Genomic DNA, 54,107 nt, shown 5'->3' with positions numbered 1-54,107 from the left:
GTTCACCGGGGCCCGCGACGTCATCTGCGGGCCTCGTTCGGCAGGGTCCCGGCCGGTAGGATCGTCGTGTCATGACTGCGCCATTCACCACCGCCTCCGGCTCCGATGTCCGTGTCCGTTTCTGCCCGAGCCCGACCGGCACGCCGCACGTCGGACTCATCCGTACCGCCCTCTTCAACTGGGCGTACGCACGGCACACCGGCGGCAAGCTCGTGTTCCGCATCGAGGACACCGACGCTGCGCGCGACAGCGAGGAGTCGTACGAGCAGATCCTCGAGGCGCTGCGCTGGCTCCGTCTCGACTGGGACGAGGGCGTCGAGGTCGGTGGGCCGCACGGTCCCTACCGGCAGTCCGAGCGATCGGACGTCTACGACGACGTCATCGCGAAGCTCAAGGCCTCCGGGCACGTCTACGAGTCGTTCGTGACGCCCGAGGAGATGGAGGCCCGGAACACCGCGGCCGGCCGTGACCCCAAGCAGGGCTACGACAACCACGAGCGTGACCTCAGCGATGCCGAGCGGCAGGCCTTCCGCGACCAGGGCCGTGAGCCGGCGCTCCGGCTGCGCGTGCCCGACCGCGACCTGAGCTTCCAGGACCTCGTGCGCGGTGAGATCACGTTCAAGCAGGGCACCTTCCCGGACTTCGTCGTCGTCCGCCCGAACGGCAAGCCGCTCTACACCTTCACCAACCCGGTGGACGATGCGCTCATGGGGGTGACGCACGTGCTGCGCGGCGAGGACCTGCTGTCGTCGACGCCGCGGCAGATCGCCCTGTACGAGGCGCTGTACGAGGTCGGGATCGCCGAGTTCATCCCGGTGTTCGGTCACCTGCCGTACGTCATGGGGGAGGGGAACAAGAAGCTCTCGAAGCGCGACCCCGAGTCGAACCTGTTCCATCACCGTGCCGCGGGGATGATCCCCGAGGGCCTCGTCAACTACCTGGCGCTGCTCGGCTGGTCGATCGGTGCGGACCGCGACGTCTTCTCGATCGACGAGATGGTCCAGGCGTTCGAGGTCTCCGACGTGAACCCGAACCCGGCGCGGTTCGACCACAAGAAGGCCGAGGCGATCAACGGCGACCACATCCGCCTGCTGGCCGCCGACGACTTCCGCGACCGCCTCCTGCCGTACCTGTCCGGCATCGTGTCCGAGCCGCCGACCTCCGACGAGCTCGAGGTCCTCCGGCAGGCGGCGCCCCTCGTGCAGGAACGCATGCAGCTGCTCGGCGAGGCTCCGGGCCTGCTCGCGTTCCTGTTCACGGCGGATGACGAGCTCGTCGTCGAGGACGACGCTCTGGGGACCCTCAAGGCCGACGCCGGTGACGTCCTGCGCGCGAGCATCGCCGCGCTCGAGCCGCTCGACGACTGGACGACGGCGTCGATCGAGGGTGCCCTCCGCGCCGCGCTCATCGACGGGCTCGGGCTCAAGCCCCGGCTCGCGTTCGGTCCGCTGCGCGTCGCGGTCTCCGGCCGACGGATCAGCCCGCCACTGTTCGAGTCGATGGAGATCCTGGGCAAGGAGTCCACCATCACGCGCCTCCGCCGCCTCGCGGACCGCTGACGTGGCCGAGCGGCGGGTCGGCACGGCCGGCATGACCGATCTGCCGGCCGGCGCGGCCGGTCCTGCCGAGCGGCAGGTGGATGCGGCCGGGCGGCTGCTGGTCGACGTCGTCGTCGTGGGCGCCGGTCCGGCCGGCCTCAGCGCCGCGCTCAACCTCGTCCGCGCGAAGCGGACCGTGCTGCTCGTCGACGCCAACCGGCCTCGGAACGCCGCCACGCTGCGGTCGCACGGCTTCCTGACGCGGGACGGCATCTCGCCGCTCGAGCTCCGCAAGCTCGGGCGCACCGAGGTCGAGTCCTACCCCGAGGCGACCGTCGTGCAGACGGTCGTCGACCGGGTCGTCCCGGACGGCGATCGCTGGCTCGTGCACGGCGCCTTCCGCGGTACCGAGGTCGAGGCGTCCGCCCGGGCCGTCGTGATCGCGACCGGTCTCCGCGAGGAGTTCCCCGCGCTGCCGATGCTCCGTGCCTTCTACGGGACGGCGGTGCACAGCTGTGTCGAGTGCGACGGGTACGAGAAGGCCGCCGAGCCGTTGGCGTTCATCTGCGAGACGGACGACGTCGTCGACCGCGCGCTGCTCATCGCGGCGTGGGCGGACGACCTGGTCGTCTACACGAACGGCGTCGCGACGCTCGACGACGCCGGCCGTGCGCGCCTGGCCGCCGCGGGCGTGCGCGTCGACGAGCGGGCCGTGGCGGACCTCGAGGGGGACCGGTCCGGGATGACGGGCGTTCGCCTCGCTGACGGCCACGTGGAGCCGCACACGGGTGGGTTCGTCCGGCCCCGGTGGCACGCCGACCTGGACTGGGTCGACGCCGACCTCGACCGCGACGCCGAAGGGCTCGTCATCGTCGACCGCAGCGGTCGGACCAGCGTGCCGGGCGTCTACGCCGTGGGTGACGTGACGCCACCCGGACCGGAGCAGCTCATCGTCGCGGCCGGCCACGGGGCGGTCACGGCCGCCGCGGTGCACCGAGATCTCGTGGGTGGTCTCACGGACCTCCGAGATGCTGTACAGTAGTTGATCGTGCCCCGGGCAACCGGGACCGAAGGCCTCCGGGCCTTTGGGGTATGGTGTAATTGGCAACACAGCGGTTTCTGGTACCGTCGTTCTTGGTTCGAGTCCAGGTACCCCAGCACTCGTGCAACAAGCCCTCGGGATGATCCCGGGGGCTTGTTCCGTTCCTGGTGCATGCGATCCGTGCGACACGCCGGCGGCCGCCCGGACACGCCGGACCCGACGCCCGGACACGCCGGACCCGACGCCCGGACACGCCGGCCCCGACGCCCGGACACGCCCGAACGCGTCGGAGCGCCGGATCAGTTCACGAACGGGCTCGGCTCTGGCGGTAGGCGACGACCCAGTCCACGAGCACGTGGCCGGCGGCGTCCTCGGGGACATCGGCGTCGTGGATGATCGTCTCGGCCTGCAGCGTCACGCGCATCGGCGTCGTGGGCACGGCGCCCGTGACCGTCTCGAGCAGCTCGTCGTCCCAGTAGAAGCGCACCGCGTCGGCGGTCCACTCGACGGTCGCGACGTGCCAGTCGGTCTGTCCGCCGGGGACCACGGTCGGGTCCTCCGGCAGGAACGTCATCGCCTGCGTCTCGGCGTCGTAGCTGCCGGGGATCGCGGACACCGGTCGGACGTCGCCGGTGAGGTCGCCCTCGGGCCAGTCGATCTCGCCCTCGTTCCAGTCGCCCGACAGCGGCCACAGGATCATGACGAACTTGTACCCGGGCACCTCGTCCGCGCGGTAGCGGATCGAGACGCGCTGGTGCGTGTACGCCCGATAGCCGGCCGGCAGCACGGTCGCCACGAGGGGCTGCGATCCGCTGCTGCGGAGGTGGAAGTCGAGCACCGAGTCGTGCACGGACACCACCTGGTCGGGTGCGTAGAGCCCCTTGCCCGACGTGTCGCGCATCCCGCTGTACTCCGCCATCTTCGGGTAGACGGCGAGCAGGTCGCCGAGCGCGGCGTCGAGGTCGAAGTCCTGCGCCAGGTAGGGGATCCACCGGGTGCCCTCTGATTCGACCGCGCCGGTCGGCATCGTCTCGGCACGCGCTGACCCCTGGCCGGCGCGTGTGGGGAGCACGACGGCGGTGGTCCCGGCGACGGCGGCGACCCCGAGGACGCCGGCGATCGTCACGCCGCGTCGCAGGAAGGTCCGCCGGCTGGGGTCGCGGTGCCGTGCCCCGGGCTCATGCTGCATCGCGGACCTCGTAGATCCGGACACCGTCCCGGTCGTACCGGAGCGTCCCCTCGTCGGCGACGGACCGCTCGATCGCGTCGATCTGCGCGCCGGTGAGCGTCCCGCGGGTGATGGCGTCGGCACGCTGCGCCGCCGAGAACACCAGCCAGGCGTGCCCGCCCTGGTCGCGGTCCTGCAGGACGCCGTCGAGGTCGTCCGCCGTCATGCCCTTCGGGAACCAGGCGGCCTCGCTCTGCAGCGAGTCGACCTGCCCCCAGTGTCGGAGGTAGTTCTCGTAGTTCCCGCCGATGATCGACGGGAAGCTGCCGACCGTGGTCAGCGTGTCGTCCGCCTGGAACCGGCCGTCGAGCCAGTTCGCCGCGGCCACGTCGGCGGGTGCGGTCTGGTTGGCCTGCTCGGTCTGGAACGTGGCGCCGAGGAACAGCGCCGTGGTCACGGTGAGCACGAGCGCTGCGGCGGCGACCCGGAGCCGCCGGCCGTGGAAGGCGTGCACGGCAGCGATCGCGAGGAACGGTGCGGAGAACAGCACGACGCGGAACTTCGCCTCGCCGCCGTAGCTCTGTCCGAGGACGAGCACCACCGGGCAGGCCGCGAGCCACAGCAGGACGAGGGCACGTCGGGCGTGCCCGCCGCGGACCAGCCGGACGAGGCCGACCAGGGCGCACACCGCGACGAGCGCCGTGATGCCGAGGACGGCGCGGGACTGCAGGGTCGTCGCGATCGAGGGGATCGCGATCGACGTCGACGCGGCGGTGACGTTGCTCACCGGGTCGAAGCCGGTGGTCAGCCCGAACTTCTCCTGGATGTAGTCGAGGTTCGGGACGAGGTACAGCAGGGGCAGGAGCGTCAGCGGGACCGCCAGCCACCAGGGGCGGAGGTACCCGAGGACGAGGAGCGGGACGAACGCGGCGACGACGACGAACGGTGTGAGCTGGTGCGATGCGGTGATCACGAACTGCAGGACGACGACGAGGGCCACCGCCGCCACGGTCGCCGCACGCGTCGGCGGCGCGACCGCCACGGCGACGGGTGCGCGGCGCGCGCGGAGCAGCCTGCCGGTGACGGTCGCGCTCCAGCGCCCGACGGCGTTCGGCGTGCCGCGGAGGACGGTGAGCGCGACGAGGACCGCCGCGAGGAACAGGAGGAACGCGAACGCCTGCGGCGAGTAGTAGTCCTGACCGACCCAGTTCGCGGCGCTGAAGAGGACCGCGGCGACGAAGGCCCAGCGTCCCCGCGCGCCCAGCGCCCGGGCGATCCCGAGGACGAGCGCGCCGTCGGCCAGGGCGAACGCGAGTTCGGTCCAGCGCACCGGGTCGGCGGCGTCGAGGGTGCCGGTGGCAGCGCCGAGGAACGCGCTCACGCTGAAGAACCCGGGCCAGCGGTTGTAGATGTCGATGGACGGGTCGACGGCGCCGTGCTGCAGGATGTACGCCGTCACCGCGATGTGCTTGAACACCCACGGGGGACGGGGCTCGGCGGCGATGAGGTTGGACGTGCCGTACATGACGAGCAGCAGGACGCCGGAGGACACGGTGCGGACTACCACGTGGTGGCGCCGGTCCAGCATGGTCACGAGCGCCACGAGGAACACCAGGGCGGCACCGGCCCACCAGACGGCCGGCAGGGCTGTCAGGAGGCCCCACTCGCCGAGCGCGGTCGAGTCCGTCTGCGCGACACCCATCGCCCAGAGCGCGGCGCCGGTGACGAGGACGCCGGACGCGGCGACGGTGCGGACGAGGACCGCGGTCGGCAGCGCCGCCCGCACGCGGTCCGGCCGGCGGACGGTGCGCGCGACCTGGACGCCCTGGCCGAGCGACACCCAGCCGGCGACGAGCAGGAGCAGTCCGGCCGCGGGCAGCGGGACCCACTGCCCGGTCCAGACCATCACGAGCCCGAGGACCGCGTCGATCGCCGCACTCGTCGCGACGACGAGACCGGCGCGGCCGATCGGCTCGCGGAGTCCGAGCAGCCGGACGACGGGCAGGCCCGGCACGACCAGGAGTGCGACGAGGACGACGGCGGTGCGGAGCGGACCGGTCGCGTCGGCGGCGATGAGGGCGGCGGCGGCGAACCCGAGTCCCGCCGCGACGAGGGACGGCACCGGTGAGGTCGGGAGCACACGGGATCCGTGGCGGATCGACATCCGGGTGGGGGTCGTGGTGGCGGTCACTGATCGACCACCGCGATCGACTGACGCATCGAGCGTCCCTTCGGGTCTGGGCCGGCGACGTGCTCCGGCCTGCGGGTGTTGACGACGCTAACCGCGGCCGGCGGCCACCCGGGAGAGCAGTGGACGGGAAGTGCGGAGGCCCTGCGGCATTGCGGGATCACGCACGCGTCGCGGTCGCGGCGCGAGGAGAAACCGCACGGTTCCGCCCGGCCGTTGACCCCCGTCGTCCCCGCGGCGACGGTGGTGGTGGCCGGCTGTGACCGTGCACGTCCCCGACACCAGACAGGCTCTCCCATGACCGACACCATCCAGCGCTCGCTCCCGCCCCGCGTCGAGCTCGCCCGCCCGATGTCGAGCGCCGCCGACCCCACGTGGACCGGTGCCGTGTGGGTCGGTGCCGTCGACCTCGCCGAGGTCCCCGGGGACGACGCCGGCACGGTGCTGCTCGACGACGCCGCCGGCCACCGATCGGCCCGGCTCCTCGTCCGCGACGGCGTGGCCCCGCTCGGCTTCGTCGACCTGCCCGTCTCCGATGGCACACTCGACGTCGCCGCCCTCCGCGCCGCGGTCGCCGCGCTGCCGGCCGTGCCGCAGCCGCCGATCCCGGTCCGCCTGCCGAGCACCTCCGTCGTCCTCTGCACCCGTGACCGAGCCGACCAGCTCGGCGCGGCCCTCGACTCGCTGCTCGCGCTCGACCACCCCGACTTCGAGGTCGTCATCGTCGACAACGCCCCGTCGGACGAGTCGACCCGCCTGCTGGTCGACGCCCTCGACGACGAGCGCGTCCGGTACGTGCGGGAACCCGTCCCCGGGCTGTCGAGCGCACGGAACGCCGGTGTCCGCGCGGCGCGGTACGAGATCGTCGCGTTCACCGATGACGACGTCGTGGTCGACCGGTCGTGGCTCCGCGCCGTCGCCTCCGGCTTCTCCCGGGGCGACGACGTCCTGTGCGTCAGCGGACTCGTCGCCAGCGGCGAGCTCCGGACCCCCACCCAGCGGTACTTCGACGAACGCGTGACGTGGTCGCGCAACCTCGAGCCCCGCGTGCACCGGCTGTCGGCGCCGCCCGCGGACCGGCCGCTCTTCCCGTTCGCGGTGGGTGACTACGGCACGGGTGCGAACTTCGCGATGCGCCGGTCGGCCATCACCGAGCTCGGCGGCTTCGACGAGGCGCTCGGCGTCGGCACGGTCACGGGCGGTGGCGAGGACATCGACATGTTCGCCCGCGTGGTGCTCTCGGGCGCCGCGCTCGTCGTCGAGCCCGCGGCGCTGGTGTGGCACCGGCACCGGGCGGACCTCCCCGCGCTCCGGAAGCAGGCGGAGGGCTACGGCACCGGTCTCGGCGCCTGGCTGACGAAGATCGCCCTGCACCCGCACACGCTCGGCATGGCACTGCAGCGGGCGCCGCGGGCCGTACGCCACCTGCTCACCGGGACCGCGGCCGAACCGACCACGGCCCAGGTCGAGGCCCCGGCGCCTGCCGCCACCGAGGCCGTGACCGCGCCGCTCGACGACGCTGCCTTCCTCCGCGAAGTCGGGCGGATGCGGTGGGTCGAGCTCCTCGCCGTCGGCCGCGGTGTCCTCCGGTACGCCCGCTCGCGCCGCACCGTCCGCGCACGGGAGCGCACAGCAGATCGATAGGCCCGTCACGGGAGATCCACGGCGGATCGCGAGGATGCGCCAAACCGCAGGATCCCCGCACGGCCGTCGCCGGACCCTCGATCGCGGGGGCACGGTCGGCTTACCGTCCTCGGGAGCGACCGACGCGGCGAGCACCAGCGCCACACCTGCGCACCACCAGTGCCGCAGCAGCGCACCACCAGCGCCGCACTCGCGCACCAGCGCACCACCGGCCCGCACGACCAAGGGGAGAAGCAATGCGTCCGACACACCCGACAGCACGCCACCGCACGGTCGAACCGGCCGTCCCGGCGTCCGACGACCACTCGCTCCTCGACCGGTGGACCCGTGTCGTCGCCGCGTTCCCCGACGCCCCGGCGCTCGCCGGTGCCGGGACCGCCCGCACCTTCGCCGAGACGGACCGCACCGTCCGAGCGCTCGCTGCGCGGCTCGGCGACGTGCTCCGCCCCGACGACCGGACCGGAGCCGGCGTCGGACCCGAGCGCACCGGGGCCTCGGTCCCGGTCGGCATCATGGCCGGGCACACGACCGAGACGGTCGTCGGGATGCTCGCGCTGGTCGCGGCCGGGCGGACGATCGTCGTGCTCGACGACCACCTCCCGGAGGCGCGTCTGCAGCACGTCGTCACGCTCGCGGGCATCGGGGAGGTGCTCGCCGACGCCACCCGAACGGACCTCGCCGCGGCGGTCCTCGGCCCGGACGGCACCGTGCACGACCTCGACGCCCTCATCGCGACGAGCACCGAGCAGCGCGCGACCGGCACCGACCGTGCGGCGTCGTCCCGCCCCGGTGGCACCGACCCCGCCGCGATCGTGTTCACCTCGGGCTCGACCGGCCTGCCGAAGGGCGTCGCGATGACGCACCGGCAGTTCCTGCGGAACGTCGAGCAGAGCGCCTGGAGTGCCGCCTACCGCCCCGGCGACCACGTGGGCGTGGTGCTGCCGCTGTCCTTCGCCGCCGGCATCCTCACCACGCTCGACAGCCTGCTGAGCGGGGCCGCCGCCGTGCTCCTGGACGCACGGGACCTCGGGACCGAGCGGCTCCTCGAGGGCATGGCCGCCGAGCACGTCACCGCGGTCGTCTGTACGCCGCACCTGCTCCGCTCGGTCGTCTCGACCGTCCGCGACCGCGGCGCGGACCTGCACCCGGCACTCGCCGGGCTCCGGCTGATCATGACGGTCGGCGAGCCCATCACCGGCACCGACGTCCACGCCGCCCGACCGGTCCTCGGCGCCCACACGGTCATCTGGAACGGCTTCGGCTCGAGCGAGATGGGTGCCGTGTCGTACTTCTCGGTCGGCCCGGACGACGAGGTCCCGACCGGCGTGGTGCCGGCCGGCTACACGTCGCCCGGCAAGACCGCGCGTGTCCTGCGTGAGGACGGCTCGGCGGCCGCGGCGGGGGAGACCGGCCAGCTGGTCGTCGTCGCCGACGGCATGACCGCCGGCTACTGGGGCGCGCCCGAGAAGACGGCCGAGCACCTCTCCGTCGACGTGGACGGCACCCCGCTGTGGCGGCAGGGCGACCTGGCCCGCCTCGACGAGGACGGTTGCCTCGTCCTGCTCGGTCGCGACGACGACGCGGTGAAGGTGCGCGGCTACCTCGTCGAGCCGAGCGAGGTCGAGGCCGCGCTCCGCGCCGTCGACGACGTCCACGACGTCGTGGTCACCGCGCTCGTCGACCCGCCCGCCGTCACCCGGCTCGTCGCCTACGTCGTGGGCCGTCCCGGTCGACGCACCCCGGCGCCGGCCGCGCTCCGCCGTGCCCTGCGGGCGAAGCTGCCCGAGTACATGGTGCCCGCGGCGATCGTCCCCATGCCCGAGCTGCCCCGCAACGAGCGCGGCAAGGTCGACCGGGCGAAGCTGCCCGGTGCGCCGTCGCTCGAGGTCGAGATGGTCGAGGGGGAGTACGACCAGTGGGAGCTCGTCGTCGGACAGATCTGGGCCGAGGTGCTCGGACTCCGCGGTGTGCACCTCGACGAGGACTTCACCGCGCTCGGCGGCGACTCGCTCTCGGCCGAGGAGATGCTCGCGATCGTGCAGACCCGGCTCGGCGTGGACCTCCGCGCGTCCGAGCTCCTCGAGCAGCCCACGCTGCGCGCCTTCGCCAGACGGGTGCGCACCGGCTCGAAGTCCCTGCCGAGCCACCCCGACGTCGTCAAGGTCTCCGAGGCACGCGAGCCCGGACGCCCGCCGGTCTTCTGCCTGAGCGGCGCCGGTGCCCTCGGGCTGACGTTCCTGCCGCTGTCACGGTACCTGCCGGAGCACGACGTCTACGCGTTCCAGCAGCACGGACTCGAACGCCGGGCGATCCCGGACTGGAGCATCCAGCGCACCGCCAGGCGCACCGTCGAGCTCATGCGCATCGTGCAGCCCCGCGGCCCGTACCTGCTCGTCGGGCACTCGCTCGGCGGGCTCGTCGCCCTCGAGGTCGCGAGGCTCCTCACCGAGGGCGGCGAACGCGTCGAGCACGTCGCGATCCTCGACACCTACCTGCCCCGCAGCAGCAGCGAGCAGGCCCAGCTGCACTTCGGCCGGATGGCGGAGAGCCCGGTCCGGAACCCGGCACTCCGTGCCCTCAAGCGCGGCCTCGACCGGGCGGCGAAGCGGATCCTGCCCGCCGGGGTGCCGGTGGGCGAGGAGTTCGCCAAGCGCGTCCGCGCGTACGGTGCCGGCGTCCTCCGCTACGGCGGTCAGAAGGACTTCGACGCGCTCTTCGATCAGGCCACGATCGTGACCAGACGGCACACCCCGACGCCCTACGACGGCGCGGCCACCTTCGTGCTGGCCGACGGCAACCCGGACGTCGACGGCTGGAGCGACGTGCTCCGCGGGGACACCACCACGGTGCGCATCGAGAGCGAGCACAGCTCGCTCCTCCGCGAGCCGCACGTCGCCGAGCTGGCGACGGCACTGCGCGACGCCTTCACGACGCACGCGTCGCGTCCCTGACGTGACCAGCACGGGCCCTGGAGGCGCGGGGCGGGCCCGCCCCGCGCCTCCAGGGCCGTCGTGCGTCCCGACACACCCACCGACCGTGCCTTGCGGGTTTCCGTATCCGCACTCGGGGGTCCGCAACCCCTGCCGACCCGCATTGACCAGCCCCTCAGGCCGGACGATGGTTGGTCCAAGCCCAGGGAACGGTGTACCCCCGTTCCGACGCCCACCCAGCGCCGGGTCCTCCCTCGACCACTTCCGCATGCAGCCTGAACCCGACAGGAGCACCATGTCCGCCAGCACCGCCCGACCCCGAGACCCCCGCGTCTCGGTCGTCATCCCCGCGAGGAACGAGGCCCGAAACCTCGAGATCATCCTCCCGCAGCTCCCGCCCGTGTACGAGGTCATCCTCGTCGACGGCAACTCGGTGGACGACACCATCGCCACCGCCCAGCGCCTCATGCCGACGATCAAGGTCGTGCAGCAGACGCGCAAGGGCAAGGGCAACGCGCTCGCCTGCGGCTTCGAGGCCGTGACGGGCGACGTCGTCGTCATGTTCGACGCGGACTGCTCCGCCGACGCCGCCGAGATCCCCCGCTTCGTGCAGGCCCTCGTGGACGGCGCCGACGTCGCCAAGGGGTCCCGTTACGCGCCCGGTGGCGGCAGCGACGACATCACGATCATCCGCGGCCTCGGCAACAAGGGGCTCAACATGATCTCCAACGTGCTGCTCCGCGCGCGCTACACGGACCTCTGCTACGGCTACAACGCCTTCTGGGCCGACACCCTGCCGACCATCGGGCTCCTGTCGTCGACGCTCCCGCAGCCGACCGACGGCTCGATGCGCTGGGGCGACGGCTTCGAGATCGAGACGATCCTGACCTGCCGCTGGTCCGCCGCGGAGTTCGCGATCACCGAGGTGCCGAGCCACGAGAAGCTCCGCGTGCACGGCACCAGCAACCTGAACGCGGTCAGCGACGGCATCCGCGTCCTGAAGTCGATCATGCACGAGCGTCGCCGCGCCCGCGAGGCGAAGGCCCGCATGCGCCTCATGCCGACCCCGGTCTCGGGCCTCGTGGTCCCGGCCGCCGTGCCGGCGATGGACGAGGAAGCGGCGTGAGCGTCGCGACGGTCGCCGTCGTCATCTGCGCCTACACGCAGCAGCGCTGGGGTGACCTGCAGGACGCGGTCGAGTCGGCGAAGCGACAGCCGGACGCGACCGAGGTGATCGTCGTGATCGACCACGAGCCGGAGCTGTTCCGCCGTGCCGCCGCCCGGTGGCCGGAACTCCGCGTCGTCGAGAACACCGAGGACCGTGGTCTCTCGGGAGCACGCAACACGGGTGTCGCCCTGGCCGACGCCGACGTCGTCGCCTTCCTGGACGACGACGCCACCGCCGACCCGGACTGGCTCATGCACCTCGTCGAGGCGCTCGAGCTGCCGGACGTCGTCGGCGTGGGTGGGCGTGCGACGCCGTCGTGGCCGACCGCCACCGGTGCCGGTCCGTACCCGGACGAGCTGCTCTGGATCGTCGGCTGCAGCTACGCCGGCCTCCCCACCGAGTCCGCGGACGTCCGCAACGTCATCGGGTCGAGCATGGCCTTCCACCGCGACGTCGTGCTCGCCGCGGGCGGCTTCCGCTCCGGCATCGGCCGTGTCGGCAACCACCCGCTGGGGTGCGAGGAGACCGAGCTCTGCATCCGCATCGCCCGGATCCGTCCCGGCGCCCGGATCCGCTTCGAGCCGCGCTCGAACGTGTCGCACCGGGTCTCCCCGGACCGGGTCACGATGCGGTACCTGCGTCGCCGGAGCTACTACGAGGGCATCTCCAAGGCCGTCCTCAGCCGCCGTGTCGGTGCGCGTGACTCGCTCTCCAGCGAGTCGACGTACCTCACCCGGGTGCTGCCGGGAGCCGTGCTCCGGGAGCTCGGCGCCCTCGGCCGCGGCGGCGGGCTGCGTGCCCTGGCGATCGTGACCTCGGCGGTCTCGACCGTCTTCGGCTACGCCGTCGGCCGGGTCTTCGGCACCGTCGTCGTCCGCGCCCCCGCGCCCGTCGCCGCGCCCGCGCAGCAGCCCGTCCACACCCCCTGACCGGTCACCACCGGACCGACCACCCGCCACCCGTACAGAAGACCGAGATGCCGCGAGACGCCACGACCCCGAGTGTCACCATCCGACGCCGTTGGAAGGTGGCCCTCGCGGTCGCGGCCGCGGTCGTGATGGGCGGCGTCGTGTCCGCGCCGAGTCTCGTCGCCTCGTCGAGCGCCGGTGCGGCGACCACCGCGGACTGCAGCGCCGGTCGCGTCCTGACCGTCGTCGCGCACGCCGACGACGACCTGCTGTTCGAGGGGACGGAGCTCCGGAAGGACATCGACGCGGGCAAGTGCGTCCGCTCGGTCATCGTGACGGCCGGCGACGCCGGCAAGTCGGCGACCTACTGGAAGGGCCGTCAGACGGGCCTCGAGGCCGCGTACGCGAACCTCGCGGGCGTGGCGAACGCGTGGACGTCGGGATCGGTGAGTGCCGGCGGCAAGACCGTCGTGACGCGGACCCTCACCGCGGCCCCGCGGCTCAGCCTGGTGTACCTGCAGCTGCCGGACGGCAACATCGACGGCTCCGGCTTCGCCGCGACCCGGTACCAGAGCCTGCAGAAGCTGTACCAGCGGTCGATCACGAGCATGAGCACCGTGTCGGGCGCGAACTACCCGACCAGCTACACGCTCGCGCAGCTCCAGGCGACCGTCCTCGCCCTGATGAACGGGTACGCGCCGCAGGAGGTGCACACGCTGGACCACGTCGGCACCTACGGCGACGGGGACCACAGCGACCACCACACGGTCGCGTACCTCACCAAGACCGCGCAGCAGCAGCTGACCACCGCCAGCACGCTCATGGGGTACATGGGGTACCCGATCGCGGACAAGCCCTCGAACCTCACCGCCGCGCAGACGCAGGCGAAGGGGAACGCGTTCTTCGCCTACTCCGCCCACGACGCCGAGACGTGCGCGTCGGTCGCGGCCTGCTCCTCGCGGCCGGAGGGATCGTGGCTCAGCCGCGAGTACACCGTCGGCACCCAGACCCCCACCGACCCGGGGACCGGGTCGGGCGGCTCGGTCGGCGCGGACGTGACCGCCGGTGCCGCCGTCACGGCGAGCAGCGAGAACCCGGCGGACGGACAGACCGCCGTGAAGGCCGTGGACGGCGTCGCGAGCGGCTACCCCGACGCGCCGACCGCCGAGTGGGCGACGCGCGGCGGCGGGACCGGTTCGTGGCTCCAGCTCGCATGGTCGAGCCCGGTCACGCTCGGGGCCGTCGACCTGTCGGACCGTCCCAACGCCGACGACCAGGTCACCGCGGGGACGCTGACGTTCTCCGACGGCAGCAGCGTGGCGGTGCCGACGCTCGACAACGGCGGCGCGTTCACCCGCGTCACGTTCTCGTCGCGCCAGGTCAGCTGGGTGAAGTTCACCGTGACCGCTGTCAGCCAGACGACGCGCAACGTCGGGCTCGCCGAGATCCGGGCGTTCGCACCGGGGACAGGGACGCCCACGCCGACGCCCACTCCGACGCCGACGCCGACGCCGACGCCCACTCCGACGCCCACGCCGACGCCGACGGGTCCGACCGACGTCACCGGTTCGGCGACCGCGACCGCCGCCTGGGACGACGCCTCGACCGGACAGACCGCCGCGAAGGCCATCGACGGGATCGTCAGCGGGTACCCGGACAACACCTCGGCCGAGTGGGTCGCGCCCTGGGGCACGACCGGCGTCTGGCTGCAGCTGGACTGGACCTCGTCGAAGGCGCTGAGCCGCGTCGTCCTGTACGACCGCCCGAACGGCGACGACCAGGTCACCAGCGGCACGCTGACGTTCTCCGACGGGAGTCAGGTGCCCGTGGGGACGCTCCCGAACGACGCGTCGCCGCTCACGGTGGACTTCGCCGCGCGGAACGTCATCTGGGTCCGCTTCACGGTCACCGGGGTGTCGGCGAGCACCCGCAACGTCGGTCTCGCCGAGGTCCGGGCCTTCGCCGGCTGACCACCCGTGCGGACCGGGGACGGCGGTTTCCTGCCGGCTCTGTGACCGTTCCGGTTCGTGATCATCGACGATCGTGAACCGGAACGGTCAGTCGTGCCACGGGAACACCACTGCCGACGCGACAGGACCTTCCGTCCGTGCGGTGCGGTGCGGTGTCTAGGGCGTCGTGCCGGATGGCTCGCTCGACCAGTCACGTGCCAGTGCGGACATGATGACCTCGTCGTGGAAGCGGCCGTCGTGGAAGGTCGCTTCGCGACGCACGCCTTCGACGTGGTAGCCGACCTTGGCGTACACGGCGCGTGCTCGGTCGTTGAACGCGTGCACCTGGATCTCGATCCGGTTCAGTCCCATCTCACGGAAGCCGTAGTCGGTGAGGAGGCGGACAGCGTCCGTGCCGTAGCCGTGTCCAGCGTGCTCGCTGCCGATCATGACCGCGAGGGTCGCGGCGCGGACCGGGAGCGTCGCGCCGAAGAGCGTCACGTGCCCCACGAGCGTGTCCGAGGTGCGGTCGACGACGCTGAAGCCGACGTCGCCGCTGCGTTCGCCCTTGCTCCAGTTGCGGAACATCTCGGTGATCGAGTCCGCTGGGCGGGGACGGACGATGATCTGCTGGAGCACCGCCCACGCGGGATCGCGCCACCAGCGCACCAGGTCGGGGAGATCGGCATCGTCCAGGGCACGGAATCGCACGAGGTCCCCGTCGAGCAGGGTCGCCCCGTACGCCTGCGCAGCACCCACCCCGGCCCATTCCGACGTCATGGGCGAACTCTCTCACATCGTCTGGCTCAGTGGACCTGCTCGGGTCGGCCCGAGTGGCGGGCGTGGGCGAGGAGCTCGCGGAGGAGACCCGCCATGTGCGGGCCCCGACCGTAGTGGTCGCGCACCCAGGCGCGGCAGCGATCGCCGACCGAGGGGTCGCGCTCGGCGCGGTCGAGGGTCTCGAGGATCTTCGTGGCGAGCGCCTCGGGGTCGGTCGGGTCGACGGTCGACGAGGCCCACGCACCGGCGAGGATCTCACCCGTGCCACCGCTCTCGGCGGCGACGACGGGCCGTCCGGCGGACATCGCCTCGACGACCACCCGGCCGAAGCCCTCCGGTTCGATGGAGGGGACGACGACCATGTCCGCCGCGTGCAGCAGGGGGACGACGTCGTCCCGTTCCGGCAGGAGCACGACGGAGCCCGCGGGGAGGGACGCGACGGCGCGTCGGACCTCCTCGGCGTCGTCCGGGCCGGCCGCGCCGGCGAGCACGAGCACGGGCGGGCGACGAGCGTGCAGGGCGGCGGGTGCGTGGACGGGACCGGGCGTCGAGGAGCGCCCCTCGGCGGGCGTCGGTGCGACGACCGCACGCTGGTGCGCGGCGTCGTGTTCGAGCACGAGACGCCAGGCGTCGAGGAGCGCGAGGACACCCTTGGACCGGGTGAGTCGTCCGTAGTAGAGCACGGTGCGGGTGTCGTCGTCGAGGCCGAGGGACCGGCGGGCACGCAGGGCGGCCGACGGCGTCGCCGCGGGGAACAACGCGGTGTCCACGCCGTTCGGGACGACGGTGATCCGGGCGGCCGGGACGCCGGCTGCGGCCCAGGCGCGAGCCATCGCGTGCGACACCGCGAGGTAGTGGGTGCGGCCGCCGGCGATCGGGCCCAGTCGTCGGTAGTTCGGTGCGTGGTGCAGGTGCACGACGAGGGGGACGCCGGACACCACCGATGCCACACGGCCCCACGGCAGGTGCTCCGGCCGGTTCAGCCAGATGACGTCGGGGCGGGAGCGGCGGAGGCGGACGCCGTCGAGGACGAACCTCCAGACGTCGCGGGCCGCGGTGCGGACGCCGAAGGACCGGTCGCGCGTCGGGTGCGTCGTGACGCCGAGGTTGTCGTACAGCTCGCTGCCGGGCTCGGTGCCGTCCGTCGCGGATGGGAGGTGGCCTCGGTGCCAGACCTCGACGTCCTGTCCGGCGCGGACGAGTTCGCGGGTGTCCTCGAGGACGCAGCGCTCGACCCCGCCGGTGATGGCGAGCCCGTTCGTGACGGCGGCGATCCGCAGCCGGCGCCCGGAGCGGGGCGGCGAGTCCGTCACGGCGTCCCTCCGCGGGCGATCTTCAGACGGCTGACGAACCATGGCAGGCAGCCGACGACACCGACGACGCGGACGATGTTCCACGCGAGGTCCTGCGGCACCAGGACGGACACCCCGGCGACGACCACGACGGCGGCGAGCACGAGGACCGTGCGCGCCTGCGGGCCGCGCCACTCACGGCGGTCGGGCAGCGAGAACTGCTGCAGGGCGGCGAGCACCATGTACGCGACCACCGTGGACACCCCGGCGCCGGCGATGCCGAGCAGCGGGACCAGGAGCAGGTTCGCGCCGATGTTCACGGCACCGGCCACGGCCGCGATCACGCCGACCGCGACGCCGCGCCGCTCCACGAGGAGCAGGCGTCCGGTCGCACCGCTCGCGATCACCGGGAAGGCGGTCAGCGCGACGATGAAGACCACGACGGTGAGTTCGTGCACACGGTACGACGCCGGCGCGAGGATCGGCAGCGCCACGGGCGACACGAGGGTCACCGCGAGCAGCACCGGGGCGAGCAGCAGGTAGAGCTGGTCGCGGGCGTGCAGCGCGAGGTGACGGCGGGCGACGGCGTCCCGGAGCGCGGCGAAGTGCGGTGCCCAGGCCTGGTTGGTGAACGTCAGCAGGAGGATCACGGCGGACCCGACGACGTAGGCGATCTGGTAGCGCGCGACCTCGTCGGGGCCGAGCAGCCGCTGCACGACGATGCGGTCGCCGGCGTTCAGCACGAAGTAGGACAGGTTGCCGAGGGCGATCGGGATGCCGAGCTTGAAGGCGCGGGCGGTGGTCCGGCGGTCGAGCAGGCCGGAGAACCGCGGCCGCGTCGCCGCGAAGCCGATCACCATGGCCGCGGCCTGGGCGAACACGCCGCCCCACGCGTACGTGGTGGCGTCGGCGTGCACGAACACGAGCAGGCCGAGCCCGATGATCGAGCCGCCGACGGACGAGAGCAGGCTCGTGACCGCGAAGACGCGGATCCGGTCCTGGGCGACCAGGATCGCCAGGGACAGCTGCACGACCGCGGCGGGGAAGATCCAGAGGACGGCGACGAGCAGGATCGGGTGTTCGTCGACGAACCCGGCCACGTCGCCCCAGACCGGGATCGTGGCGATCGCGGTCGCGGTGACGACCGCCGCGAGGACGATGCCGACCGCGATGAGCCCACGGGCCTTGCGGTCGTCACCGTCCTCGGCACGCTGCAGCACGGACGCCTGGTCGAGTCCCGCGACCGCGAGCACGACGAGCGCCTGGTACAGCGCGATCGCGGAGGCGAGCACGCCGAACTCGGAGAGCGGCATGAGGTGCGCCAGGATCGGCGAGATCAGGGAGCTCACGACGAGCTGCATCGACCACACGACGACGTACAGGAGCCCGCGGCCGAAGAGCACCGAGGCGCCCTTCTGCACGGCGGTGCTGCCCGTGTCCGGCACGGCGTGCGCGGCGGCCTCGACCGCGGCAGCCGCCTCGCCCGCCTCGACTGCGGCGGCCTGGGCGCTCGCCGTGGGAGCGGCACCGGGAGCGGAGGCGGCGGTGGGGGGAGCGGTGGCGGCGTCGAGCGGGGAGTCCGCGGCGTGGCGGGCCTCGCGACGGGTCTGCGGAACGGTCACGAGACACCCACCTCCGGGGTCCGGACGTGCTGGCGCAGCTCGAACGCCTGGTCGACGAGGTCGAGGAGCTCCGAGCTCGCAGCGGTCGAGAACTTCCGGGCGAAGAGGTGCGGCATCGCGGTCGGGTCCGAGGTCCAGCGCTCGAGCAGCCGACCCGCGTGCGCGAGCGTGAGCCACGGCGGGCTCTTCATCTTCGAGCCGTCCCACCCGATCCACCACAGGGTGTGCGGGACGTGCTCCTGGGCGAAGCCGTCGACGAGTGCCGGCGAGTTCAGGACCGTGGGCACGAAGGACTCGTCGGCGATCCAGGTGCGGCGCCAGAACCGGACGAGGTCGGGGCGGCTGTCGACGACCTCGACCACGGCGGCCGCGTGGGCGGCGCTGAGGACCTTCAGCTGCGACCCACCGGTGAGCACGACGTCGCGGGGGATCCGGCGGGGGATCGGCACGCGGATCATGTGCTTCCGCCACGCCCAGTGCGGGTACCGCATGCGGGCGACCCCGCCGCTGGCGCCCCACGCCGCGTGCGGGAGCGGGTGCGGGATGAGGAAGGACTCGTCCGGGTGGGCGTCGAGCAGCGCGGTGATCTCGGCTGGGTTCGCGAGCGGGTAGTCGCTGCCGGTGAGCACCGCCACGTGCGCGGCGCCGGTCTCAGCGAGCGCGGCGCGGTAGCCGGAGACCTCGGCGGCGACGTTCTCCCACTTCGCCCAGCCGGTGCGGAGCCGAGGGAGCAGCCGGACGCGGTCCGGCAGTCCCGCGGTCATGGCGCGGTGCACGTCCGTCGGCGTCCGCGCGTCGACGTGCAGGAACACCGGGAACGGGTCGAGAGCCTCGACGAGTCGGCGGACGTGCTGCGGGTCCTCGTGGGCGAGGACGATGCACGCGAGCGACGCGGGGGAGTTGGCCATGTCTCGAGTGAACAGGGCCGTCCGGGCACCGACAAGGCGGCTCCGGGGCGGGTGCGGGGAAGCGGCGGTTTCCCGCAGCGGGTGACGTCCGGACCGTCACCGTCCGCACGGGACGCAGCCCGCGGCGGTCACCGCCTGCGACGGTACCGCGGGCAGTCGCAGAGGGCGCAGTCGCTGCCCGGTCGGTAGTGCTCGTGGGCGTCCTGCACGTGCCCGCACACGCAGACGGCGGTCTCGGTCGCGACCCGGAGCACCGGCGCGGTCGTCGCCTCGAGCACGGGTGTGGGCCCCAGCGGCATGCGTCCTCCTCCGACCCGTCCGGTACGGGTAGCTGCACCGATCCTACGGGGCAGGAGGACGCGCGTCCGGCGGCGGCAGGGCGCTCAGCCGGCGTGGAAGCGGCCGGCCTCGACGTCGCGCCACCGACGGCGGCTGCGGAACCACGCTGCCGGGCCCGCCGGGAACCCCCGGAGCTCGTGGTACGCGAGCGACCGCGGCACACCGGCGTCCGGGACGGCGGCGACCGGCACGGTGTCGAGGCGCGGGGTGTCGACGGTGGCCGGCGCGGGAGCCGGGGCCGGGGCGCTGCCGGAGCGGAGTCGGCCGATCGTCTCGCGGAGCTTCACCATCGCGGCGGCGGGCACGAGCCGGGCGAGCACCGCGACGTGGCGGCGGTCCTTGGCGGCGAGGGCGCACATCAGCGCGGTGAACCCGACGCCGTTGCCGTGCAGCTGCTTGTGCAGGTCCTCGATGGTCCGGCGGTGCCGGTGGTGCACGACCGCCCGGGGCTCGAAGCCGACGCGTCCGCCGCGCCAGAGCGTCTCGACGAACATCGCCAGGTCCTCGCCGCCGCGGGCCGGTGAACCCGCGCCGAGCGTGGTGTCGAAGCCGCCGACGGCCTCGATCACCGACCGTCGGAACGCCATGTTCGCACCGGCGCCGTAGGCACCGATGCCGTAGACGGCGAAGTGCTTCGCGACGGAGCCGTCCGGGCGGACCGCCTGCACCCGCGCGTGCCGCATGGTGCCGGGGACGTCGTCGGGGACGATCGTGACGGGTGCGAAGGTGCGCTCGCCGCTGAACCCGCCGTAGTACGCCTCGTACCAGATCTGCGCGGGGGTCGTGAGCTCGGTCGGGAGGATCACGCCGGACACCGCGTCGAGGTCGGACTCGCGGACGAACCGTGCGCCGAGCGCCCGCAGCCACTGCGGGTCGACCCGGACGTCGTCGTCGGTGAACGCGACCACATCGCCGCGCGCGGCCGCGACGCCGGCGTTGCGGCCGGCGGACAGTCCGGGCCGGCGCTCCGTGACGAGGCGGACGTCCCGGCCGGCGAGGAGTGCCGGCAGCCGGTCGTCGGCGGGCACGCGGACCCGGTTGTCGACCACGATGACCTCGTGGTCGGGGTAGTCGAGGTGCTCGAGCACGTCGAGCAGGTCGCCGAGGTCCTCGACGCGGTCGACGACGGTGGACACGACCACCGAGATCGCCGGCAGCAGGGCGTCCGGGACCGGCTCGACGTCGGCGAGCACCGTCTCGCGGAGCGCTCCGAGGGCCCGGGCAGCGTCCGCGGGGTCGTCGGTCAGCTCGACGTCGAGCGTGCCCGTCGGGTGTCCGCCGCGGTAGCCGATCACCAGCGCGGAGGAACCCGTCCCGTCCGCGACGAGGCGGGGGAGCGGCGCGTCGAGGTCGATGTCGATCACGCGTCGGGGTGCGGGGAGTGCACGAGCGGTGCTGGTGGTGGCCATGGTGTGGACGCTAGGTCGGCCGGGGTGACCGCGACAACGGGCAGCGGTGCCGCTGGCGGTGATCGTGCGGAACCCCGCACGACCGGGCGACGTCGGCGCGGGAACGGTGAGCGCTCACTCCGGAAAACCGAACGTCGCACGGAGGTCACGACCAGGTCACGGAGTCGTTGCAACCGGTTGCGTACGGCTGAGAGCGGGCGTAGCTTCCTCCTCCAGCAGGCAGCGTCGCCTGCTCCAGGCAGCGTCGTCGTCACCCGATCGACGTCTCCTGGTGATCTCGATGAGGAGACATCGCTGTGAAGACAACACGCGCCAGGGTGCGGTTCGCATCCGTTGCTGGGGTCGCGGTCATCGGCCTCGTGCTGACCGGGTGCTCGAGCGGCAGCTCGGCATCGGACGACGCCAAGAGCGGCCAGGACAGCCGCGGACCCATCACCTACGTGCAGGGCAAGGACAACTCGAACGTCGTCCGCCCGCTGATCGCGAAGTGGAACAAGGCCCACCCGGACGAGAAGGTCACCTTCAAGGAGCAGTCCGACCAGGCCGACCAGCAGCACGACGACCTCGTCCAGCACTTCCAGGCGAAGGACGCCAACTACGACGTCGTCGACGTCGACGTCGTCTGGACCGCCGAGTTCGCCGCGAAGGGCTGGCTCACGCCGCTCACCGGCAGCATGAAGATCGACACGTCGAAGCTCCTGCCGGCCACCGTGAAGACGGCGACGTACAACGACACGCTGTACGCGGCACCGCAGACCTCCGACGGCGCGCTGCTCTACTACCGCAAGGACCTCGTCAAGACGCCCCCGACCACGTGGGCGGACATGATGAAGGACTGCGACATCGCCAAGCAGGCCGGCATCGGCTGCTACGCCGGCCAGTTCGCGAAGTACGAGGGGCTCACGGTCAACGCCTCCGAGGCGATCAACGGCTCCGGCGGCTCGGTCCTGGGCAAGAGTGGCTCGCCCGACGTCGACTCGTCGGACGCCAAGGCCGGTCTGCAGAACCTGGTCGACGCGTTCAAGGACGGGAACATCCCGGCCGAGGCGATCACCTACCAGGAGGAGCAGGGCCGCACCGCGTTCGAGTCCGGCAAGCTGCTCTTCCTGCGCAACTGGCCGTACGTGTACAACCTCGCCAAGACCGACGGTTCGTCGAAGGTCAAGGACACCTTCGGCATCGCGCCGATCCCCGGCAAGGACGGCACCGGCGCCTCGACGCTCGGCGGGCACAACGCCGCGATCAGCGTGTACTCGAAGCACAAGGCGACCGCGCACGACTTCCTGGAGTTCCTCGAGTCGGACGAGACGCAGAAGTTCTTCGCGACCCAGGGCTCGCTCGCCCCGGTCGTCGGTGACCTCTACACGGACTCCGAGCTCACCAGCAAGCTGCCGTACCTGCCGACGCTGCTCAAGTCGATCGAGTCGGCCGAGCCGCGCCCGGTCACGCCGTTCTACCCGGCCGTGACCAAGGCGATCCAGGACAACACCTACGCCGCCCTCAAGGGCTCCAAGAGCGTCGACGAAGCCCTGAAGGACATGCAGGACGCCCTGAAGACGGCGACCAGCGGCAACGGCAACTAGCCGGTCCACCGCGGCGCACGCCGCACCGGACGGGAGGCGCGGGTCGACCCCGCCCCGCGCCTCCCGTCCTCCTCATCCTGCGTCCCGACACCCGGCAAGGAGGCCGTCACGTGTCAGCAGCAACCGAGATCCCCGCCGCCATCCCCAACCCGACGGGCATGGAGCCGCACAAGCGGCGCAAGGGCGGACTCAACGCCGAGCACGGCCGATGGGCCGTGTACCTCATCGGTCCGACGATCGTGCTCCTCGCCGTCGTCATCGGCTACCCCGTCGTCAGCGCGGTCATCCAGTCGTTCCAGCTCGACGCCGGACTCGACAAGGCGACCGGCCTGTTCGTGCAGGGCGGCTTCGCCGGCGTCACCAACTACGTGCACTGGCTCGGCCAGCAGTGCGGCAACACCGCCTGCCCGCCCGGCAACCTCGGTTCGCAGTTCTGGACCGCGATGGGCAACACGTTCTTCTTCACGGTCGTCACCGTCGCCCTCGAGACGGTGATCGGCGTGTGGATGGCGATCATCATGAACCGCGACTTCAAGGGTCGCGCCTTCGTCCGCGCGGCCATCCTCGTGCCGTGGGCGATCCCGACCGCCGTCACCGCGAAGCTCTGGTACTTCATCTTCGACGCGAACGGTGTCCTCAACCACGTGATCGGGCACCAGGTCCTCTGGTTCTCCGGCGAGTGGGCTTCCCGGTGGGCGATCATCATCGCCGACACGTGGAAGACGACCCCCTTCATGGCGCTGCTCATCCTCGCGGGGCTCCAGCTGATCCCGGACGAGGTCTACGAGGCCGCGAAGATGGACGGCGCGTCGACGATGCAGCGGTTCTGGAACATCACCCTCCCGCTCGTGAAGCCGGCGCTGATGGTCGCGGTGCTCTTCCGTGTCCTCGATGCCCTCCGCATCTACGACCTGATCGCCATCATGACCGGCGGTGGCGGCGGCTCCGGCAACGCGACCGTGTCGCTCTCGGTGCTCGTCGTCGACCAGATCCGGCAGGGCTTCAACTCCGCGTCGGCCCTGTCCACCATCACCTTCCTGGTCGTCTTCATCGTCGCGTTCGTCTTCGTCCGGTTCCTCGGCGCGAACGTCGTCCAGACCCAGGCAGCACAGCAGAAGGGTGAACTCCGATGAGCCTCGCAGCCGACCGACCCCGATCCGCCACCCGGTCCCGCGAGCGCGAGGTCGACCGCACCGAGGTGCGCGTGCAACGACACACCGGGCGGAAGCTGCGCACCGGGATCCAGGCGACCGTCATCGCCGTCTGGTGCCTGTTGCCGTTCTACTGGATGGTCGTGACGAGCTTCCGCGACGTCGGGTTCACGTTCGATCCGACCCCGTGGTTCACGCACGTCACGCTGGACAACTACGCGACGGCGTTCTCGACCGCCCTGGGCAACCACCTGGGACGCGCACTGCTCAACAGTGTGTTCATCGGAGCGGTCGTCACGATCATCGCGCTGCTCGTCGGCACGAGCGCCGCGTACGCCCTGGCCCGCCTCGAGTTCAAGGGCAAGTCGGTCATCGCCGGCGCGATCCTCGCCGCGTCGATGTTCCCCGGCGTCGCGCTCATCTCCCCGCTGTTCCAGCTCTTCACGGACATCGGGTGGATGGGGTCGTACCAGGCGCTCATCCTGCCGAGCATCTCGTTCGTGCTGCCGCTGACGGTCTACACGCTCGCGTCGTTCTTCCGCGAGATGCCGTGGGACCTCGAGGAGGCGGCACGCATCGACGGGTGCACGCGCATCCAGGCGTTCCGGCGGATCATCATGCCGCTGGCCGCGCCCGCCGTGTTCACGACCGCGATCCTGGCGTTCATCTCGTCGTGGAACGAGTACCTCATCTCGTCGCAGCTCTCGAGCGACGCCACCCAGCCGGTCACCGTCGCCATCGCGTCGTTCGCCGGGTCGCAGCCGCACCAGGAGCCGTACACCGCGGTGATGGCGGCGGGCACGATCGTGACGATCCCGCTCGTGATCCTCGTGCTCGTGTTCCAGCGGCGCATCGTGGCCGGCCTCACCGCCGGCGGCGTGAAGGGGTGACGGTCATGGCGCAGCGCGGTCCCACCCGGCCCACGGCCCGGATCGAGGAGGCCATCGGCTTCGTCGGGATGTTCGGGGTCCTGTTCCTCGGCGTCACGGTGTTCTCGGAGGTCACCGGCCGGCCGGCCCTCGGCTGGGCGCTCACCCTCCTCGCCACGGTCCTCGGCGTGGTCGCCCTCGACCGGTGGCGGGTGTCGGTGCTCCGCCGCACGGCGTCGGCCGACGGCATCGGCGGGGCCCCCGCGGCACCGGCGGTCCCGGTCCGTCGGACGTCCTCCAGCCCGGACGGACGCGTCCACCGGCACGTCGGGTGGGACGAGCTCGCACCCGCGGGTCGCCGGGCCGTCCGGACGCGCCGGGACGCGGACGCGTTCCACGGGGCGGACCGTGCGCCGACGTCCGCGCGAGCGCAGGCCGGCCCCGTCGCCGACGTGCGGCGGCCGTCGGACCGGTGACGGGCCTCCCGGGCCGGTCCATGGGCATCCAGGAGATCGCGACCGTCACGGGCCTGTCGAAGTCCACGGTCTCCCGCGCGCTGCGGGGGATGTCGACGGTCGCGGACACCACGATCGACGAGGTGCGACGGGTCGCCGACGAGCTCGGGTACGTCCCGAGCTCGGCGGCGGCCGGTCTCGCCACCGGACGTCAGCGGGCGATCGGCGTCGTCGTCCCCGTGATCGACCGGTGGTTCTACGTCAAGGCCCTCGGCGGGGTCGACGCCGAGCTGCGGCGGGCCGGCTACGACCTGGTGCTGTACAACCTCGGCGGTCCCGGTGGTGACCGGGACCGGGCGTTCCGCCGTTCGATGCTCCGGCACCGCGTCGACGGGCTCGTGCTGCTCTCGCTCGTGCTCGACGAGACCGAGCGCGCCGAGCTCGAGCTCACACGCCACCCGATGATCGTGATCGGCGGGCCGGCGCCCGGACTCCGCAACGTCGGCGTGGACGACGTCGTCGTCGCCGCCGTCGCCGTCGACCACCTGTGCGGCCTCGGCCACCGGGACGTGGCGTACGTCGGCGGGCAGGACGAGGCCGGGATGAACGTCGCGGTGCCGTGGCTGCGGCGGGACGGCTTCGTGGACGCGCTGGCTGCACGGGGGATCGCCGTCCGCGAGGACTGGATCCTCGACGGCCGGTTCTCCTTCGCCGGGGGAGCCGACGCCGGGGCGGCGCTCTTCGACCGGACCCGCGGTGCGGCGATCCCGACCGCGGTCTTCTGCGCGTCCGACGAGATGGCGCTCGGGGTGGTCCTCGCCGCACGTCGAGCCGGCCTCGAGGTGCCCGGCGACGTGTCCGTGATGGGCATCGACGGCCACGAGTACGGCGAGGTCACCGGTCTGACCACGATCGCCCAGGACCCGGTGGCGCAGGGGCGGGTAGCCGCCCGGGCGGTGCTGGAGGAGGTCGACGGCGGCGTCGCGGGCCCGCTGTCGGCGTCCCCGGCACACCTCGTGGTGCGGTCGACGACCGGGCCGGTTCGGCTCCAGGACCCACCGGCCGCGTAGGGTCGCCGGCATGGAGGTCACCAAGCTCGAGCACGCCTGCCAGGTCGTCACCGAGGGCACCGCACGCCTCGTCCTCGACCCGGGTGGCTTCACCCGCCCGGTCGACGTCACCGGGGTCGTCGCCGTGGTCGTCACCCACGAGCACCCCGACCACGTCACGCCCGACCAGGTCCGGCGCATCCTCGACGGCAGTCCCGGAGCCGTCGTCATCGGCCCCGCCGGGGTCGCGCGTGCCCTCGACGGGGTCGTCGCGGTCGACGTCGTCACGGCCGGGGACCGGCGCACCGTCGGCCCGTTCGACCTCACCTTCCACGGCACGCGGCACAACGTGATCCACTCGAGCGTCCCGGTCGTCGACAACACCGGTGTCCTCGTGAACGGCCGGCTGTTCCACCCCGGTGACTCGTACACCGTCCCCGACGTGCCGGTCGAGGTCCTCGCCGCGCCCGTCGGTGCCCCGTGGCTCAAGGTCGCCGAGATGATGGACTACGTGCTCGCGGTCGCACCCCGGCGGGCCTACCCCGTGCACGAGGCGACCCTGTCCGACGTCGGCCTCGACATGCACACCGGTCGCCTCCGCGAGGCGGTGGAGCCGTCCGGCTCACTCGTCGTGCTGCAGCCGGGCGAATCGTTCACGATCTGAGCGCACATGCCCGCCGCGGCATGGCGGCGCACCCGGGCGACACGCCTCGTTTTGGCACGGCGGACCGCTTGTGCCATACTTGTCGAGTTGTCGGAACGGCCCCATCGTATAGCGGCCTAGTACGTCGCCCTCTCACGGCGGTAACGCGGGTTCGAATCCCGCTGGGGTCACCACAGGTGGCTAGCCTCCGACTCCGGCAACGACCATGACCCCCGCTCCAGGGCGGGGGATTCCCATGTGTGACGGCCCCATCGTATAGCGGCCTAGTACGTCGCCCTCTCACGGCGGTAACGCGGGTTCGAATCCCGCTGGGGTCACACCACCACGAACGCCCTCCGGTCCGCCGGGGGGCGTTTCGTCGTCCACGAGGCTCCGTCGCCGGTGTCAGTCGCCCCCGGTACGGTCGCCGCATGCCCGAAGGCGACTCGGTGTTCCGCCTCGCCGCGCGACTGCGGCAGGTCGACGGTGCGCTCATCCGGTCCGGCGAACTCCGTGGCGGGCCCACTGCCGGTCGCGCGCTCGGCGGCCGCACCGTCGTCGGCCACGCGACCCACGGCAAGCACCTGCTCACGCGGTTCGACGACCGGACGACGCTGCACACGCACATGCGCACGACGGGCTCGTGGACGCTCACCGCACCCGGTCGACGGCTCCCCGCGCACGCCGTGGCCGAGGCTCGGGTGCGGATGGCGTTCGAGGACGGCCGAACGCTGTGGGGCATCGCACTCCCCGTCGTCGAGCACGTCGCCACCGCCGACGAGGCACGCGTGCTCGGACCGCTCGGACCCGACCTGCTGCACGACGACTTCGACCGGGACGCCGCCGTCGCCCGGTTCGCCGCTCGTCCGGGCCGGACGATCCGCGCCGCACTGCTCGACCAGCGCACCGTCGCCGGGCTCGGCAACCTCTGGGTCGGGGAGCTCTGCTTCCTCCGCGGGGTCCACCCCGACACCCTGGTGGAGCGGGTCGACCTGCCGGCGATGCTCGACCTCGCCCGCCGGATGCTCGTGCACTCGGCGACGGTGCCGTCCGCGTACCAGGTCACCACCGGGCGCCCGGGCCGCGGAACCCGCCACTGGGTCGTCGGTCGCGCCGGCCGACCGTGCCTGCGGTGCCGGACGCCCGTCGTGGCACGGGACGACGTCGAGCGCCCCGGATCGCCGTCGCGCCGGGTCTGGTGGTGCCCACGGTGCCAGCCGATCGGTGGGTCGGCCACACTGGGCCGATGACCAGTGTGGTGCAGCTCATCCGGTCCGGTGCCCTCAGCGACGTCGCGGAGTACGCGGACGCCGCGTCCGTCCCCGCGGGCAGCCGGCTCGTCTTCCTCGCCGGAGCCTGCCCGCTCGACGCCGACGGCCGCACGGTGGGCGTGGGGGACGTCCGCGCCCAGGCGGCGCAGTGCGTCGAGAACCTCACGACCGCGCTCGCCGCGGCCGGGGCCGGCGTCACCGACCTCGCGCAGACCCGGGTCCTCGTCGCCTCGACGCGGCAGGCGGACCTCGTGGCGGCGTGGCAGGTCGTCCGCGCCGCGATGGGCGACCACGACGTGCCGAGCACGCTGCTCGGGGTGACCGTCCTCGGCTACGACGACCAGCTCGTCGAGATCGAGGGGATCGCGGCCGTCGCGGACCACCCAGCGCCGACGCGCTAGTCTGATCCCGTCGTCAGACCCGGCAGTGGGGCCTGCCGGACCCAACCGCGGTCACCCGCCAACGGTCCCTATCCCGAGAACACCGCACGCGCGGAGACGATCCGGCGTGCTCGGCGATAGGAGCACCGTGACCGACGACCACCGACGACGCCCGACCGACTCCGGCAGCATCCCTATCGACCCGGACGTCGAGGTCGAGGAGACCGACACCCGTCCGGACCGACCGGTCCACCTCCGCTGGTCCGCCCTCGCCACGGTCGCGGTCGGCGGCGCCCTCGGCACCGGCGTCCGCGCGGTCCTCGCCGAGGCGTTCCCGGCGCACGACGGCGTCAGCTGGGTGGTCCTCGCGATCAACGTCACCGGGGCCTTCGTCCTCGGGCTGCTGCTCGAGGCACTCGCCCACCGCGGGCCGGACGTCGGCCGACGCCGGACCCTCCGGCTGTTCGTCGGCACCGGGGTGCTCGGCGGCTTCACGACCTACAGCACGCTGGCGGACGACACCGCGCAGCTGCTCGACGCCGGACGCTGGGGCGCCGGGAGCGGGTACGCGCTGCTCAGCGTCGCGGCGGGGCTCGTCGCGGTCGTCGCTGGCCTGTGGGTCGCGGCGCTCGTCCGGCCCCGGGCGACTGCCGCACCGGCGCGGTCCGCGGACACCACCGGGGGCGACCGGTGAGCCCCCTCGAACTGCTCCTCGTCGCGGTCGGCGGGGGCGTCGGTGCCGCGCTGCGCTTCGTCCTCGACGGCGCCGTGAAGGCCCGCGTCTCCGGCTTCCCGCTCGGCACCCTCGTCATCAACGTCACCGGATCGCTCGTCCTCGGGGTCCTGACCGGCCTCGGCCAGGCGGGGACGATCCCGCTCGCGTCGGTCGCCGTGCTCGGAACGGGCATGATGGGTGGGTACACGACGTTCTCGACGGCGAGCGTCGAGACCGTACAGCTCCTCCGATCCGGCAAGCCCCGGCTCGCCGTCCTGAACGGCCTCGGGATGCTCGTCGTCTCGGTCGGCGCAGCCGCGCTCGGCCTCTGGCTCGGAAGGAACACATGACCTCGGAACGCCCCGGCGAACTCGTCCTCGTCCGTCACGGAGAGACGGAGTGGTCGAAGAGCGGGCAGCACACCGGCCGCACCGACATCCCGCTCACCGACAACGGGATCGAGCAGGCGAAGCGCGCCGGCCGGTACCTGGCGGACCGCACGTTCGCGTTGGCGCTGTCCAGCCCGCTCCAGCGCGCCCGAGACACGGCCGCCCTGATCGGGCTCGACCCGGAGCTCGACGAGGACCTCTACGAGTGGGACTACGGCGCCTACGAGGGACTCACCACGCCGCAGATCAAGGTGCTCCGGCACGGTCCGTGGGACCTCTGGGCCGACGGGGTCCCCGCGGGTGACACCCCCGGCGAGAACGCCGCCGAGGTCCGGGTGCGCGTGGAGCGGGTGCTCGACCAGGTCCGGCCGGTGCTCGCCGAGGGGCAGGACGCCGTCATCGTCGCGCACGGTCACGTCCTGCGTGCCCTCGGCGCCGCGTGGATCCGGCTCGCCCCTCAGGACGGCGCCGTGCTGAAGCTCGGGACGGCCACCGTCAGCGTCCTCGGCTACGAGCACGGCCGCCCGGTCATCGACGCCTGGAACATCCAGCCGCGCGACTGACGCGGTGGTCCGCCTCGCGGAGGCACGGCGCGGTGGTCGCGACCACGGACGGACGGGAGGCGCGGGTCGGCGCCGCCACGCGCCTCCCGTCCGTCGTCAGCGCCCGTTCCTTCCCATGTCGCACGCGGTGGCAAGCGAAACCGGGCGTACCTGGTCGGAAGGAACGACCAGGTACGCCCGATTCGACCAGGTACGCCGGGAGCGGGCGCGGGCGCCGCGCGCGGCGCCGCGGGCGGGCGCGCGCGGGTCAGACGGTGCGGATCGCGCTCGTCGCGCCCAGCGCGCGACCGCGCCGCCGCTCGATCCCACGCCCCACGAACAGCAGTGCGACGCTGACGAGCGCCCCGAGCGTCGTCTGCGCGACGCGGTCGAGCGCGAGGAGTTCCGGCGCCTCGGGCAGGCTCAGCCACGACACGGCGAGCGCGAGCGGTGTGAGGAAGAGCAGGCACACGGCGTAGTGCCGGGCGACGAAGATCTCGGCGAAGAACTGGCCGACGACGGCGATCACGACGATCCACCACGCCGACGGCTCCAGCAGCAGGATCCCCACGGCGATCACGGTGCCGCCGAGCGTGCCGATGAACCGCTGGAAGGCGCGGAACACCGTGTGCCGCTGCCGGAGCGCGGGGAGCGTCGACACGACCGCGATGACCGCCCAGTACGGGTGCCCGAGCCCCGGGATCGTCTCGGCGACGGCCCCGGCGACGAGCGCTCCGACCAAGTTGAGGGCCACGGTCTCCCACAGCGCGGGCGTCCGGAGCACCGCGAGCGAACGGTGCTTGCGCTCCGCCAGCGGCCGGAACCGGTGGGGTGTGCGCGGGTGGAGCACCAGCCGGAGCACCGAGCCGGACATCGCCACGAGCCACGCCCACACGACCGAGCAGACGATGATCGTCGCGATGACGGGGAGGTCCGCCGGGCGCACCGGGACGAGCGACGACACGAGGAACGCGAACACCGGGAAGATCGGCTGGGCCGGGATCGTGCGGAGCACGCTCAGTGTGCCGACGGCGACGACGAGCACGAGGACCAGCCCCACGGCCTGCATCCAGAGCTGCCCGCCGGCGAGGGCGACCCCGATGCCCGCGGTCATGCACAGCGCCTGCATGCCACCGGCGACTCCGGTGGTGACCGCGCGCTGCCGGTAGGGCTCGGTGGCGCCGAAGATCGCCGTGAAGCCGGCGAACATGGCGAAGGCGGCGTACCCGGGCATGTCGAGGGCGATGAGCAGTGCGAGCGGGGCGCCGCCGGCGACCGCGGCGCGGGCCGCGCCCTCGAGGTTGATGGTCCGGGTCGAGTGCGCAGGGGTCGTCATGTCGTGACCATCTTCCCACCGCGACGGGTGTCGCGGAGTCGGCCCGCGCCTCCAGGCCGCCGGTCGGCGCGGGAGCACGTTGGTATACCAACCTGCTAGACTCGCCGCACCGAACCGCGACAGCGGTTCGTCGACGACAACGAGGAAGGGTCGCACCCGATGGGAAAGACGCTCGCCGAGAAGGTGTGGGACGACCACGTCGTGGTCAAGGGCGAGGACGGCAACCCCGACCTCCTCTACATCGACCTCCACCTCGTGCACGAGGTCACGAGCCCGCAGGCGTTCGACGGCCTGCGCCAGGCCGGTCGGCCGGTGCGCCGCCTCGACCTGACCATCGCGACCGAGGACCACAACACCCCGACGATCGCGATCGACCGTCCCATCGCGGACCCGACCAGCCGGACCCAGATCGAGACGCTGCGCCGCAACTGCGAGGAGTTCGGCGTCCGCCTGCACTCGCTGGGCGACAAGGAGCAGGGCATCGTCCACGTGGTCGGCCCGCAGCTCGGCCTGACGATGCCGGGCATCACGGTCGTCTGCGGCGACTCGCACACCTCGACCCACGGGGCCTTCGGTGCGATGGCCTTCGGCATCGGCACGAGCGAGGTCGAGCACGTCCTCGCGACCCAGACCCTGCCGCTCAAGCCCTTCAAGACCATGGCGATCACGGTCGAGGGCACCCTCCGACCCGGGGTCACGGCGAAGGACATCATCCTCGCCGTCATCGCGAAGATCGGCACCGGTGGCGGGCAGGGCTACGTGCTCGAGTACCGCGGCTCGGCGATCCGTGCCCTCTCGATGGAGGGCCGCATGACCATCTGCAACATGTCGATCGAGGCCGGTGCCCGTGCCGGCATGGTCGCCCCCGACCAGACCACGTACGACTACGTGCAGGGCCGCGACCACGCGCCCACGGGGCAGGACTGGGACGACGCCGTCGCGTACTGGGACACCCTGTCGACCGACGACGACGCGGTGTTCGACGCCGAGGTGTTCATCGACGCCGACGCCCTCGAGCCCTTCGTCACCTGGGGCACGAACCCCGGTCAGGGCGTCTCGCTCTCCGAGAGCGTCCCGGACCCGGCCAGCTACAGCGACCCCAACGACCAGGCCGCAGCGCAGCGTGCCCTCGAGTACATGGACATCGCCGCCGGCACCCCGATGAAGGAGATCGCGGTCGACGCGGTGTTCATGGGCTCGTGCACGAACTCCCGGATCGAGGACCTGCGGGCCTTCGCGTCGGTCATCAAGGGCCGCACGAAGGCCGACGGCGTGCGGGTCATGGTCGTGCCGGGGTCCGCCCGGGTGCGGCTCGAGGCCGAGGCCGAGGGACTCGACAAGGTGTTCACGGACTTCGGTGCCGAGTGGCGGTTCGCCGGCTGCTCGATGTGCCTCGGCATGAACCCCGACCAGCTCGCGCCGGGGGAGCGCTGCGCGAGCACCTCCAACCGCAACTTCGAGGGACGCCAGGGCAAGGGCGGTCGCACCCACCTCGTGTCGCCGCTCGTCGCCGCGGCCACCGCCGTGCGCGGCACGCTCTCCAGCCCGTGGGACCTGGAGACGTCCGAGTCGAACGCCGTCCTGGAAGGGGCACACTGATGGACAAGATCTCGACCGTCACCGGCATTGCCGCACCGCTCGAGCGGTCCAACGTCGACACCGACCAGATCATCCCCGCCGTCTACCTCAAGCGGGTGACGAAGACCGGCTTCGAGGACGCCCTGTTCTCCGGCTGGCGTCAGGACACCGAGTTCGTGCTGAACCAGCCCGCGTACCAGGGCGCCAAGGTGCTGGTCGCCGGACCGGACTTCGGCACCGGGTCGTCGCGCGAGCACGCCGTCTGGGCGCTCCGCGACTTCGGGTTCCGGGTCGTCATCTCGCCCCGGTTCGCGGACATCTTCAAGGGCAACGCGGGCAAGCAGGGCCTCGTCACCGCGATCGTGACCGAACCGGAAGTCGAGCGGCTCTGGGCCGAGATCGAGGCGAACCCCGGCATCGAGGCGACCGTCGACCTGGTGGCCCAGCGCGTGTCGCTCGGCGAGGTGGACGTCCCGTTCGAGATCGACGCTTACACTCGTTGGCGGTTGATGGAAGGGCTCGACGACATCGGGCTCACCCTCCGTGACGAGACCTCGATCACGGAGTTCGAATCCCGCCGCTCCAGATGGCGGCCGAAGACATTGCCGGTGAAGTAGTGAACTCTCTCGTACAGGACGCAGCGGCCGCAGGGGCGCGCGTGGGCCTCAAGTCGGACGAGATCGTCATCCGCGGGGGCAAGCCGCTCGTGGGACGCATCGAGGTCCGTGGGGCGAAGAACCTCGCGACCAAGGCCATGGTGGCGTCGCTGCTCGGTGACACCCCGTCGATCCTCAAGGACGTCCCGGACATCTCCGACGTCAAGGTCGTCCGCGGGCTGCTCGAGGTGCACGGCGTGCGCATCACCGATCCTGCACGAGGCGAGCTCATCCTCGACCCGTCGAACGTCGAGTCGGCGCACTTCGCCGAGATCGACGCCCACGCCGGCTCGAGCCGCATCCCGATCCTGTTCTGCGGCCCGCTGCTGCACCGGCTCGGCGAGGCGTTCATCCCCGACCTCGGCGGCTGCCGCATCGGCGACCGCCCGATCGACTTCCACCTCGACGCCCTCCGCGCCATGGGTGCGGTCGTCGACAAGCAGGTCAACGGCATCCACCTGACCGCGCCGGACGGTCTCCGGGGCGCGAAGATCGAGCTGCCGTACCCGAGCGTCGGGGCGACGGAGCAGGTGCTGCTCTCGTCGGTCCTCGCCACGGGCGTCACCGAGCTCCGCAACGCCGCGATCGAGCCCGAGATCATGGACCTCATCGCGATCCTGCAGAAGATGGGCGCAATCGTCACGGTCGAGCCGAACCGCACGATCTTCATCGAGGGCGTCGAGTCGCTCCGCGGGTACACCCACCGTGCGATCAACGACCGCAACGAGGCCGCCAGCTGGGCCTCCGCAGCGCTCGCGACCAACGGCGACATCTTCGTCGAGGGCGCGAAGCAGCAGGAGCTCATGACGTTCCTCAACGTCTTCCGCAAGGTCGGCGGCGGGTTCGACATCCAGGAGGACGGCATCCGCTTCTACCGCGAGCGCGAGGTCCTGCGCCCCGTGGTCGTCGAGACGGACGTGCACCCCGGGTTCATGACCGACTGGCAGCAGCCGCTCATCGTGGCGCTGACGCAGGCCGACGGGCAGAGCATCGTGCACGAGACCGTGTACGAGAACCGCTTCGGCTTCACCGACGCGCTGAACGAGATGGGCGCCGACATCGTGGTCCACAAGGAGGGGCTCCCCGGGCACGACCGCCGGGTCGCCCGTCGTCCGTTCGAGCAGGCCGCGGTCATCACCGGCCCGACGACGCTGCACGCGGCGGACGTCCGCGTGCCGGACCTGCGCGGCGGCTTCAGCCACCTCATCGCGGCGCTGACCGCCGAGGGCGAGTCGCGGATCTCCAACGTCGGCATCATCAGCCGCGGCTACGAGCACTTCATCCCGAAGCTCCGCAAGCTCGGCGCCGACTTCGACTTCGCGGGGTAGGCGCGGTGTCGACTCCCGCTGGTGACGGCCAGGAGGCGCGGCGCGCCTCCGCCTCGCAGGTCACCACCGGCATGCCCGTCCCCGGGCGCCGGTGGCGCCGTGGCGAGCTGAACACGGCCTTCCGGATCCTCGCGACCGTGGTCATCCCGACCTTCCGCTTCTCGGCGCGCTACCACTGGCACGGTCCGAACCGGTTGCCGGCCGAGGGCGCGTTCGTGCTCGCACCGAACCACTTCACGAACATCGACCCGCTCGTCGTGGGCACGGCGGTCTGGCTGTCCCGCCGGGCGCCGCGCTTCCTCGCGAAGGCGTCGCTGTTCAAGGTCCCGGTCTTCGGCAAGATCATGTCCGGCATGGGCCAGATCCCCGTCGAGCGTTCCGGGCGCACCCGGCTGAGCGACCCGCTCGGCGGCGGCCGGTCGCTCATCGAGCAGGGCGGCGCGATCATCGTCTACCCCGAGGGCACCCTCACCCGTGACCCGGACCTGTGGCCGATGCGCGGCAAGACCGGTGCGGTGCGGATCGCCCTCGAGAACGACGTCCCGCTCATCCCGATGGCCCACTGGGGCACGCAGAACATCATGGCGCGGTACGGCAAGAAGCTCCGGCTGATCCCGCCGTCCCGCGTGGACGTCATCGTCGGCGACCCCGTCGACCTCTCGCCGTACCGCGGCAGGCCGATCGACCAGCAGACGCTCGTCGCGGCCACCGAGCTCCTGATGCAGCACATCACCGCGCTGCTCGAGGAGATCCGCGGGCAGCAGGCGCCCGAGACCCGCTGGGATCCGGCGGCGAACAACCAGAAGGAGACCGGCCGGTTTGAGTGAGCACGGACCGGGCCTCCGCCCGCACGACGACCACCCGGACCCCGCGGTCGCAGCCCCCGGAGCGGTGGACACCGCCGCGATCCGCGTAGTCATGCAGTCGACCGACAAGCCGCGCGTCGCCGTCATCGGTGCCGGCAGCTGGGGGACCACGTTCGCCAAGGTCCTCGCCGAGGGCGGAGCGTCGACCGTCGTGTGGGCGCGGCGGGCCGAGGTCGCGCGGGAGATCACCGAGACCAAGCGGAACTCGGACTACCTGCCCGGGATCAACCTGCCCCGCACCCTCACCGCGTCGACGTCCCTCGCCGAGGTGCTCGACGGCGCGTCGCAGGTGTACGTGTCGGTGCCGTCGCAGTCCCTGCGCTCGAACCTCGCCGCGATCCGCGAGCTGCTCGCGCCGGACGTCCCCGTCGTCAGCCTGATGAAGGGCGTGGAGAAGGGCACCGGACTCCGCATGAGCGAGGTCCTGCACGAGGGCCTCGGCATCGACCGCGACCGCATCGCGGTGGCGAGCGGCCCGAACCTGGCGCTCGAGATCGCCCGGCGGCAGCCCACCGCGGCCGTCGTGTCGTCGTCGTCGGCCGAGACCGCGAGCGCGGTGGCCGCCGTCGCCACGAACCCGTACTTCCGGTCGTTCATCAACACCGACGTCATCGGCACCGAGTTCGGCGGGGTGCTGAAGAACCTCATCGCCGTCGCGATCGGCATCGTCGACGGTGTCGGCTACGGCGAGAACACCAAGGCGTCCATCATCACCCGGGGTCTGGCCGAGATGACCGACTTCGCGGTGTCGCTCGGCGCGCAGCCGTCGACGCTGTCCGGGCTCGCCGGCCTCGGCGACCTCATCGCGACCTGCCAGTCGCCGCTCTCGCGGAACAACACCGCCGGCCGGCTGCTCGGTCAGGGGTACCGCTTCGACGAGGTCGTCCGGCAGATGAACCAGACGGCGGAGGGGCTGGCGTCGGTCGCGCCGATCCTCGAGCTCGCCGCTGCCAACGGCGTCGACATGCCCATCGTGGGGCAGGTCGCCGAGGTCCTCGCCGGTAGGCTCGATCCGCGCAACATCGCGCCGCACCTCACCGAGACCGACGAGCCCCAGGGCGAGTGACCGGTCCGGCCCCGACCACCAAGAGGACTGCCATGCCCACGATCGCCGAGGAGACACCCGTGTCCACGACCACCGTCGCCGTGCTGTTCGGTGGCCGTTCGAGCGAGCACGAGATCAGCTGCGTGACCGCGGGCGGGATCATGGACGTCGTCGACCGGGCCGAGTACGACCTCGTCCCGATCGGCATCACGAAGGACGGCGCGTTCACGCTCCAGTCCGACGACCCGGCGCAGTGGGCGCTGCGGGACGGCACGCTCCCCACGGTCCCGGACAACGGCACCCGCGTGGCGTTCCCGACCTCGCCCGCTTCGAACGAGCTCGTGGTGTCGCACCCGGACGGATCGGTCTCGACGATCGCCGTCGACATCGTGTTCCCGATCCTGCACGGTCCGTTCGGCGAGGACGGCACCGTCCAGGGCCTCCTCGAGATCGCCGGTCTGCCGTACGTCGGGGACGGGGTGCTCGCCAGCGCCCTGGCCATGGACAAGCACGTCGCCAAGGCGGTCCTCGAGCACGCCGGGCTCCGCGTCGCGCCGTGGACGACGGTGCTCCGGCGCGAGTGGTCGGCCGACCCGGTCGACGTCGCCGAGACGATCGCCGCGCACGGGTGGCCGCTGTTCGTGAAGCCCGCGCGTGCGGGTTCGAGCATGGGCGTTTCCCGCGTGGACGGTCCCGAGGAGCTCGGCGCGGCGATGGACCTGGCGTTCGAGCACGACTCCAAGGTCATCGTCGAGCCCCGCGTGATCGGCCGTGAGGTCGAGGTCGCGGTGCTCGAGGGCCGTGACGGTGTGCCGCGCACGAGCCTGCCGGGCGAGATCGTCGTCGCCGAGGACGGCTTCTACGACTTCGCCTCGAAGTACCTGGGCGGCGACGAGTCGCTGCTCTGCCCGGCCCCGCTGACCGAGGCGGAGACCGACAAGATCCGCTCGATCGGTGCCCGTGCGTTCGAGGCGATCGGCGGCGCCGGCCTCGCCCGGGTCGACTGCTTCCTCACCGACGACGGCTTCGTCGTGAACGAGGTCAACACGATGCCGGGGTTCACGCCGCTGTCCATGTACCCGCGCTGCTGGGCGGCGTCCGGGGTGTCCTACGGCGAGCTCGTCCGCGAACTCATCGAGCTGGGGCGCGCGGCGGTCCGCTGAGGCGCCTGCACCCGCGTGCGGCCGGAGCCGCGCCCGCGGTTCAGCCGGTGACGTGCCCGCGGCTCAGCCGGTGACGTCGGACGGGTCGAGGCAGCGGTGCCCGTCCTTCGGCAGGGTCGACACCGCGTCGGTGACGTCCTGGACGACCTGGTTCGTGGTCTTCGTCGCGTCGATGACGAGCTGGACCGCCGGGGACCGACCGAAGGTCGTGTAGACGATCTGCTCCCCGCGGTCGTCGCGGATCCAGTCGACGTCGCCGAGCGAGAAGCACGGCAGGTCGGACACCGTCGGCACCGCCACGCCGCAGTGGTACAGCGCCACCTCGGGATCGCCCCACGCCGCGGTCGACTGGGCGTTCGTGTTCCGCAGGTCGAACTTCGAGTCGACCGCCGCCGGCAGCCGGACCTGGACGGCGGCGCACGCGGCGGCGTCGGCGGAGGGGGCCGGGGACATCGCGACGGCGTTCGTGCAGCCGGTCAGCCCGGCGGCGACGGCGATCACGACGCCCGCGGTCGCGAGCTTCCGGAGGGGGCGGCGCACGGTGTCCATCGACGTCCAGGCTACCGTTCTCGTGTGGACGCGACGTACGACGCCTGGGCCGGACCGACCGTGGGGGACCTCGGCGAACTCGTCGTCCTCGACCGCATCGTGCGCCGACTGCCGGTCGGGTCGCCGCTGCTCGGTCCCGGGGACGACTGCGCGGTCGTCGCGGCGCCGGACGGCCGGTTCGTGGTGACGACGGACATGATGGTGCACGGACCGGACTTCCGCTGGGCGTGGTCCTCGCCCGAGGACGTCGGGTGGAAGGCTGCGGCGACGAACCTGTCCGACGTGGCCGCGATGGGCGCGGTGCCGACCGGCCTGGTGATCGCCCTCGCGGCGCCGCAGGACACCCCGGTGGCGGTGCTCGAGTCGTTCGCCGACGGGGTGCGGCTGGCCGTGGACGCCCTGGCGCCGGGCTGCGGCGTCGTGGGCGGCGACCTCTCGACGTCGGCGACGTTCACGGTGTCGGTGACGGCGTTCGGGGACCTCGGGGGTCGTGCGCCCGTCGTCCGCTCGGGAGCCCGCCCCGGCGACGTCCTGGCCGTCTCGGGGGAGCTCGGGCCGGCGGCGCGCGGGCTGACGCGGCTCTTCCGCGAAGGCGTCGACGCCGACGGTGAGCCGTCTCGCCGTGCGGCCGTGGCGAGCGGTGCGGACACGGACCCCGATGTCGGACGACAGCGGCGGCCGGTCCCGCCGATCGCGGACGGCCCGGCCGCTGCTGCCGGTGGCGCGACGGCGATGCTCGACCTGTCCGACGGGCTCGCGATCGACGCCGGGCGGCTCGCGCGGGCCAGCCGGGTCACCCTCTCGCTCGACGCCGACCGGTCCGAGGGGACGGCCGTCCTCGACGAGGTGGCGCTGCACGGCGGCGAGGACCACGGGCTGCTCGCCACGTTCCCGCCCGACGTCCCGCTGCCCGGAGGGTTCCGCCGCGTCGGCATCGTCCTCGACCGTGGCGACGACGACCTGGTGCGCGGGGGAGTCCCCGTGCCGACGACGGGCTGGGATCCCTACGCCGACTGGGACGGCGCCGCCGGCTGAGCGGCGTGGCACGCGCGTCGTCCGGCGTGTGTGTCCGGGGCTGCGGGGCGTGCGACCTCGTCGACGTCGTACGACGACGACGACGTCGTCGCTGCGCGCGTGCAACTGTTGCGAGCGCGGGCGTGCGACATCACCGATGTCGTACGACGACGACGAAGTCGTCGCTGCGCGCGTGCAACTGTTGCGAGCGCGCGCATGCGACATCACCGACGTCGTACGACGACGACGACGACGCACCACAGCGGGCGCGCCACCAGCGAACCCCCGAGGCCGCACCTGCGTCAGGCGGCGGCCACCACGGCCTCCCACGCGACGGTCTCGCCGTAGCTGCGCTTGCTGAAGGCCTCGAGCCCCGCGGGCCACGTCGGCTCGGGGGAGCGCTTGCTCCGCTCGACGACCACGACCGCGGCCGCCGTCAGCCGGGGCACGAGCGTCTCGAGGACCTCGGCGAGCTCGTGCTCGGTGACGTCGTACGGCGGGTCGATGAACACGAGGTCGAAGGTCCGGACGGTCCCGCGCAGGTACCCGAGGACGGGCTGCGGCTGCACGTCGATCCGCACGCCCGGGACCCGCCGCTGCACGGCCTTCGCGTTCGCCCGGCAGGCCTCGGCCGCCGCCGACGCCCGGTCGACCAGCACGACCTCGACCGCACCACGCGACGCGGCCTCGAGCCCGAGGGCCCCCGTGCCGGCGTACAGGTCCGCGACCGACGTGTCGTCGACGAGCCCACGTGCCTCGAGCGAGGAGAACAGTGCCTCGCGCACGCGGTCGCTCGTCGGTCGGGTGCCGGACTTCGGCACCCGGAGCGTCGTGGAGCCGGCGGCACCGGCGATGATGCGGGTCATGCTGCCACCGTAGCGGGCCGCCGGACGCTCCAGGAGTTCTCCACAGGCGGTCCGGGAGGCGCGGATCGCGTCGGTGCCGCCGGGTACCGTTGACGTGTGGTGACGACCGGAACGACGACCGACGACGCGGTGCCGGACCTCGGCCCCGCCCCGCTCGACGCGCGGCTCGCGAACGTCCTCGGCGGCCGGACCGCGGGTGCGATCGAGAAGGCGTTCGGGTACCGCACCGTCGGCGAGTTCCTCGAGCACGCGCCCCGGCGCTACGCCGAACGCGGTGCGCTGACGGCGCTCGACTCGCTCGCGATCGGCGAGTCGGTGACGATCGTGGCCGAGGTCGTCGACGTCCGGGAACGCACCATGCGTGCTCGTCGCGGCTCGATCCTCGAAGCGAAGATCGGCGACGGCAAGGGGCTCCTCACGCTCACGTTCTTCAACCAGGGCTGGCGCACGAAGGACCTCGTGCCGGGCGCGCGCGGGATCTTCTCGGGCAAGGTCGGCGACTACCGGGGTGCCCGCCAGCTCGCCCACCCCGACTACGAGCTCTTCGACCGCGACGACCCCCGGGCGACCGCCGACCCCGAGTCGGAAGAAGCCATCCGGTGGTCGCGCCAGCCGATCCCGATCTACCCGGCGACGTCGACGCTCACCTCGTGGCAGATCGCGAAGTCGATGGCGATCGTGCTCGACACGCTCCCGGACGTCGACGACCCGATCCCCGCGCGCGTCCGGAACCGGCTCGACCTCGTGCCGTTCCGCCGAGCGCTCGAGCTGCTGCACCGCCCCGAGAAGGTCGCGGACTTCAAGCGGGCCGAGGATGCCCTCCGCTACCGCGAGGCGTTCGTGCTGCAGACGGCCCTGGTGCAGCGTCGGATCGCGGCCCGCGCGACCGCGGCCACGGCACGGTCCGCCGCACCGGGTGGGATCCTCGAACGCTTCGACCGGGCGCTGCCGTTCACGCTCACCGACGACCAGCGGTCGGTGGGGGCCGAGATCGCCCACGACCTCGCCCGCGACTGGCCGATGCACCGCCTGGTGCAGGGCGAGGTCGGCTCCGGCAAGACCCTCGTGGCGATCCGGGCGATGCTGACGGTCGCCGAGTCCGGTGGGCAGTCCGCGCTGATCGCCCCGACCGAGGTCCTCGCGGCGCAGCACCTCCGGTCGATCGTGAAGTTCCTCGGCCCCGACCTCGCCGCCGAGCTCCGGCCGGTGATCCTGACGGGGTCGCAGTCGACCGACGAACGGCGCCGGGCCCTGCTCGCGGCGGCGTCCGGCAGCTCGCGACTCGTGGTCGGCACGCACGCGCTCCTCGGCGACCGCGTCGACTTCGCCGAGCTCGGGCTCGTCGTCGTCGACGAGCAGCACCGGTTCGGCGTGGAGCAGCGCGAGGCTCTCCGCACCAAGGGGGCGACGCCACCGCACGTGCTCGTCCTCACCGCCACGCCGATCCCGCGCACGGTGGCGATGACGGTGTTCGGCGACCTCGACGTCTCGACGATCACCGGGCTGCCCTCCGGACGTGCCGGCGTCGAGACGTTCACGGTCCCGCTCGCCGAGCACCCCGGCTGGGAGTCCCGCATCTGGACCCGCATGGCCGAGGAGCTCGCCGACGGTCGTCAGGCGTTCGTGGTGTGCCCGGCGATCGACGACGCCCACGCCGAGGACGACGGCGGACCCGACCCCGAGCCCGACGACGACACGCCGAAGCACGCGCCGGCCACCGTCCTCGCCACGGCGGAGCGGATGCGCACGATGCCGGTGCTCGCCGACCGCCGGATCGAGGTGCTGCACGGCCGCATGTCGGCGGACGAGAAGGACCGCGTGATGACGTCGTTCGCGGTCGGAGCCGTCGACGTGCTCGTCGCGACGACCGTGATCGAGGTCGGGGTCGACGTCCCGAACGCCTCGATGATGGCCGTGCTCGACGCCGACCGCTTCGGCGTCTCGCAGCTCCACCAGCTCCGCGGGCGCATCGGCCGCGGCCAGCACGCCGGCGTGTGCCTGCTCGTGACGACGGCGGAGTCCGAGACCACCTCGCGGGAGCGCGTCGACGCCGTGTCCGCCTCCGACGACGGCTTCGAGCTCGCACGCGTCGACCTCGAGCTCCGGCGCGAGGGGGACGTGCTCGGCGAACGGCAGTCCGGCGGTCGGTCGTCGCTCAACCTGCTGCGCGTCGTGGAGCACGCGGACCTCATCATGGACGCGCGCGAGGAGGCCGAGCACGTCCTCGGACCCGATCCGCAGCTCGACGGCCACCCGGCGCTCCGCGACGCCCTGGCGCGACGGCTGGACGAGTCCGACGCCGCGTTCCTCGGCAAGAACTGAACGCCGGGTATCGTCGCTGCCATGGCGCAGATCGCGGTGGTCCCCGGTTCGTTCGATCCCGTGACCCTCGGGCACCTCGACGTGATCGGGCGTGCTGCAGGGCTCTTCGACGAGGTGCACGTGCTCGTCGTGCACAACCCCGACAAGCGACCGGCGATGTTCGACGCCGTCGACCGCGTCCGCCTCATCGAGGAATCGCTCGTCGAGACGGGCGTGTCCGACAACGTGCGCGTGGGGGAGTGGACCTCGGGGTTGCTCGTCGACTACTGCCGGCAGGTCGGGGCGAAGGTGCTCGTCAAGGGCGTCCGCTCCGGCGAGGACGTCGCCTACGAGACACCGATGGCGATCATGAACCGGCACCTCGCCGACGTCGAGACGGTGTTCCTGCTGCCGGAGGCCGCGCGCGCGCACGTGTCGAGCTCGCTCATCCGCCAGGTGGCGTCCCTCGGTGGTGACGTCGCACCGTACGTCCCGGCGGTCGTCGCGGCGGCCCTGCACGCACACACCGGGCGCTGACCCGCTCGGGACACGCCCGTCCCCGCCTCGACTCGCGGGCCGGAGGGCTGTAGGCTCGTCGATCGTGTCTTCCCACGTGAACAGCCCCTACGCCCTGCGCGTGCGCGACCTCGCGCACCGGCCGGGCGAGATGCGCGAGCACTCGCTCGACATCGAGGTGCCCGATGCGATGGGAGCCGGTGTCATCGCCGTCCGCGAGGGCGCCGAGATGCGCATCGACCTCCGGCTCGAGGGCCTGCACGAGGGCGTCCTGGTCTCCGGGCACGCCAGCGCCGAGGCCGAGGGCGAGTGCTCACGGTGCCTCATCGACATCAGCGAACCCGTCGAGGTCGATTTCGCCGAGCTGTTCGCGTATGATGCCTCGGAGGATTTCGACTTCTTCGTTCACGATGACCACGTGGATTGTGAACAGGTCGTTCGAGATGCGGTGGTGCTGGCGCTGCCGTTCCAGCCGGTCTGCCGACCGGACTGCCCAGGACTCGACCCGGTGACGGGCGAGCGACTGGCCGACATCGGCGAGCAGCGCGCTCACGAGGTCCTGGACCCGCGGTGGGCCGCCCTCGGTGGCCTCACCCTCGACGACGCGACGAGCGGCGGCGAGACCCCGGACACAGCCAGCACGACCACGCCCCAGACCACCGAGGGTCAGGAGCGGTCCGACGCCGACCAGGCCGACTGACCGCCGCCCCTCGCCACTGACCACCGACCAACCGAAAGAGAACCACCATGGCCGTTCCCAAGCGCAAGCAGTCCCGTGCCAACACGCACGCCCGTCGTTCGCAGTGGAAGGCCGCGCCGGTCCAGCTCGTGAAGACGATCGAGAACGGCAAGGTCACCTACAGCCTCCCGCACCGTGCCAAGGTCGTCGAGGACTCCGCCGGCACGCCCCTGTACATGGAGTACAAGGGCCGCAAGGTCGCCGACGTCTGATCGGACCACACGCATGACCGCGACGTCCGGCACCACGGGGTCCCGCCCCGTGGGGCCGGACGTCGTTCGTCTGCAGGGGATACTCGGGGCCGACATCGACCTCGAGCTCCTGCAGCTCGCCCTCACGCACCGCTCGTACGCGTACGAGCACGGCGGCATCGGGCACAACGAGCGCCTCGAGTTCCTCGGGGACTCGATCCTCGGCCAGGCCGTGACCGTGAAGCTCTACCGGTCCTTCCCCGACCTCGACGAAGGTGACCTCGCCAAGCGGCGTGCGAGCCTGGTGTCGACGGTCGCCCTCGCCGAGATCGCCCGCATGATCGGGCTCGGCGCGTACCTGCGCCTCGGCAAGGGCGAGGAACAGACCGGCGGCCGTGACAAGTCGTCGATCCTCGCCGACACCGTCGAGGCCGTGATCGGCGCGACCTACCTCTCCGCCGGCCCCGACCCCGCGACCGAGCTCGTGCTCCGGCTGGTCGAGCCGCTCCTCGTCGACCCGGACCGCTTCGGCGCCGCGATGGACCCGAAGACCAGCCTGCAGGAACTCGCGTCGAGCCTGTCGCTCGGCAACCCGTCGTACCGCGTGACCGAGGCCGGTCCCGACCACGACAAGACCTTCCACGCGACGGTCGTGCTGCAGGGCGAGGACGTCTCCACCGGCACCGGGTCGAGCAAGAAGACCGCCGAGATGGCGGCAGCGCTCCAGGCGTGGACGCAGCTCTCCGGCCGGGCGGCCTGACCGCGTGCCCGAACTCCCCGAGGTCGAGGTCGTCCGCGCCGGCCTCGAACCCGCCGTCAGCGGCGCGCGGGTCCTGCACGTGGACGTCGTCGACGACCGTGCGCTCACCCGGCACGACGGCCCCGCCGAGGACTTCGCCGAGCGGCTGACCGGTCGCACCATCGCGGCCGCGGTCCGACGTGGCAAGTTCCTCTGGATGCCCCTTCGGCCCGAGCACGAGGGCGACCGGCCGGAGGCGCTCGTGGCGCACCTCGGCATGAGCGGCCAGATCCTGCTCGGCCGTGGGCGCGAGGCGGCGAAGCACCGCCGCATCCTCCTCGACGTCCAGCCGGCGGCGACCGGCCGCGACGGCACGCCGGAGCCGCCCGTCGAGCTCGAGTTCGTCGACCAGCGCACCTTCGGCTCGATGGCGATCGACGAGATGGTCCCGACGATCGACGGCGCCCCCGCCGGGTCAGCGGGGCACGTCGACGAGACCGATCCGGACGCCGTGTGGCGCCGGAGCATCCCGAAGCAGGTCTCGCACATCGCCCGCGACCCGCTCGACCCCGCGTTCGACGACGACCGCTTCATCGCCGCGGCCCGGAAGCGATCGAGCGGCATCAAGCGGATCCTGCTCGACCAGGGGGTCGTGAGCGGCATCGGCAACATCTACGCGGACGAGTCCCTCTGGGCCGCGAAGCTGCACTACGACCGACCGGCGGAGCGACTGACGCGCGGCGACCTCCGTGGTCTGCTGGCCGAGGTCCGGCACGTGCTCGGCCGGGCGCTCGAGGACGGCGGCACGAGCTTCGACGCGCAGTACGTCAACGTGAACGGGCAGTCCGGGTACTTCTCGCAGCGACTCAACGTCTACGGACAGCAGGGGAAGCCGTGTCCCCGGTGCGGCACGACGATCGTGCGCGAGGCCTTCATGAACCGGTCGAGCCACATCTGCCCCGTGTGCCAACCGCGTCCACGCCCGCGCACGCGTTAGCCTGACGCCCAACCAGAGCATCCGGAGACCGCATGTACTTGAAGAGCCTGACGATCAAGGGGTTCAAGTCCTTCGCGCAGCCGACGACGTTCGCGTTCGAGCCCGGCGTGACGTGCATCGTCGGGCCGAACGGCTCGGGCAAGTCCAACGTGGTGGACGCCCTCGCCTGGGTGATGGGGGAGCAGGGCGCGAAGACGCTCCGCGGCGGCAAGATGGAGGACGTCATCTTCGCCGGCACCTCGACGCGGGGGCCGCTCGGGCGCGCGCAGGTGCTCCTGACCATCGACAACGCCGACGGGTTGCTCCCCATCGAGTACTCCGAGGTGACGATCTCGCGCACGCTCTTCCGCAACGGGGGCAGCGAGTACGCGATCAACGGCGAGAACTGCCGCCTGCTCGACGTCCAGGAGCTCCTGAGCGACACCGGCCTCGGCCGTGAGATGCACGTCATCGTCGGCCAGGGCCAGCTCGACAAGGTCCTGCACGCCACCCCCGAGGACCGCCGCGGCTTCATCGAGGAGGCCGCAGGCATCCTGAAGCACCGTCGCCGCAAGGAGAAGACCCTCCGCAAGCTCGACGCGATGCAGACGAACCTGACGCGGCTGTCCGACCTCGCGGGGGAGATCCGCCGCCAGCTGAAGCCGCTCGGTCGCCAGGCCGAGGTCGCCCGCAAGGCCCAGTCCGTCGCCGCGGTCGCCCGTGACGCCAAGGCCCGCATCCTCGCCGACGACGTCGTCCGCCTCCGCCGCGAGCTCCACGAGCACCAGGAGGTCGAGGCCGGCCGCAAGTCCGAGCGCATCGTGCTGCAGGAGCGTCTCGATCAGACCCGTGCCCGTCAGCAGCACGTCGAGCAGAGCATGGTCGGCGACGACGTCGACCGTGCCCGCACCGTCGTGCACCGGCTGGAGAGCGTGCAGGAGCGGCTCCGTGGGCTGTCGAGCCTGGCGAACCAGCGGCTGATGTTCCTCGCGCAGCAGGCGGACGCTCCACAGCAGGGGCCGACGATCACCCCAGAGCAGGTGCAGGGCGTGCGGGACGAGGCCGACCGGCTCGAGGCCCAGGCCGCCGACATGGCGGGCGGCACGGCCCTGGCGGCGCAGCGCGTGCAGGCGGCCCGCGTGGCCCTCGACGCCCTCGACGAGCGGATCGCCGCCCAGGCTGCGCTCGTCTCGCAGCACGACCTCGAGGCCCAGCGCCTCGCCTCGGCGGTGGACGTCGCGACCTCGAAGCGCCAGTCCGCGGTGGCCGACCGGGAACGTCGTGAGCGCGCCCTGGCCGAGGCCGGGGACCGCGCGGACCGTGCCGCGGCCGCCCTCGCCGAACTCGGGACCGACCCGTCCGAGGGCGTCGACGAGGACGCGATGACCACGGCGCTCGACGCCGCACGCGAGCAGCAGGAGGCGGCCCAGGCCGCGCGCGACGAACTTCGCGACCGCCTGCACGCCCTCGAACGCGAACGGGACGCCCTCGACGCCCGTGTCGCCGCCCTCGGCATGTCGATCGACGTCCGCGACGGATCGCAGGCGCTGATCGACGCCGGTCGCGACGGCATCGTCGGTCGCCTCGCCGACCGGCTGACCGTGACCCCCGGGTTCGAGGGGGCGATCGCGATCGCCCTCGACGGCCTCGCCGACGCCGTGCTCGCCGACGACCGGACCGTCGCCCTCGACGCCGTGGCACACGCCCGTGCCGAGGACATCGGCCGCATCGACGTGGTGGTCGCCGACGCCGGTGCCCTGCCGTCGGACCTGCCGACGCGACTGCCCGCTGGTGTCCGACGCGCGCTCGACCTCGTCGACGGGCCGCCGGCGATCGCCGCGATCCTGCGGGACACGCTCGTCGCGGACACCGACGCGGTCGACCTCGAGGCAGTGCTCGCCGCCGCCCCGCAGGCCACGGTGGTCACGCGCTCCGGTGACCTCGTGCGCGCGGTCCGCGTGACCGGCGGCGGGGAGCGCGTGACCTCGCGCATCGAGCTCGTCGCCGAGCGCGACGACGCCGTCACCCGCCGCGACGCGATCGCGCGGGACGCCGAGGACCAAGCCTCGCGCCTCCGGGCCGCCCGCATCGCCGTCGAGGAGACCCGTCGTGTCGCCGACGAGGCGGACGCCGCCTCGCGCGCGCATGCCCGGGCGAAGGCGGACTACGACCGGACGAGCGCGTCCACCCGCGCGAAGGTGGAGAACGCCGCGGCCGAGGTCGAGCGACTCCGCGCGGCCCTCGCCGAGACGGACGGCGCGACCTCGTCGGCCGAGGCGGTCCTGGCCGAGACGGAACGCGCACGTCAGGAGTTCGCCGACCGCCCCCGACCCGTCGTCGACGCGTCGGAGCGACCCGCGCTGCAGGACGCGCTCGAGGCCGCTCGCGCCGCCGAGATCGAGCAGCGCATCCAGGTCGAGACCGTCCGTGAGCGGGTGCGCGCGGAGCGGAGCCGCGCCGACCAGCTGGCGCGGCAGCTCGAGGCGGAACGCGCCGCGGCTGCCGAGGCGGCCCGACTCGCCGTCATCCGTCGCGGGCAGATCGCGGTCGCCGAGCACGTGCTGGCCGACCTGCCCGGACTGCTCGGCGCGGTGGACCGATCGCTCGCCGAGGCCCGCGTCCAGCTCGCCACCGAGGAGTCCGAGCGGTCGAAGCGGAACACCGAGCTGCAGACGATCCGGAACGAGGAGCGCGAACTCCGCGACCGTCTGCAGTCGATCACGGACGGCGTGCACTCGCTCGAGATGGAGATCTACGAGAAGAAGTTGCACGTGTCCGGCATGCTCGACCGGGCGCAGAGCGAGCTGGGGCTGGTCGAGGCCGTGCTGGTCGCCGAGTACGGCCCGCACGTGCCGGTGCCGGTGGACGTCCTGATCGACCCCCGCGTCCTCGCGCGGAAGCACCGCGACGCCGAGCGCGCGGCCGTTGCCGCGGCCCTGGACGCCGCCGCGCCGGACGCGACCGTGGCCGGCGGGGTCGAGCCGCGCCTCCTGTCCGACGACTCGCCGACCGGTGCCGACCCCGTCTCCGACGTCGACCCGACCACCGACGGCGACGCCGACGGGGACCTGCCCGAACTGGTGGACGCCGAGTCGACGCTGCCCGGTGGCCCCGCACTGCCCGAGTTCGACGCCACCGACGACGTCGACCCCGCGGACGTCGAGACCGTGCCGTACGTGCGCGCGGAGCAGGAGCGGCGGCTGAAGGCGGCCGAACGCGACCTCGGCCAGCTCGGCAAGGTGAACCCGCTCGCGCTCGAGGAGTTCCAGGCGCTCGAGCAGCGGCACGCCTTCCTGGCCGAGCAACTCGAGGACCTGCAGAAGACCCGCACCGATCTCATGACGATCATCGACGAGCTCGACCGGAAGATGCAGACGATCTTCGAGTCCGCGTTCGACGACACGAAGGAGGCGTTCGACGTCATCTTCCCGATCCTCTTCCCCGGGGGCTCCGGGTCGATCACGCTGACGAATCCCGACGACCTGCTGCACACGGGCATCGAGGTGCAGGTGAAGCCCGCCGGCAAGAAGATCGACCGGCTGACGCTGCTGTCCGGTGGCGAGCGGTCGCTGGCGGCGGTGGCGCTCCTCGTGGCGATCTTCACCGCCCGGCCGTCGCCGTTCTACATCATGGACGAGGTCGAGGCGGCGCTCGACGACGCCAACCTCGGGCGGCTCCTGAGCGTCTTCGAGCGGCTCCGGGCGTCGTCGCAGCTCATCGTGATCACGCACCAGAAGCGCACGATGGAGATCGCGGACGCGCTCTACGGCGTCTCGATGCGGCAGGACGGCGTGTCCGCCGTCGTCGGGCAGCGGGTGCAGCAGCGGTCGGCCGAGCCGGAGCCGGAGCCGGAGCCGGAGGTCGCTGTCGCATAGCGCAGCGCGTTTCGCGCTGAGCGACAGTTCACGCGCTCCGGAGCGCGTGAACTGTCGCTCAGGCCGAAACCGGGCGTGCGCGGCGGACGCGCGGGACCACCGACGGACGGGAGGCGCGGTGCCAGCTGGCACCGCGCCTCCCGCACTTCAGGTGGTGACGACTACTTCGCGTCGGCCTCGACGGCCTCCTTCGGCTCGCCCGTCGGGGTGAGCCCGCGCTCCTGACGGCGCTTCGACACCACGAGCGAGGCCACCGTGGCGACCGCGATGGTCAGCATGATGAAGCCCAGCGAGAACCAGATCGGGATCTCGGGGGCCCACTCGATGTGCTCGCCGCCGTTGATGAACGGCAGCTCGTTGACGTGCATGGCGTGGAAGACGAGCTTGACGCCGATGAAGCCGAGGATGACCGCGAGGCCCTGGCCGAGGTAGATGAGGCGCTCGAGCAGCCCCGCGATGAGGAAGTACAGCTGTCGGAGACCCAGCAGCGAGAACGCGTTCGCGGTGAACACGATGAAGGCGTCCTGCGTCAGCCCGAAGATCGCGGGGATCGAGTCGAGCGCGAACAGCACGTCGGTGAGGCCGATGGCGACCATCACGAGCAGCATCGGGGTGAAGAGGCGCTTGCCGTCGACGCGGGCCGTCAGCTTGTCGCCGTGGTAGTCCTCGGTGGTCGGGATGACCTTGCGGAGCGTCCGGATGAGACGGGAGTCGCCCTCGCTGCCGTGGTCGTTGCCGCTCCGCGCCTGGGACCAGGCGAGCCAGAACAGCAGTGCACCGAACAGGTAGAACACCCACGAGAAGTTCTCGATGATCGTCACGCCGAGCGCGATGAACACACCGCGGGCGACGAGGGCGATCGCGACGCCCACCAGGAGCACCTTCTGCTGGTACTCCTTCGGCACGGCGAAGCTCGACATGATGATGAGGAAGACGAACAGGTTGTCGACCGACAGCGCCTTCTCGGTCAGCCAGCCGGCGAAGTACTCACCACCGGCCTGCCCGCCGCCGAAGACGAGGATGCCGACACCGAACAGGATCGCGAGCCCGACGTAGAACGCCGACCAGAACGCGGATTCCTTGATGTGCGGCACGTGCGGGGTCCGCACGTGCGAGAAGAAGTCGAACACCAGCAGGCCGAGGATGCCGGCGATGGTGAGGAGCCAGACGATGAGTGGGACGTCCACGGGTTTCCTTCAGGTCGGGGGCGCATCCGGTTGGTGGGTACGCCGAGGCCTGAAGGTCTCTTCCGCCGCGGTCCGCACGATGTGTCGACCACGACCGGCGCCCCGGGTCCGGATCGTTCCGGACCGTACTGACGGGGACACCGAGGAGGAATACTCCCCTTCGTGTTCCCGAGCGTACCGGGCACAGCGCACGTGCGCCGCGCTCTAAGCTGGGAACATGGCGAGTTCCTGGTCACTGTCCTCCCGGCTGCGCGGGCTGTTCCAGCGCAAGACGATCGACGAGACCACGTGGGAGGACCTCGAGACGGCGCTCATCGGCGCGGACTTCGGTCCGGACATCGCCGACGAGATCATCGAGGACCTGCACGCGCGCGTCGACCGGTACGGCACGACCGACCCCGCGGACCTGCAGCGCATGCTCCGCGAGGTGCTCGAGGAACGGCTGTCGAAGCTCGACACGACGCTGAAGCTCAGCAACCGGCCCGCCGTCGTGCTGGTCGTCGGGGTGAACGGCGTCGGCAAGACCACGACGATCGGCAAGTTCGCCAAGTTCCTGAAGACCTACGACCGCACCGTGCTCGTCGGCGCGGCCGACACCTTCCGAGCCGCCGCGGTGGAGCAGGTCGCGACCTGGGCGGCACGCGCCGGCGTCGACGTCGTCCGGCCGTCCCAGCCCGGGCAGGACCCGGCGTCCGTCGCCTACCAGACCGTCGAGAAGGCGATCCGCGACAGCACCGAGATCGTCGTCATCGACACCGCCGGCCGGCTGCACACCAAGGCCGGCCTCATGGACGAGCTGACGAAGATCAAACGCGTCGTCGAGAAGCAGACCGAGATCGCCGAGGTGCTGCTCGTGCTCGACGCGACGACCGGGCAGAACGGGCTGGCCCAGGCGCAGGCGTTCATCGAGGGCGCCGGGGTCACCGGCCTCGTCATCACGAAGCTCGACGGGTCCGCGAAGGCCGGGTTCGTGCTCAGCGTGCAGGAGAAGACGGGCATCCCGATCAAGCTCATCGGTCAGGGCGAGGGCATCAACGACCTCACCGGGTTCACCCCGCACGTGTTCGTGCAGAACCTCGTCGGCTGACGGGCACCGTCTCGTCGGGTGCGCGACACCCGTCAGCGAACGCGAACGCCGCCGGGCGAGTAGCGTCCCTGTCGGCCCGGGCATCCGCTCGGTCTCGTTCCAGGGATTGGAGACCCTCATGCCCGCACTGCTGATCATCGCGATCATCGTCGGCCTCGTCCTGCTCTTCAGCGGCATCTTCGTCGGTGCGCTGAAGTTCCTGCTCTGGGTGGGCATCGTGCTCATCCTGCTGGCGGTCATCGGCTGGCTCCTCCGGAGCATCCGCGGTCGCGCGTAGCGACGGCGGCGCCCTGATCCGGGGCACCTGACGAGACGGGAGGCACGGTGCCAGCTGGCACCGTGCCTCCCGTTTCGTCCTGTGGTGCCGACCCGAGACTCGGCAGGGCGGACAGTTCCGCGGTCAGGCCGTCGCGAAGTCGTCCGCGGAGCCGAGTCTCGGCCCGCGGGCCGCGGGCCGCCGGCGGCCGGCCGCCGGTCGCCGGTCAGACGGCCTGTCGGCCGGGGGCCTCGTCGAGCAGGTGTGACAGGTGCGCGGGGACGGTGCCGCCGCGGGCGACCGTGGCCCGTGCCCAGAGTCGACCCGCCCGGTAGGACGACCGGACGAGCGGCCCGGCGAGCACGCCGGAGAACCCGATGTCCTCGGCGATCTCGCGGAGGTCGACGAACTCCTCCGGCTTCACCCACCGAGCGACGGGCAGGTGCCGCGGCGACGGCCGGAGGTACTGCGTGAGGGTGATGATGTCCGTGCCCGCCTCGTGGAGCTGCTCGAGCGCGTCGATGACCTCGTCGCGCTCCTCGCCCATGCCGAGGATGAGGTTCGACTTCGTGACGAGCCCCGCCTCGCGCCCCTGCGTGATGACGTCGAGGGAGCGCGCGAACGTGAACGCCGGCCGGATCCGCTTGAAGATCCGGGGGACCGTCTCGACGTTGTGGGCGAAGACCTCGGGGCGGGCGTCGAAGACCTGGCCGAGCTGGTCCGGGCGGCCGTTGAAGTCCGGCACGAGGATCTCGACGCCGGTGCCGGGGGAGTGCTCGTGGATCTGGCGGATCGTCTCGGCGTAGAGCCACGAGCCGCCGTCGGGCAGGTCGTCCCGGGCGACCCCGGTGACCGTGGCGTACTTCAGGCCCATCGACACGACCGAGTCGGCGACCCGGCGGGGCTCGTCGCGGTCGAGTGGTTCGGGCTTGCCGGTGTCGATCTGGCAGAAGTCGCACCGCCGCGTGCACTGGGAGCCGCCGATGAGGAACGTGGCCTCGCGGTCCTCCCAGCACTCGAAGATGTTCGGGCAGCCGGCCTCCTGGCAGACGGTGTGGAGCTGTTGGTCGCGCACGAGCCTGGACAGCTCGCGGAACGCCGGACCCTGCGTCGCGCGGGTCTTGATCCACTCCGGCTTCGTCTCGATCGGCGTCGCGGCGTTCCGGGCCTCGACGCGGAGCATCCGGCGTCCTTCGGGGGCGAGGGTCATACGAGGGTCTCCTGTCGTCGGATGCGGTCGCCGCTGTGCATGCCGTCGACGGCCTCCTGGACCCGGCGCGCGACCCCGGGGGCGAGCTCGTCGACGGTGACCGGTCGGCCCGCGGCGGCGGTCAGCGTGGTGACGCCGGCGTCGGCGATGCCGCACGGGACGATCGCGGCGTACGGCTCGAGGCTGTTCGTGCAGTTGATCGCGATGCCGTGGCTCGTCACGCCCTCGGCGACGTGCAGCCCGATCGCGCCGACCTTGGCGTGCGGGACGCCGGCCGGGCCGGCCACCCAGGCGCCGCTGCGCCCCTCGACCCGCTCGGCGTGCACCCCGACCGACGCAGCGACGTCGACGATGACCTGCTCGAGGTCTCGCACCCAGGCGACGACGTCGAGGGGTGCGGCGAGCCGGACGATCGGGTACGCGACGAGCTGGCCCGGTCCGTGCCAGGTGATCCGGCCGCCGCGGTCCACCTCGACGACGGGGGAGCCGTCGGTCGGCAGGTCGGACGGTTCGGTGCGACGCCCCGCGGTGTACACGGACGGGTGCTCGCAGAGGACGATCGCCCCGGGGGAGCGGCCGGCGACGACGTCGGCGTGGAGGGACCGCTGCAGTGCGAGTCCCTCGGCGTGGTCCAGCAACCCGGACGGGCGCACGATGTCGAGTTCCGGCATGGGCGCCAGGCTACGACAGTTTCTGT

48 protein-coding genes and 3 tRNA genes are annotated in these 54,107 nt (G+C 72.3%); 37 read left to right on the top strand and 14 right to left on the bottom strand.

Translation table 11 applies throughout. The features are described 5' to 3' along the window. Positions 1–71 precede the first annotated feature (71 nt). The 3 genes from gltX (at position 72) to ACQXVK_RS09880 (ending at position 2,696) form a co-directional block, all read left to right on the top strand. A complete protein-coding gene (gene gltX, locus ACQXVK_RS09890; RefSeq protein WP_430853430.1) occupies positions 72–1,559 on the top strand; it encodes a glutamate--tRNA ligase in 1,488 nt (495 codons plus the stop codon). A gap of 31 nt (positions 1,560–1,590) precedes the next feature. Continuing rightward, positions 1,591–2,580 carry an NAD(P)/FAD-dependent oxidoreductase gene (locus tag ACQXVK_RS09885; RefSeq protein ID WP_430853429.1) on the top strand — a complete coding sequence of 330 codons (990 nt, stop codon included), beginning with the start codon at positions 1,591–1,593 and terminating at the stop codon, positions 2,578–2,580. Positions 2,581–2,624: 44 nt separating this feature from the next. Beyond that, a tRNA-Gln gene (locus tag ACQXVK_RS09880) sits at positions 2,625–2,696 on the top strand. A 188-nt stretch (positions 2,697–2,884) separates the two neighbouring features. On the opposite strand, the gene ACQXVK_RS09875 is transcribed toward ACQXVK_RS09880, so the two are convergent. Beyond that, positions 2,885–3,769: a glycoside hydrolase family 16 protein gene (locus tag ACQXVK_RS09875; RefSeq protein ID WP_430853428.1), complete on the bottom strand. Its 885-nt coding sequence runs from the start codon at positions 3,767–3,769 to the stop codon at positions 2,885–2,887. Next, a complete protein-coding gene (locus ACQXVK_RS09870; RefSeq protein ID WP_430853427.1) occupies positions 3,759–5,939 on the bottom strand; it encodes a hypothetical protein in 2,181 nt (726 codons plus the stop codon). Before ACQXVK_RS09870 ends, ACQXVK_RS09875 begins: the two co-directional genes overlap by 11 nt. A gap of 294 nt (positions 5,940–6,233) precedes the next feature. Here ACQXVK_RS09870 and ACQXVK_RS09865 point away from each other — a divergent pair, with 294 nt between their 5' ends. The 5 genes from ACQXVK_RS09865 to ACQXVK_RS09845 all read left to right on the top strand — a co-directional run bounded on the left by ACQXVK_RS09865 (position 6,234) and on the right by ACQXVK_RS09845 (position 14,556). Then, on the top strand, positions 6,234–7,580 hold the full coding sequence (locus tag ACQXVK_RS09865) for a glycosyltransferase family 2 protein (protein ID WP_430853426.1): 1,347 nt from the start codon (positions 6,234–6,236) through the stop codon (positions 7,578–7,580). Positions 7,581–7,816: 236 nt separating this feature from the next. Next, positions 7,817–10,531, top strand: coding sequence for an alpha/beta fold hydrolase (locus ACQXVK_RS09860; RefSeq protein ID WP_022906272.1), 2,715 nt, complete (start codon positions 7,817–7,819; stop codon positions 10,529–10,531). A gap of 274 nt (positions 10,532–10,805) precedes the next feature. After that, positions 10,806–11,636, top strand: a complete 831-nt coding sequence (locus ACQXVK_RS09855) for a glycosyltransferase family 2 protein (protein ID WP_022906273.1) — start codon at positions 10,806–10,808, stop codon at positions 11,634–11,636. After that, positions 11,633–12,607 (top strand): glycosyltransferase family 2 protein, encoded by a 975-nt coding sequence (locus tag ACQXVK_RS09850; protein ID WP_022906274.1) that lies wholly within the window; start codon positions 11,633–11,635, stop codon positions 12,605–12,607. The genes ACQXVK_RS09855 and ACQXVK_RS09850 overlap by 4 nt, the downstream gene beginning before the upstream one ends. Before the next feature lie 47 nt (positions 12,608–12,654). Further along, the gene (locus ACQXVK_RS09845; RefSeq protein WP_430853425.1) at positions 12,655–14,556 is read left to right on the top strand and encodes a DUF7402 domain-containing protein; all 1,902 of its coding nucleotides are present in this window, start codon (positions 12,655–12,657) and stop codon (positions 14,554–14,556) included. Between the two features lie 156 nt (positions 14,557–14,712). Here the strand turns inward: ACQXVK_RS09845 and ACQXVK_RS09840 are convergent, their stop codons facing one another. The 6 genes from ACQXVK_RS09840 to ACQXVK_RS09815 form a co-directional block, all read right to left on the bottom strand. Continuing rightward, a complete protein-coding gene (locus ACQXVK_RS09840) occupies positions 14,713–15,315 on the bottom strand; it encodes a GNAT family N-acetyltransferase (protein WP_430853424.1) in 603 nt (200 codons plus the stop codon). 26 nt (positions 15,316–15,341) lie between these two features. Further along, complete coding sequence (locus ACQXVK_RS09835) at positions 15,342–16,628, bottom strand: glycosyltransferase family 4 protein (protein ID WP_430853423.1); 1,287 nt, start codon at positions 16,626–16,628, stop codon at positions 15,342–15,344. Further along, positions 16,625–18,229, bottom strand: a complete 1,605-nt coding sequence (locus tag ACQXVK_RS09830) for a lipopolysaccharide biosynthesis protein (RefSeq protein WP_430853422.1) — start codon at positions 18,227–18,229, stop codon at positions 16,625–16,627. Before ACQXVK_RS09830 ends, ACQXVK_RS09835 begins: the two co-directional genes overlap by 4 nt. Continuing rightward, the gene (locus tag ACQXVK_RS09825) at positions 18,226–19,137 is read right to left on the bottom strand and encodes a beta-1,6-N-acetylglucosaminyltransferase (RefSeq protein ID WP_430853421.1); all 912 of its coding nucleotides are present in this window, start codon (positions 19,135–19,137) and stop codon (positions 18,226–18,228) included. Before ACQXVK_RS09825 ends, ACQXVK_RS09830 begins: the two co-directional genes overlap by 4 nt. A gap of 128 nt (positions 19,138–19,265) precedes the next feature. Then, complete coding sequence (locus ACQXVK_RS09820; RefSeq protein ID WP_187290469.1) at positions 19,266–19,436, bottom strand: hypothetical protein; 171 nt, start codon at positions 19,434–19,436, stop codon at positions 19,266–19,268. Positions 19,437–19,520: 84 nt separating this feature from the next. After that, the gene (locus ACQXVK_RS09815; protein ID WP_430853420.1) at positions 19,521–20,885 is read right to left on the bottom strand and encodes a glycosyltransferase; all 1,365 of its coding nucleotides are present in this window, start codon (positions 20,883–20,885) and stop codon (positions 19,521–19,523) included. Between the two features lie 296 nt (positions 20,886–21,181). Here ACQXVK_RS09815 and ACQXVK_RS09810 point away from each other — a divergent pair, with 296 nt between their 5' ends. The 13 genes from ACQXVK_RS09810 to ACQXVK_RS09750 all read left to right on the top strand — a co-directional run bounded on the left by ACQXVK_RS09810 (position 21,182) and on the right by ACQXVK_RS09750 (position 29,953). Continuing rightward, on the top strand, positions 21,182–22,468 hold the full coding sequence (locus ACQXVK_RS09810) for an ABC transporter substrate-binding protein (RefSeq protein WP_430853419.1): 1,287 nt from the start codon (positions 21,182–21,184) through the stop codon (positions 22,466–22,468). A 158-nt stretch (positions 22,469–22,626) separates the two neighbouring features. Then, positions 22,627–23,601 (top strand): carbohydrate ABC transporter permease, encoded by a 975-nt coding sequence (locus ACQXVK_RS09805; protein ID WP_022906283.1) that lies wholly within the window; start codon positions 22,627–22,629, stop codon positions 23,599–23,601. Continuing rightward, positions 23,598–24,509 (top strand): carbohydrate ABC transporter permease, encoded by a 912-nt coding sequence (locus tag ACQXVK_RS09800; protein WP_022906284.1) that lies wholly within the window; start codon positions 23,598–23,600, stop codon positions 24,507–24,509. Before ACQXVK_RS09805 ends, ACQXVK_RS09800 begins: the two co-directional genes overlap by 4 nt. A gap of 5 nt (positions 24,510–24,514) precedes the next feature. Continuing rightward, positions 24,515–24,964, top strand: coding sequence for a hypothetical protein (locus ACQXVK_RS09795; RefSeq protein ID WP_430853418.1), 450 nt, complete (start codon positions 24,515–24,517; stop codon positions 24,962–24,964). Beyond that, a complete protein-coding gene (locus tag ACQXVK_RS09790) occupies positions 24,961–26,013 on the top strand; it encodes a LacI family DNA-binding transcriptional regulator (protein WP_430853417.1) in 1,053 nt (350 codons plus the stop codon). Before ACQXVK_RS09795 ends, ACQXVK_RS09790 begins: the two co-directional genes overlap by 4 nt. 10 nt (positions 26,014–26,023) lie before the next feature. After that, on the top strand, positions 26,024–26,656 hold the full coding sequence (locus ACQXVK_RS09785) for an MBL fold metallo-hydrolase (protein ID WP_022906287.1): 633 nt from the start codon (positions 26,024–26,026) through the stop codon (positions 26,654–26,656). 97 nt (positions 26,657–26,753) lie between these two features. Continuing rightward, positions 26,754–26,829 (top strand) — tRNA-Glu (locus ACQXVK_RS09780). A gap of 71 nt (positions 26,830–26,900) precedes the next feature. Next, a tRNA-Glu gene (locus tag ACQXVK_RS09775) sits at positions 26,901–26,973 on the top strand. A 93-nt stretch (positions 26,974–27,066) separates the two neighbouring features. Beyond that, positions 27,067–27,885, top strand: coding sequence for a DNA-formamidopyrimidine glycosylase family protein (locus ACQXVK_RS09770; protein WP_430853416.1), 819 nt, complete (start codon positions 27,067–27,069; stop codon positions 27,883–27,885). Beyond that, complete coding sequence (locus ACQXVK_RS09765) at positions 27,882–28,307, top strand: RidA family protein (protein WP_031261747.1); 426 nt, start codon at positions 27,882–27,884, stop codon at positions 28,305–28,307. Before ACQXVK_RS09770 ends, ACQXVK_RS09765 begins: the two co-directional genes overlap by 4 nt. Positions 28,308–28,434: 127 nt before the next feature. Beyond that, complete coding sequence (locus ACQXVK_RS09760) at positions 28,435–28,980, top strand: fluoride efflux transporter FluC (protein ID WP_430853415.1); 546 nt, start codon at positions 28,435–28,437, stop codon at positions 28,978–28,980. Then, positions 28,977–29,351 carry a fluoride efflux transporter CrcB gene (gene crcB / locus ACQXVK_RS09755; RefSeq protein ID WP_022906291.1) on the top strand — a complete coding sequence of 125 codons (375 nt, stop codon included), beginning with the start codon at positions 28,977–28,979 and terminating at the stop codon, positions 29,349–29,351. Before ACQXVK_RS09760 ends, crcB begins: the two co-directional genes overlap by 4 nt. Further along, positions 29,348–29,953, top strand: coding sequence for a histidine phosphatase family protein (locus ACQXVK_RS09750; protein ID WP_031261749.1), 606 nt, complete (start codon positions 29,348–29,350; stop codon positions 29,951–29,953). Before crcB ends, ACQXVK_RS09750 begins: the two co-directional genes overlap by 4 nt. Before the next feature lie 247 nt (positions 29,954–30,200). Here the strand turns inward: ACQXVK_RS09750 and ACQXVK_RS09745 are convergent, their stop codons facing one another. Then, complete coding sequence (locus tag ACQXVK_RS09745) at positions 30,201–31,268, bottom strand: FUSC family protein (RefSeq protein WP_430853414.1); 1,068 nt, start codon at positions 31,266–31,268, stop codon at positions 30,201–30,203. A 159-nt stretch (positions 31,269–31,427) separates the two neighbouring features. Here ACQXVK_RS09745 and leuC point away from each other — a divergent pair, with 159 nt between their 5' ends. The 6 genes from leuC (at position 31,428) to ACQXVK_RS09715 (ending at position 37,904) form a co-directional block, all read left to right on the top strand. Further along, positions 31,428–32,867: a 3-isopropylmalate dehydratase large subunit gene (leuC, locus tag ACQXVK_RS09740; protein ID WP_430853413.1), complete on the top strand. Its 1,440-nt coding sequence runs from the start codon at positions 31,428–31,430 to the stop codon at positions 32,865–32,867. Next, a complete protein-coding gene (leuD, locus tag ACQXVK_RS09735; RefSeq protein ID WP_430853412.1) occupies positions 32,867–33,463 on the top strand; it encodes a 3-isopropylmalate dehydratase small subunit in 597 nt (198 codons plus the stop codon). Before leuC ends, leuD begins: the two co-directional genes overlap by 1 nt. Further along, the gene (gene murA, locus ACQXVK_RS09730) at positions 33,463–34,830 is read left to right on the top strand and encodes a UDP-N-acetylglucosamine 1-carboxyvinyltransferase (protein ID WP_402263717.1); all 1,368 of its coding nucleotides are present in this window, start codon (positions 33,463–33,465) and stop codon (positions 34,828–34,830) included. Before leuD ends, murA begins: the two co-directional genes overlap by 1 nt. A 5-nt stretch (positions 34,831–34,835) precedes the next feature. After that, positions 34,836–35,657, top strand: coding sequence for a lysophospholipid acyltransferase family protein (locus ACQXVK_RS09725; RefSeq protein ID WP_430853411.1), 822 nt, complete (start codon positions 34,836–34,838; stop codon positions 35,655–35,657). A 91-nt stretch (positions 35,658–35,748) separates the two neighbouring features. After that, positions 35,749–36,762 (top strand): NAD(P)H-dependent glycerol-3-phosphate dehydrogenase, encoded by a 1,014-nt coding sequence (locus tag ACQXVK_RS09720; protein ID WP_402263851.1) that lies wholly within the window; start codon positions 35,749–35,751, stop codon positions 36,760–36,762. 32 nt (positions 36,763–36,794) lie between these two features. Further along, the gene (locus ACQXVK_RS09715) at positions 36,795–37,904 is read left to right on the top strand and encodes a D-alanine--D-alanine ligase family protein (protein ID WP_430853410.1); all 1,110 of its coding nucleotides are present in this window, start codon (positions 36,795–36,797) and stop codon (positions 37,902–37,904) included. 63 nt (positions 37,905–37,967) lie between these two features. Here the strand turns inward: ACQXVK_RS09715 and ACQXVK_RS09710 are convergent, their stop codons facing one another. Further along, complete coding sequence (locus ACQXVK_RS09710; RefSeq protein WP_430853409.1) at positions 37,968–38,453, bottom strand: DUF3515 family protein; 486 nt, start codon at positions 38,451–38,453, stop codon at positions 37,968–37,970. A gap of 24 nt (positions 38,454–38,477) precedes the next feature. Between ACQXVK_RS09710 and thiL the strand changes: the two genes are divergently transcribed. After that, positions 38,478–39,488 carry a thiamine-phosphate kinase gene (gene thiL / locus ACQXVK_RS09705; RefSeq protein ID WP_430853408.1) on the top strand — a complete coding sequence of 337 codons (1,011 nt, stop codon included), beginning with the start codon at positions 38,478–38,480 and terminating at the stop codon, positions 39,486–39,488. A 281-nt stretch (positions 39,489–39,769) separates the two neighbouring features. On the opposite strand, the gene ACQXVK_RS09700 is transcribed toward thiL, so the two are convergent. Further along, positions 39,770–40,333, bottom strand: coding sequence for an RsmD family RNA methyltransferase (locus ACQXVK_RS09700; RefSeq protein WP_031260807.1), 564 nt, complete (start codon positions 40,331–40,333; stop codon positions 39,770–39,772). Positions 40,334–40,432: 99 nt separating this feature from the next. On the opposite strand from ACQXVK_RS09700, the gene ACQXVK_RS09695 reads away from it, so the two are divergent. From ACQXVK_RS09695 to ACQXVK_RS09665, 7 genes are all read left to right on the top strand, one after another. Further along, complete coding sequence (locus tag ACQXVK_RS09695; RefSeq protein ID WP_430853446.1) at positions 40,433–42,655, top strand: ATP-dependent DNA helicase RecG; 2,223 nt, start codon at positions 40,433–40,435, stop codon at positions 42,653–42,655. Positions 42,656–42,676: 21 nt separating this feature from the next. Then, complete coding sequence (gene coaD / locus ACQXVK_RS09690; RefSeq protein WP_022905228.1) at positions 42,677–43,171, top strand: pantetheine-phosphate adenylyltransferase; 495 nt, start codon at positions 42,677–42,679, stop codon at positions 43,169–43,171. 76 nt (positions 43,172–43,247) lie between these two features. Further along, positions 43,248–43,850, top strand: coding sequence for a YceD family protein (locus ACQXVK_RS09685; protein ID WP_042723422.1), 603 nt, complete (start codon positions 43,248–43,250; stop codon positions 43,848–43,850). Between the two features lie 47 nt (positions 43,851–43,897). Beyond that, positions 43,898–44,101, top strand: a complete 204-nt coding sequence (gene rpmF / locus ACQXVK_RS09680; RefSeq protein WP_022905230.1) for a 50S ribosomal protein L32 — start codon at positions 43,898–43,900, stop codon at positions 44,099–44,101. Positions 44,102–44,114: 13 nt separating this feature from the next. Beyond that, entirely contained in the window at positions 44,115–44,840 is a 726-nt protein-coding gene (rnc, locus tag ACQXVK_RS09675; protein ID WP_402263704.1) for a ribonuclease III, read from the top strand. Positions 44,841–44,844: 4 nt separating this feature from the next. After that, positions 44,845–45,816, top strand: coding sequence for a bifunctional DNA-formamidopyrimidine glycosylase/DNA-(apurinic or apyrimidinic site) lyase (gene mutM / locus ACQXVK_RS09670; protein WP_402263702.1), 972 nt, complete (start codon positions 44,845–44,847; stop codon positions 45,814–45,816). Between the two features lie 32 nt (positions 45,817–45,848). Next, the gene (locus tag ACQXVK_RS09665; protein WP_430853407.1) at positions 45,849–49,670 is read left to right on the top strand and encodes an AAA family ATPase; all 3,822 of its coding nucleotides are present in this window, start codon (positions 45,849–45,851) and stop codon (positions 49,668–49,670) included. A gap of 161 nt (positions 49,671–49,831) precedes the next feature. Here ACQXVK_RS09665 and ACQXVK_RS09660 read toward each other — a convergent pair whose 3' ends face one another. Further along, entirely contained in the window at positions 49,832–50,857 is a 1,026-nt protein-coding gene (locus ACQXVK_RS09660; RefSeq protein WP_022905234.1) for a TerC family protein, read from the bottom strand. 217 nt (positions 50,858–51,074) lie between these two features. On the opposite strand from ACQXVK_RS09660, the gene ftsY reads away from it, so the two are divergent. Together ftsY and ACQXVK_RS09650 are read left to right on the top strand one after the other, a co-directional pair. Beyond that, entirely contained in the window at positions 51,075–51,944 is an 870-nt protein-coding gene (gene ftsY / locus ACQXVK_RS09655; protein ID WP_022905235.1) for a signal recognition particle-docking protein FtsY, read from the top strand. Positions 51,945–52,062: 118 nt separating this feature from the next. Further along, positions 52,063–52,221: a DUF4175 domain-containing protein gene (locus ACQXVK_RS09650; protein WP_137767577.1), complete on the top strand. Its 159-nt coding sequence runs from the start codon at positions 52,063–52,065 to the stop codon at positions 52,219–52,221. A 205-nt stretch (positions 52,222–52,426) separates the two neighbouring features. Here the strand turns inward: ACQXVK_RS09650 and lipA are convergent, their stop codons facing one another. Next, positions 52,427–53,410 carry a lipoyl synthase gene (lipA, locus tag ACQXVK_RS09645; RefSeq protein WP_430853406.1) on the bottom strand — a complete coding sequence of 328 codons (984 nt, stop codon included), beginning with the start codon at positions 53,408–53,410 and terminating at the stop codon, positions 52,427–52,429. After that, positions 53,407–54,081, bottom strand: a complete 675-nt coding sequence (gene lipB, locus ACQXVK_RS09640) for a lipoyl(octanoyl) transferase LipB (RefSeq protein WP_430853405.1) — start codon at positions 54,079–54,081, stop codon at positions 53,407–53,409. Before lipB ends, lipA begins: the two co-directional genes overlap by 4 nt. Positions 54,082–54,107 lie beyond the last annotated feature (26 nt).

Source organism: Curtobacterium sp. AB451, from assembly GCF_050585845.1.
Lineage (GTDB): Bacteria > Actinomycetota > Actinomycetes > Actinomycetales > Microbacteriaceae > Curtobacterium.
This window is presented reverse-complemented; position numbering and strand designations above follow the sequence as displayed.

Excerpts from the sequence above, each read along its gene's own strand:
- lipA (WP_430853406.1), bottom strand. The coding sequence starts at position 53,410 with ATGACCCTCGCCCCCGAAGGACGCCGGATGCTCCGCGTCGAGGCCCGG.
- ACQXVK_RS09765 (WP_031261747.1), top strand. The coding sequence starts at position 27,882 with ATGACCAGTGTGGTGCAGCTCATCCGGTCCGGTGCCCTCAGCGACGTC.
- rnc (WP_402263704.1), top strand. The coding sequence starts at position 44,115 with ATGACCGCGACGTCCGGCACCACGGGGTCCCGCCCCGTGGGGCCGGAC.
- ACQXVK_RS09715 (WP_430853410.1), top strand. The coding sequence starts at position 36,795 with ATGCCCACGATCGCCGAGGAGACACCCGTGTCCACGACCACCGTCGCC.
- ACQXVK_RS09840 (WP_430853424.1), bottom strand. The coding sequence starts at position 15,315 with ATGACGTCGGAATGGGCCGGGGTGGGTGCTGCGCAGGCGTACGGGGCG.
- ACQXVK_RS09720 (WP_402263851.1), top strand. The coding sequence starts at position 35,749 with ATGCAGTCGACCGACAAGCCGCGCGTCGCCGTCATCGGTGCCGGCAGC.
- ACQXVK_RS09820 (WP_187290469.1), bottom strand. The coding sequence starts at position 19,436 with ATGCCGCTGGGGCCCACACCCGTGCTCGAGGCGACGACCGCGCCGGTG.
- rpmF (WP_022905230.1), top strand. The coding sequence starts at position 43,898 with ATGGCCGTTCCCAAGCGCAAGCAGTCCCGTGCCAACACGCACGCCCGT.
- ACQXVK_RS09805 (WP_022906283.1), top strand. The coding sequence starts at position 22,627 with ATGGAGCCGCACAAGCGGCGCAAGGGCGGACTCAACGCCGAGCACGGC.
- ACQXVK_RS09745 (WP_430853414.1), bottom strand. The coding sequence starts at position 31,268 with ATGACGACCCCTGCGCACTCGACCCGGACCATCAACCTCGAGGGCGCG.
- ACQXVK_RS09815 (WP_430853420.1), bottom strand. The coding sequence starts at position 20,885 with ATGGCCACCACCAGCACCGCTCGTGCACTCCCCGCACCCCGACGCGTG.
- ACQXVK_RS09650 (WP_137767577.1), top strand. The coding sequence starts at position 52,063 with ATGCCCGCACTGCTGATCATCGCGATCATCGTCGGCCTCGTCCTGCTC.
- ACQXVK_RS09860 (WP_022906272.1), top strand. The coding sequence starts at position 7,817 with ATGCGTCCGACACACCCGACAGCACGCCACCGCACGGTCGAACCGGCC.
- ACQXVK_RS09710 (WP_430853409.1), bottom strand. The coding sequence starts at position 38,453 with ATGGACACCGTGCGCCGCCCCCTCCGGAAGCTCGCGACCGCGGGCGTC.
- leuC (WP_430853413.1), top strand. The coding sequence starts at position 31,428 with ATGGGAAAGACGCTCGCCGAGAAGGTGTGGGACGACCACGTCGTGGTC.
- ACQXVK_RS09855 (WP_022906273.1), top strand. The coding sequence starts at position 10,806 with ATGTCCGCCAGCACCGCCCGACCCCGAGACCCCCGCGTCTCGGTCGTC.
- gltX (WP_430853430.1), top strand. The coding sequence starts at position 72 with ATGACTGCGCCATTCACCACCGCCTCCGGCTCCGATGTCCGTGTCCGT.
- ACQXVK_RS09885 (WP_430853429.1), top strand. The coding sequence starts at position 1,591 with ATGACCGATCTGCCGGCCGGCGCGGCCGGTCCTGCCGAGCGGCAGGTG.
- ACQXVK_RS09700 (WP_031260807.1), bottom strand. The coding sequence starts at position 40,333 with ATGACCCGCATCATCGCCGGTGCCGCCGGCTCCACGACGCTCCGGGTG.
- ACQXVK_RS09825 (WP_430853421.1), bottom strand. The coding sequence starts at position 19,137 with ATGGCCAACTCCCCCGCGTCGCTCGCGTGCATCGTCCTCGCCCACGAG.
- ACQXVK_RS09795 (WP_430853418.1), top strand. The coding sequence starts at position 24,515 with ATGGCGCAGCGCGGTCCCACCCGGCCCACGGCCCGGATCGAGGAGGCC.
- ACQXVK_RS09845 (WP_430853425.1), top strand. The coding sequence starts at position 12,655 with ATGCCGCGAGACGCCACGACCCCGAGTGTCACCATCCGACGCCGTTGG.
- leuD (WP_430853412.1), top strand. The coding sequence starts at position 32,867 with ATGGACAAGATCTCGACCGTCACCGGCATTGCCGCACCGCTCGAGCGG.
- ACQXVK_RS09770 (WP_430853416.1), top strand. The coding sequence starts at position 27,067 with ATGCCCGAAGGCGACTCGGTGTTCCGCCTCGCCGCGCGACTGCGGCAG.
- lipB (WP_430853405.1), bottom strand. The coding sequence starts at position 54,081 with ATGCCGGAACTCGACATCGTGCGCCCGTCCGGGTTGCTGGACCACGCC.
- coaD (WP_022905228.1), top strand. The coding sequence starts at position 42,677 with ATGGCGCAGATCGCGGTGGTCCCCGGTTCGTTCGATCCCGTGACCCTC.
- ACQXVK_RS09865 (WP_430853426.1), top strand. The coding sequence starts at position 6,234 with ATGACCGACACCATCCAGCGCTCGCTCCCGCCCCGCGTCGAGCTCGCC.
- ACQXVK_RS09665 (WP_430853407.1), top strand. The coding sequence starts at position 45,849 with ATGTACTTGAAGAGCCTGACGATCAAGGGGTTCAAGTCCTTCGCGCAG.
- ACQXVK_RS09800 (WP_022906284.1), top strand. The coding sequence starts at position 23,598 with ATGAGCCTCGCAGCCGACCGACCCCGATCCGCCACCCGGTCCCGCGAG.
- ftsY (WP_022905235.1), top strand. The coding sequence starts at position 51,075 with ATGGCGAGTTCCTGGTCACTGTCCTCCCGGCTGCGCGGGCTGTTCCAG.
- ACQXVK_RS09785 (WP_022906287.1), top strand. The coding sequence starts at position 26,024 with ATGGAGGTCACCAAGCTCGAGCACGCCTGCCAGGTCGTCACCGAGGGC.
- ACQXVK_RS09875 (WP_430853428.1), bottom strand. The coding sequence starts at position 3,769 with ATGCAGCATGAGCCCGGGGCACGGCACCGCGACCCCAGCCGGCGGACC.
- ACQXVK_RS09750 (WP_031261749.1), top strand. The coding sequence starts at position 29,348 with ATGACCTCGGAACGCCCCGGCGAACTCGTCCTCGTCCGTCACGGAGAG.